This is a genomic window from Amycolatopsis sp. NPDC001319, assembly GCF_042896185.1.
Taxonomy (GTDB): Bacteria; Actinomycetota; Actinomycetes; order Mycobacteriales; family Pseudonocardiaceae; genus Amycolatopsis.
In genome coordinates this window covers 1-57,671 of sequence record NZ_JBIAWY010000005.1, presented here as the reverse complement: position 1 = coordinate 57,671, position 57,671 = coordinate 1, and the positions used below count along the sequence as shown (strand labels likewise).

Sequence of the window (57,671 nt, the reverse complement as noted above, 5' to 3'; positions counted from 1 at the left end):
AGGGGAGCACGTAGAACTCCACGCCGGACAGGTCGTCGCCGGGCAGGGTCACGCCGTCGTAGTACGCGGCGGCCAGCCCGGTGGGCAGCTCGATGTCGGTCCAGGGCAGGAGAACTCGCGCGCTCATGCCCGCCAACCTAGTGCCGCCGGCTCAGTGCGCGCCCGCCTGCGCCACGCAGAACACGTTGCCCTCCGGATCGGCCAGCACCGTCCACTCGATGCCCGGCTGCGCGTGCCGATCCTGCTCGCTCGCACCCAGCCCGACCAGGCGTTTCACCTCCGCCTCGCGGTCGGGTGCGGAGAAGTCGATGTGCACGCGGTTCTTCACGGTGCGTGGCTCGGGGACCTGCTGGAAGGCCAGCGCGGGCCCGCCGCCGGGGCGCGCGAGCATCACGAAGGGTCCGTAGTCCGCTTCGACCGCGACGCCGAGCGCCTGCGTCCAGAAGTCCGCGAGGACCCGCGGGTCCGCGCAGTCGATCGTGATCATGCCCAGTTCGAGTGCCATGCCGCCGACGCTAGCCCGGGGCACCGACAAAACGCCGACCACGCGATAACCGGGTGGAATGCCCGGACGGCGGTTGACTACGCTGTGTCGGTCAACCCCCGCTCATCTTCTCAGCCTCTCAGCGCAGGGAGTCCACCGTGATCACCAGGATGTCGTCGTTGTTCCTCCGCACCTTGCGCGAGGATCCGGCGGACGCCGAGGTACCCAGCCACCGGCTGCTGGTGCGTGCCGGCTACGTCCGCCGGGTCGCCCCGGGTGGTTACTCGTGGCTGCCGCTGGGCCTGCGGGTGCTTCGCCGCATCGAGCAGGTCGTGCGCGAAGAGATGAACGCGATCGGCGCGCAGGAGATCCAGTTCCCCGCGCTGCTGCCGCGCGAGCCCTACGAGGCCACCGGCCGCTGGACCGAATACGGCGACAACCTCTTCCGCCTCAAGGACCGCCGGGGCGCCGACTACCTGCTCGGCCCGACGCACGAGGAGCTCTTCGCACTCACCGTGAAGGGCGAGTACAGCTCGTACAAGGACTACCCGGTCACGCTGTACCAGATCCAGACGAAGTACCGCGACGAAGCGCGCCCCCGCGCCGGCATCCTGCGCGGCCGCGAGTTCGTGATGAAGGACTCCTACTCCTTCGACCTCGACGACGAGGGCCTGGAGCGCTCCTACCAGGCGCACCGCGACGCCTACATCAAGCTGTTCGACCGCCTCGGCCTCGAGTACGTGGTGGTCGCCGCGACGTCGGGCGCCATGGGCGGTTCGGCGTCGGAGGAGTTCCTCGCCGTCGCCGAGACCGGTGAGGACACCTACGTGCGCAGCACGGAGTCCGGCTACGCGGCCAACGTCGAGGCCGTGGTCACGCCCGCGCCGGCCGAGCGCCCGATCGAGGGCCTGCCCGCCGCGCAGGTGCACGCCACGCCGAACACGCCGACCATCGAGTCGCTCGTGGCGTTCTTCAACGCCGCAGGCCTCGGCCGCGAGTTCACCGCGGCCGACACGCTCAAGAACGTGATGCTGAAGATCCGCCAGCCGGGCGCGAAGGAGTGGGAGCTCCTGGGCGTCGGCCTGCCGGGCGACCGCGAAGTCGACCTGAAGCGCCTCGAAGCGTCGCTCGAGCCCGCCGAGGTCGAGCTGCTGGAGGAGGCGGACTTCGCGAAGAACCCGTTCCTCGTCAAGGGCTACATCGGCCCGAAGGCGCTGAAGGAGAACGGCGTCCGCTACCTCGTCGACCCGCGCGTGGTCACCGGCACCGCGTGGCTGACCGGCGCCGACCAGGACGGGCACCACGTGCTCGACCTCGTCGCGGGCCGCGACTTCACGCCCGACGGCACGATCGAGGCCGCCGAGGTCCGCGAGGGTGACGCGTCGCCGGACGGCCACGGCACCCTCGTCGCCGCGCGCGGCATCGAGATCGGCCACATCTTCCAGCTGGGCCGCAAGTACGCCAACGCGTTCGAGCTCGACGCCCTCGGCCCGGACTCGAAGCCGATCCGCATCACGATGGGCTCCTACGGCGTCGGCGTCTCGCGCCTGGTCGCGGTGCTCGCCGAGCAGAACCACGACACCGCCGGCCTGGTGTGGCCGCGCGAGGTGTCGCCGTACGACGTGCACGTGGTCGTCGCGGGCAAGGACGAGACCATCGCGGCGGGCGCGGAGAAGCTCGTCGCGGAGCTGGATGCGGCCGGCGTCGACGTGCTGTTCGACGACCGCAAGGCCACCCCGGGCGTGAAGTTCGCCGACGCGGAGCTCGTGGGCGTGCCCACGATCCTCGTCGTCGGGCGCGGCCTGGCCAACGGGCTGGTCGAGGTCAAGGACCGCCGCACCGGCGAACGCGAGGAGATCCCGGTCGACTCCGTGGTCGGTCACCTGGTCAAGCTCGTCCGGTCCTGACGACGCCCGCCCGTGGGGCTCTTCGGCCGGTCCGGCCGCGAGGAGGACGGCGGCTACGCGGACAACGCCGCCCTCACCGGCGTCGGCGGGTACGAACCCGCTGACGCACCCGGCTTACCGGCAGCGGGCTCCCCGGTTTCCGGGCACTCCGCTGCCGAGCCGGATGCCGGCCCGTGGTCGGCGCAAGGCGAGCAGGCCGGCGGAACTCCTTGGTACGCCGAGGATCCCGCCGTCACCGGGCCCGCGCCCCGCGCGGAGCCCCGGCGCATCCGGCCACCGGGCCGGCCGCCTGCGCGGTTGAAGGGGCGCCCGTCGCGGGCGCTGTGGATCCTCGTGGCCGTGATCGCCCTCGGCGTGGGCGCCATGAACTTCTTCGGCGCCGCCCGCCACCACTCGGCGAGCCCGCCGACGCCCAGCCGCGGTCCGGTCACCTTCCAGCCCGAGCCGCACGTCGTCGTGCCCGCGGTGGTCGACGGCTGGTCGTCCGTGGCCGCGCGCGACGGCAGCTTCGCCTACGACGTCCCGCCGGGCTGGACGCCCGAACCCGGCGTCGTCCACGGCTGGGACGGCACGGCGACCTCGCCGGGGATCACGCTCAGCACCACGGCGTCCGTCGGCCGCGGCTACTGCGGCAGCGACAGCCGGCGCGGCGGGTCCGGCGTCACGACGGAAGAAGGCGGCGACGCCGAAGCCGCCGCCCGCAAAGCCGTCGGCGACCTCGTCGGCAGTGCCTACGCCCCGGGCGCGAAGGTGACGTACACGCCGGCGCAGGACGCGACCGTGCAGCTCGAGACGACCACCGGTCCCGCGCGGCTGGTGCTCGCCGATGTCACCCAGGACGGCACCGAGGCGTGCACTCCGAAGCACGTCACCGTCGGCGCCCTCGCCCTGGCCACCGCGACCCAGTCCGTGGTTCTCCTCGCCTACACCGACGACACCACCAGCCGCGCCGACGTCGTCCGCTTGCTGCAGAGCTACCGCGGCGTCCCGGCCGCCGACCGGTCCACGACCACCCCGCCGCCGACCACGCGCTGACGCCGCAACGCCAGCTTCGCGAAGTCCTTCAGCCCGGTGCCCTGCAGATACGCGCGCCCGAGCGCGAGGCCGATGCGCGGCAGGTCGGCCTCGTCGCGGTAGGCCAGGTACAGCGGCTCGCGCCGCGGCTGGAACTTCGCCTTGAACGCGTGCAGCGAGCGGAACCCGTAGTACGGCTCCATCAGCGCGCCCACCGCGTCGAGCACCCGGTCCACCGCGCGCGCCGGCGCGGTGTCGCGGCTGCGCACGAGCGGCGCGCCCGAAAGCGACACGAATCGCGCGCCCTCCTCGCGGAGCGCGAGGCACGCCGATGCAATCAGGAACTCCATCGCCGGCCGGAACCCGCCCGGCCGGCGGCGCATCACGTCGAGCGTCCACCCACCGACGGTGCCCGAGCCCGTGTGCACCGGCAGCCACGACGTGATGCCGTGGACGGTGCCCGACGTGTCGATCGCGAGCCCCACGCGCGTCGCCGGGTCCATCGCCTCGGCGACCCCGCCGAGCGTGAACCCCATCTCCGGCAGGCCTTTGTCCCCGATCCACTCCTCCGAGAGCACGCGCACCTGCTCGCGGATCGCGGGCGGCTGCTCGGCCAGGCGCACCAGGCGGAACTCGATGCCGTCCTTGCCGGCCTTGTTCAGCGCCGAACGCACGTCCTGCCAGGCTTTCCCGCGGAACTCCAGGTGTTCGAGGTCGACGAGCGTGTCCTCCGCGACCTGCACGTGCTGCCAGCCGAGCTCGCGCGTCACACCGACGGTGGTGGCCGTCGCGGAGAACACGCACGGCACGAGCCCGGAGTTCTCGCACATCTCCCGGAACTCCGTGAGCGCGCGAGCCGCCGAGCCGCACGGCGCCACGGGATCGCCGAGCGCGATCGCGACGCCCGCATGGCGCTGGTAGGCGAGGTAGGACGCGCCGTCGGAGGCGACGAAGTACGCGTTCTGCGGCCACGTCGTCATCCACGAGATCGTGCTGCCTCCGTTGCGCCCCAGGAGAAGCCGGGCGACGCTGCCGTCCGGACCGCCGCGCAGCAGCTTGCGGCGACGCCGGCGTGACGGCACCCGGAACGCTCTGCTCGCCGCGAGCAGCAGCACCAGCTCGATCGTCCACAAGAGATTGTCCACGAAGAACAGCGAAAGCCCGTGGCCGTCGTACTCGGCACGCACCAGCTTCGCCACGGCCAGGACCCCGCTCACCACGAGCACCTGCGACACCGCGAACACGCACAGCCCGACGGCCCAGCGCCACGCGACGCGCGACCCGCGGCGCAGGCCGTTGAGCATCGGCACCACGAGCACAGCCATGACGAGGATCTCCGGCGTCGAAAGGGAAACCGCGTCGGACGGGCCGAACGGGCCGTCACCCGGCACGAGCCACATCACGACTTCGGCCACGGTGAGCAGCAATAGTCCCGCGCACGCCAGCAGCCGCCACTCGCGCACGCTCGGCCGCACCGGTTCGGCGAGGCGCGCCTTGCCCGCGAGCCGGTGGCCGAGCGGCAAGGCCAGCACCAGCGCGAAGAAGTGCACGAGATCCGCGAGCGTGCCGACGTACACGATGGCGACACCCGCGTACACGCACAGCCCGGCGCGCAACCGCAGCCGCCACGGCGCGCGCAGCGTCGCGCTGGCCACGGCGATGGCCGCGAGCGTGCCGCCGGAGAAGCCGACGTCGAGCGTGGTCGCGATGTGCGCGGCCCACGTCCAGCCGGAATGGCGGCACAGCACGAGGAACTGGATCGCCGCCGCGGCCGCGGCCAGCTGCCCGCCGACGGTCACCAGGATCGTGCGGCGCGTGCCGAGCTGCCATTCCGCGAACCCCGTCAGCAGCGCGAAAGTCCCGGCCATCGGCAGGTAGAACAGCGGCCGCAGCGCGAAGAACGGGCCGGTCGCCAGCGTCCACCAGCGGCCGTGTTCCAGCGACGGCAAACCGTAGGCGTAGTAGGCGAACGACGGCTGGTGCTCGGCGGCTTGCCAGAGCGTGCGGCTCGCGGCTCCGGCCACGAGGATCGCGAGCACGACGGTGGTGGTGAACGGAAGGCGGCGCCAGAGCACGGCGAACCGCTCGCGTTTCGGCCTTCCGGCCGCCCGCCCGCGTCCCCCCGTGCCGGCACCGCTGGCGGTCCCCGCCGCCGGCGATGCGGTCGTCATGATCCGAGTCTTGCGCCTGGACCTAAAGCCGACATCCGTCGTGGGAGCGACTTGTCCCCCTAGGGGAGTGCGACCCCGGAGGGAGAAAACCCTGACCCGAAGGCGGATGCGGGCTCAGGGAACACCGCTCGACCAGGGGCGAACCGCGCACGGCGGCCTCGGCGCGCGGCCGAAACCGCCGTGCGGGGCGAAAAACAGGGGTTGGCCGCTCAGCCGAGCACGGCCTTGCGCACCGAGTCGAGGTCGGCGAGATCGGGCAGGACGGTGTGGGCGCCCGAGGCGGCGAGCTCTTCGGCGCTGTAGTGCCCGGTGGCGACGGCGACCGCGACGGCACCGTTGTCGAGGGCGGCCTTCACGTCGTTGGGGGTATCGCCGATCACCACGACGTCACCGGGCGCGAACGCCGTGCCGTGCTTCGCGGTTGCCGCGGCCACGGCGTGGGGGACGAGGTCGGGCCGGTGCGCCGAGAGTGAGCCGTAGCCGCCGATCTCCAGCTCCAGGTGCTCGTCGAGGCCGAACGCGGCGAGCTTGTGCACCGAGATCTCCGGCAGGTTGCCGGTCACGAGCGTCTGCACGGCGCCGTGGCCGGCCATCGCGGCCAGTGCCGCCGCGGCGCCGTCGAGGGCCCGGCCGGCTTCGTGGAGCGTGCCGCGGGCCTCGTCGGCCACGGCGATCAGCTCGCTCCACAGGCGCTGGATGTTCTCCTCGGTCGCCTCGATGCCGTGTGTGGTGAGGATGTCGGCGGTGATCGCGCGCTCGGTGCGCCCGCCGTAGTCGGGGTGGGTGCGCAGCTCGGTGCCCATGGCCGTCAGGGCCGTGGCGTACCAGCTGCTGCCGACGCCCGTGAGGTCCACGAGCGTGTGGTCGATGTCCCAGAGCACCAGCCGGTGCGCGTGCGTCGTCGTCACGGCCGTGAGGGTACCGGCGGAAGTATTCAACGTCTGTTGACTTTCCGGAGGGTGCGACCTACTTTGGTCGTAATTCAACACTTGAGGAATAACTGGGAGGCCGTCATGCCGGCTGCAACTCGGCGCCCCGCGGGCGCGTTCGCCCTGGTCGCGGTGCTGGTGGGTGCGCTTGCCGCCGTGGTGCTGGGGTTCCTGACCTTCGGGGCGCAGGCCACGGTCGCACCCGACCACGTGCCCGTCGCGGTTTCGGCGCCCCCGCCGTTGGCCGGGCTGGCGCGCCAGGTCGCCGCCCACGGCGGCACGCAGCTCGACTGGCGCGTCGCCGACCCCGCCGAGGCGCGGAACCTGTTGGCGGACAAGGAGGTCTACGGGATCCTGGAGCTTCGTCCCGGCCCCGCCGCGACCGTCGTGCTCTCCGGCGCGGTGAACCCGGCGGGTACGCAGGTGGCGCAGCAGGTCCTCGCGGGCGCCGCCCAGGCGCTGCCCGGCGAGCCGCGCCTCGAGATGCTGCACCCGGCGAGCGCGGCCGGCCGGATCGTGCCACTGGCCGCCAGCGCGCTGGCGTGGCTGGGCTCGCTCGTCGCCGGTGCCGTGCTGGTGCGGCTCAGCGCCGGCCGCCGCGTGAGCGTTCCGGTGCGCCTGGCGCAGGTGCTCGGCAGCGGCGTGCTGGTGACGGGCGTGCTCGTGGGCTTCGCCGCGCTGTGGGACTCGACGCTTCCGCTGACCTGGGACGTGCTCGGCTTCCTGTTCCTCACGGTCACCGCGTTCGCCGCGCTGCAAGCCGGCCTGCTGCGACTCCTCGGCCTGCGGGCGCTGGCCATCCTGGCGCCGCTGTACCTCGTGGCGCCCGCGGTGGCCGGGCAGGTGCCCGAACTGCTCAACCCGGCTTACCGCACGCTCCTGTGGTCGTGGACGCCGTTCCGCTTCTCGACCGAAGGCCTGCGCAGCCTTCTCCAGGGCGTACCGGGCGCCCCGGACGTGACCACGGGCGTCTGGGTGCTGACCGGCCTGCTCGCGGTGGGCCTGGTGTTGACCCTGTGGCCGGGCCGGCCACGGCGCGAGCTGCCCGAAGCGCGGCCTGCGGAACGGCCGGTCGAGGTCGCGGCCGGTTGAGGCAGCTCAGCTGCAGAGAAAACTGAAGCGGATTTTGCGCACGGGGTTGTCGACGTTGGTGTCGACCAGGCAGATCGACTGCCAGGTGCCCAGCGCGAGCACGCCGCCCAGCACAGGGATCGTCGCGTACGGCGGCACCAGCGCGGGCAGCACGTGGTCACGGCCGTGGCCCGGGCTGCCGTGGCGGTGCCGCCAGCGCCCGTCGCGGGGGAGGAGGTCCTCCAACGCGGCGAGGAGGTCGTCGTCGCTGCCGGCGCCGGTTTCGAGGATCGCGAGGCCGGCCGTGGCGTGCGGGACCCAGACGTGCAGCAGGCCGTCGGTGGCGTCGGCGTCGCGCAGGAACTTCTCGGCCTCGTGGGTGAGGTCGTGGACCACGGCGGTGCTGCCGGTGTGCACCTCTAGCTCGGTGGAGTACATGTTCGCCAGCGTAGGTGCTCAAACACCCAGGTAGCGCAGCACCGCGAGCACCCGCCGGTTGTGGCCTTCCGACGGCGGCAGGCCGAGCTTGGCGAAGATGCTCGTCACGTACTTCTCGACGGATCCGGCCGACAGGAACAGATCGCTGGCGATCGCGGAGTTGGACCGGCCCTGCGCCATCAGGTCGAGCACCTCGTGTTCGCGGGTCGTCAGCTCCGCGAGCGGCCCCGTCCCGCCCGTGGCCGCGAAGAGCTGGCGCACGACCTCGGGGTCCAGCACCGTCTCGCCGGCCGCGACCCGGCGCAGTGCGTCGAGGAAGTCGGAGACCTCGGCGACGCGGTCCTTGAGCAGGTAACCGACCGCGCCGGCCTGGTCGGCGAGCAGTTGCTTGGCGTACTTCGTCTCCACGTACTGCGAGAACAGCAGGATCGCGCAGCCTGCCAGCTCCTCGCGCAGCTCGATCGCCGCGCGCAGGCCCTCGTCGGTGTGCGAAGGCGGCATGCGGATGTCGACCACGGACACGTCGGGCCGGTGCGCGCGCACGGCCGACCGCAGCTCCTCCGCGTCCTTCACCGCCGCGACGACGTCGTGGCCCCGCAGCCCCAGCAGCTCGACCAGGCCCTGGCGCAGGATGGTCGAGTCCTCGGCGATCACGATCCGCATGCGTCCCCCCTTGCGGCCAGCCTAGCGAGGCAGCGGAACCTCGGCCGTGACCACGGTCGGGCCGCCGGGCGGGCTCACCACCGTCAGCTCGCCGTCCACCGGCCGCAGCCGCTCCGCGATCCCGGCCAGCCCGCCGCCGGGCACGACCGCCGCGCCGCCCGGCCCGGGGTCGGCCACGGTCAGGCGCAGGACGCCGTCGTGCTCGTCGATCGTGACGGTGCAAGGTTTTCCGGAGTGTTTCGCCACGTTCGTCATCAGCTCCGCGGCGGCGAAGTACACCACCGCTTCCAGCGACGGCGGCGGCCGACGGTCCAGCCGCACGGACACCGTCGCGGCCATCCCGGCTGAAGTGGCCACAGTGGACAGTGCCACGTCGAGTCCCTTGTCCAAGGCCGCCGGGTGGATGCCGCGGGCGAGGTCGCGCAGCTCGACCAGCGCCTGCTTGGCGTTGCCGTGCGCGGCCTCGACGAGCGTGCGCACCTGGTCGAGGTCGACGGTGTCCGTGGCCAGCTCTTCCTTGGCCAGCCCCAGTTTCATCGCCATCGCGACGAGCTGCGCCTGGGCCCCGTCGTGCAGGTCGCGTTCGATGCGCCGCAGCCGCTGCGCCGCGTCTTCGAGCGCCGTCGCCCGCGTCTCCTCCAGGAACCGCAGGCGCTGCAACAGCCCGGGCCCCGACAGCAGCAGCCGCCCGAGCCACCGGTCGAGGACCGCCAGTGCGTGCACGACCCACGGCACCGCGGCCAGCGCGAGCACGCCGCCGACCGCCCAGAGCACCGTGCCCGGCCACGTGCGGCTCACGATGTTGTAGACCGGCAGCACGTCGCGCGTGAAGAACCACAGCACCGGGTAGCTCGCCCCCGCGACACCGAACACCAGCAGCGACCCGGCCACGGCGAACCCCGCGAACGAGATCGGGACCCGGAGCACGAGGTACGCGCCCGCGCGCCACGCGTGCCGGTCGCCGAGCCGCGCGACCAGCCAGTGCCACAGCCCGGGCCGCAGCGCCACCGGCGCCGGCGCGCGCAGCGGAGCGTCGAGCAGGACTCCCGCCAGCCGCCGGTGCAGGCCGCCGGACAGCCGCATCCCGCGGACGACCGCCGCGAGCACCAGCAGCCCCAGCCCCAGTGGGCTCAACGCGACGCCGATCGCGAGCCCGGCGAGCACGACGACGAGCGCGCTCGGCGACAGCACGCCGGCCACCACCAGCCACGCCGCTTCCGCCCGGGTCTGCCGCAGCGGCCCGGGCCACCACCCGCGCCGCGGTGCGCGTGCGTCCGCGGCCCGAGAAGTCATGCCCCGGAGTCTGCCCGCCGCACGGCCGGCCGACCACCGGGTTCGCCCTGGACCGGGTGGGGGATTTCCCCCGCCCGGCCCGGAGCGTCAGTATTCTTCGGGGCGCTGCCCGGGCTCAGGAGCGCGGTACTCGCGGGCGCTGGTCTCGTGGGCCGTGGTCTCTCGGGCACCGGTCTCCCGGGCACTGTCCTCCCGAGCGCGCTGCGACGCTTCCCGCATCTCGATCACGTCGGTGAGCCAGCTGCCGGTTTCGCGCGCGATGTCGCGCACGGCGCCGGTGATGATCGTCGCGATCGCCCCGATGTGGGTGGCCGCGGATTCCGTGAGCTCCTGCACCGTGTCCTTGCCGCTTTCGAACTGACCCACCATGTGAGGTTCCTCAGGCTGCTCGGAGTTGCCGGTCGGGATCCACCGTAACCTCCGGACCGCCCGAAGGCGTTCCGGGAAGCGCCAGCTTCACGATCTTCTTGGCCACCGACCACAGCTGTTTGCGCAGCGGCCCGGTGTTGTAGGGCAGGCCGTAGCGCTCGCAGATCTCGCGCACCTCGGCGGCGATCTGGGGGTAGCGCCGCGCCGGGAGGTCCGGGAACAGGTGGTGCTCGATCTGGTGCGAGAGGTTGCCCGAAAGGATGTGGAACAGCGGGCCGCCGGTGATGTTGGCCGAGCCGAGGATCTGGCGCAGGTACCACTGGCCGCGGGACTCGAAGTCGGTCTCTTCCTGGGTGAAGCTCTCCACGTCAGCGGGGAAGTGGCCGCAGAAGATGATCGCGAACGCCCACAGGTTGCGCACGAGGTTCGCGCTCGCGTTGCCTGCCAGCGTCAGCGGCGCGAGCGGACCGGTCAGCAGCGGGAAGAGCACGTAGTCCTTGCCGATCTGGCGCGCGGCCTTGCGCACGATCTTGCGCAGCACCGGCACGTTTTCCGCCCACGTGCGCTCGCCCTTGAAAACTCGCTCGATTTCGAGGTCGTGCAGCATCACACCCCACTGGAACATCAGGGCCAGCAGCGTCGCGTACACGGGGTTGCCGAGGTAGTACGGGTGCCACTTCTGGGCCGCGTCCATCCGCAGGATCCCGTAACCGATGTCACGGTCCTTGTCGAGGATGTTCGTGAACGTGTGGTGCAGGTAGTTGTGGGAGTGCCGCCAGTTCTCGGCGGGCGCGACGTTGTCCCACTCGAACCGCTGCGAGCTCAGCTCGGGGATGCGCGTCCAGTCGTACTGGCCGTGCATCACGTTGTGGCCGATCTCCATGTTGTCCAGGATCTTGGCCAGCGACAGCGCCGCGACGCCGGCGACCCACGCCGGCGGCAGGAAACCCGCGAACAGCAGCCCGCGCCCCGCGACCTCCAGCCCGCGCTGGGTCTTGATGATCGTGCGGATGTACTCGACGTCGGCCTCGCCGAGGTCGTCGACGACGCGCTGGCGCAGTGCGTCGAGCTCGCGGCCGAACTCCTCGATCTGTTCGGGCGTGAGGCGGTCCTGAAGTCCTGTCATGGCGTCCCTCCTAGGCGTTGATCTCGACGTCCCCGACCGGGACGCTGATGCAGAGCTGGATCTCTTCGTCCTCTTCGCCGGAGACCTCGCCGGTGCGGGCGTTGCGCACGCGCCCGGCGGTCTTCACCTGCGTGCAGGAGAAGCAGATGCCCATGCGGCACCCGTGCTCCGGTGATAGGCCGGCGTCCTCGGCCTGTTCCAGCAGCGGCTTGCCCGAGTTGGCGCATTCGCGGCCGCTGCGGGCGAACCGCACGGTCCCTTCGGCTGCCTCCGTGTCGAACGTCAGCGGTGGCGCGGTGAACTCTTCGGTGTGCAGTCGTTCACCGAGTCCTTCGGTCTCGAACAGTTCGCGCGCCGAGTCCATGAGCGGTTTCGGGCCGCAGAGGAACGTCTCGGCGTCGCGGAACCACGGCGCGGCGTGGGCGAGGTGCTGTTTGGAGAAGAACCCGCGCAGGTCGCCGTCCCGGCCGTGGGTGTGCGCGTGGACGACCCGGAACCCGGGGTGGCGCTCGGAGAGCTCGGCCAGTTCGGCGCGGTAGAGCACGTCGTCGGCGGTGGTGGAGTAGTGCAGGAACACGACCTCGCCGCGGTGGCCTTCGGCGACGAGCCGGCGTGCCATCGCGAGCACCGGCGTGATGCCGCTGCCGCCGCTGACCAGCACGATCCGCTCCGGTCGCGGCGAAGGCAGCGTGAACTCGCCGTCCGCTGCCGACAGCCCGAAAACCGTGCCGACGCGGGTGGTCGCGTGCAGGTGCCGCGACACCAGGCCCTGCGGGTCGGCCTTCACGGTGAACTCGAGGTCGCCGCCGCCCGGCCCGCACGGCGAGTAGCAGCGGGTGCGCCGGACGCCGTCGATCTCCACGGTCAGGCGCACGTACTGCCCGGCCTCGAAACCCCGCCACGCGCGGCTCGGCCGGACGGTGAACGTGACCGTGTCCGGCGTCTGGTGCCGGACGGCGACGACGCGGCCGCGGATCTCGCGGCGGACCAGCATCGGGTCGAGCAGTTCCAGGTAGCGGTCGGCACCGTGCGGGGTGAGCAGGGCCTCGGCGAGCGAGGCGAGCCCGCGCAGGCGCTGCGGGAGCAGTGCGGTCATCACGCCCTCCGGATTTGAGTGCACATCTGTACACTCACTAGTGTGGGGGCACGGCCCGGGTGGCTGTCAACGCGGGAGCGAGGTGATGTGACGTGGACCATGCCGAAGGCGTCAGTACGCTGCCGGACGTGTCCGAAGCGGAGATGCCGGCGTCGGTGAGCCGGCAGGAGCGCAAGCAGCGCACCCGCCAGGCATTGCTCGACGCGGCTCTGGAGCTGCTCGCCGACCGCGGGTTCGGCAGCCTGTCGCTGCGTGAGGTCACCAAGCGCGCGGGCATCGTGCCCACCGCGTTCTACCGGCACTTCGCCTCGATGGACGAGCTCGGCGTCGCCCTGGTCGAGGAGACCACGCGCACGCTGCGCGGCATGATCCGCTCGGCGCGCACCGAGCCGGTGAGCCAACGCGGCATGATCGACGCGTCCGTGCGCACGCTGTACGAACACGTGCGCGCGCACGAGGACCACTTCCGCTTCGTCACGCGCGAGCGCTACGCCGGCACCGGCCCGGTGTCGCGCGCCATCGGCGTGGAACTGCGGCTGTTCTCCAGTGACCTGGCCATCGACCTCGCCCGGTTCGACCACCTGCGCGAGTGGCCCACCGAAGACCTCCACGCGCTGGCCGACCTCATCGTCACGGCCATGCTCGCCACGGTCGTCGACCTGCTCGAGGTCCGCCACGGCGACCGCGAAGCCGACGAACGCACGTTGGAGCTGGCCCGCAAGCGCCTGCGGATGATCCTCGTGGGCGTGCCCCACTGGCGCCCGTCCGCCTAGGCGCGCTTGAGCGCGGAAGGGCGGTGCTAAGCGGCGGCGTCGGTGCCCTCCGCCGCCGATTTCGCCCTCGCGACGCCCTTCTCGATCTCCCGGCGCCACGCCGCGGGGTCGCGCCGCAGCTTCGTCCGGCGCAGGCGGATCGCGCTGATCGCCGGGGTCAGCAGGCGGTCGGCCGCGAAAGCGTGGGGCAGGCCCAGCTCGTCGGCGACGGCGTGGCCGTGGAAGCGGCGCGTCAACGCGTACATCGCCTGCAAACCCATGCCTCGGGGCAGGGACAAGACGTCGTTCAGCTGTCCGGCGATCGCCCGGCAGGTGGCGAACGCCAGCTCCGACGACTCGGGGATCGCCGGGCCGGTGACGGCCTGCAGCAGATCGGCGACGCGCCGGGCGTCGTCGTGGGACGAGATGCCTTCGACGAGCCGCGGGCTCACCCCGAGCAGGTGACCGACGTACCACCAGTACCGGTAGAGCGAGGCCAGCTCGTTCGACGTGCAGCCGAACCCCATGGCCTGCTCGGCGGTGTAGGAGGTCAGCGTGAAGTCCATCCACGTCCTCGCCAGGTCGATCTGGTTGATCGGCACACCGTCGGCGGCCTCGTCGTACCCGCGGTTTCGCGCGAGGCGGCGCATGTGGGCGTGCAGCATCCGGACCTGGATCGTCGCGACGTATCCGGGGTTTCCCCGCCGCAACGCGCCGGGAAGCAGTGCGGTGGCGATCCATTTCCCCGTCTCGGCGAGCCGGCGCGGAGCGCCCTCGATCAGCTTGCCCGTCGTCGCGAGAACCTTCGAGATCGACGGCGACTCGTACACGTGCACGAGCGAGCCCGCGCTCAGCGACAGGATGTGGACGGGCGCCGGTGAGCTGAAGTGGGGCAGCGACGCCTCGTCCAGCAGCGCGTCGTCCACGTAGTCGGGCAGGGTCTCGGTCTCGCGCAGCAGTGCCGCGACGGCCGGCGGCGGATCGGTCAACGACGCGAGGCCGTGGCCGAGCCCTTCGGTGAGCGCGAGGTTCACCGCGCGTCCGTGCTCGTGGATCTCGTCGACGACGGCGTCGGCCAGCGGGTCGCCGGTGGTCAGCGCCCAGCCGACCAGGTCGGCCCGGGCTTCTCCGAACTGGGCCACGATGCTCGAACGCCTGCTCCGCGTGGTCGGCCAGCTCTCCGGCATCTCCCACCCTCCCCATAAATGGACAGCTGACAATTTACGGCTAAATTGACAGCTGTCAAGGCCCGGCCGTACGGTCGTCGGCGTGAGATCGCCGGGACGTCCGAAGGCGGGCACCGAACCCGCGACCGATGACCGGGTCCTGACCGCAGCGATCAAGGCGTTCGCACGGCAGGGCTACGACGGCGTGTCCATCCGGACCCTCAGCCGTGAACTGGGCGTGAGCCACAACACGATTCCGCAGCGCTTCGGCAGCAAGGAAAAGCTCTGGTACGCCGCCGTCGACCGGGCGTTCGGCCGGATCGTCGACGATCTCGCCGAGGTGACCGGCGACGAAGCCGCCGACCCGATGGAGCTGATCCACGCGGGCATCGTGCGCTTCATCCAGGTGGCCGCGAGAGCACCCGAACTGCACGGGCTGATCACCGTCGAGTCGGCCAACAACAGCGAGCGCCTCGACTACATCTTCGACACCTACATCAGCCCGGCCGTGGCACCGCTGGCCCGCGCGCTCGAGACGCTCGCCGCGGCCGGCCGGATCCGCCCGACGCCGTTGCGGACGTTCTACTTCCTCATCGCCACCGGCGGCGCCGGTCCGTTCGCGCTGGCTCCGCTGGCCGGCCGGTTCGCCGGCGAGGCAGGCCCGGTCGACGAGCACGCCCGGCTGGTCGCGGACATCCTCACGGCCGGCATCCGGTCGCCGTCCCCGCTCACGTCGTAGGTCGAGAGCTACGATTCCGTTGACCCGCCTGCTCTTCGGCGGGCGAGGTCGTGGAGGAATGCTGTGGACACCGGGTCGGACGTGCGTGCGGAGTTCAGCGACCCGGCGGAGAACCTGGCATTCGACGAGGCGCTGCTGCGGGAAGGCCCGGCCGCGCCGGTGCTGTGGCTGTGGCGCAACCCGGTGAGCGTGGTCGTCGGCCGCGGGCAGAAGGTGGCGCGCGAGGTGCGCGTGGCCGAGTGCGAGCGCGACGGCGTGCCGGTGCTGCGCCGCGCCAGCGGTGGCGGCACCGTGTTCCACGACCCGGGCAACCTCAACGTCACGCTCGTGCTCCCCGGCCCGGCCGACCGGCCGCTGGAAATGCTCGGGCTCGTGATGTCGGCGGCCGTCGAGAAGCTCGGCCTGCCACCGCGCCTCGGCGAGCGCGGCCTGTTCATCGGCGACGCGAAGCTGTGCGGGTTCGCGGTGTTCCGGACCAAGAACGGACTGCTGGCCCACTCGACGCTGCTGATCGACACCGACGCCGCGCGCGTCGGCGCCTACCTCACGGGCCCCCCGCCGGACCCGAAGCCACTCGACTCGCACCGCAGCAAAGTCGCATCACTGGCCGACCACGGCGTGCACCCGTCGGACGGCGAGGCGGAGTCAGTGGTGCGCGCCGCCGCCGCGGGCCTGCTCGGCCCCCTCGTGCCGCGCCCGCCCTCGGCCGCGGAACTCGACCGCCAGCGCGCACTACTGGACACGCGCTACCATTACGACGGCTGGCACACCGACGGAAAACAGCGCCGCTGAGCGCTACTCGCCTGCGGAAAACCGCGCGGATGAGGGCTAGTTGCCGGCGAAATCAGTGCTGGTGAGCGCTACTCGCCCGCGGAGAACAACGCCGCCGCGCGCCGCTCGCCCGCGGAGAACAACGCAGGTGACCAGTACTTCGCATGCGGAGAACAGCGCCGCTGAGCGCTTTTTGCCCGCGGGCATCAGCGTAGGTGAGTGCTACGCGCCGGCGGCGAACAGCGGCGGTGAAGGCCGGCTTGCCGGCTAAAGCTGTACCGGTGAGCGCTACTCGCCTGCGGCGAACCGCGCTGGTGACGGCTAGTTGCCGGCGAAACAGTGCCAGCGAGCGCTGCTTGCCCGCGGAGAACCACGCGGGTGAGCGCTACTTTGTCCGCGAAGAGCAGTGCCGGTGAGCTACTCGCCCGCGGAGAACAGGGCGGATGAGCACTGTTTCGCCGGCGGAGAACAGTGGCGGGGGACGCCTGCTGCTGGCTAAAGCAGTGCCGGTGAGCTACTCGCCCGCGGAGAAGGTGACGGCGGGGATCTTCTTCACCGGACGTCGGGCCGGCTTCGGTTCAGTGGTCTTCACCACGTTTTTCGGTTCCGCGGCCGCGCTTTTCGCCGGTTTCTTGGCCTGCGCGGTCTTCGGCGCCGGTTCGGCCTGCGTGGCCGGCCGGGCGGTCGTCTTGGCTGCTGCCGCGGTGCGCTTGGCGGGCTTGGCGGGTTGGGGCTTCGCCGGAACTTCCTGTGGTGCCACGGCTTTCGCACCCGCGACCAATCGCGGCCGCTGCTTGCGGCCGCCCGTGCGGCGGCCGTTCGCGACGTACGGGTCGAAGATTTCCCGCAGTGCGGCGGCGTTGGGGGCGGAGAGGTCGATCTCGTAGTCGAGCCCGTCGAGGCCGAAGCCCACCGTCTCGGCGGCGGGTTCGCCGGTGAGGTCGTCCAACACGTGGACGGCGGTGTTCTTGGCCATGCGAAAGCCCTCCGTGCTCGATCGTGGTCGTGCGTGCAATCGGCACGGCGACGACCCGGTCACCCGGTGTCGCCGATTTCTTGCAGCTCGCGGAAGAGACTAGCGGCTGGCTTGCGTGAAGCCGCGCGGTGGTGTGCGCTGAACCCATGTCAGGACAGACTTTCGACGTCGTGGTGATCGGGGCCGGCCCGGTCGGTGAGGTCGCCGCGGAACGAGCCGCCATGGGCGGGTTCAAGGTGGCGCTCATCGAGCACGAGTTGTTCGGCGGTGAGTGTTCGTATTGGGCGTGCGTGCCGAGCAAGGCGTTGCTGCGCCCGGGGAACCTGCTCGCCGCGGCCAAGCGCATGCCGGGGGTGGTGGTCGGCGACGCGCTCGACCCGGCGCAGGTGCTCGCCCGCCGGGACTCGTTCATCGGCCGCGGTGACCCGCAGGGGCAGGATCACGGCCAGGTGGACTGGGCGCGCGGGGTCGGCGTCGAGCCGATCCGCGGCCACGCACGGATTTCCGGTGAACGGGAGGTGACGCTGTCCGACGGGCAGGTGCTCACCGCGCGCCACGGCGTGATCGTCTGCACCGGCAGCGTGCCGAACACTCCGCCGATCCCCGGCCTCGACACGATCAAGCCGTGGGGTTCGCGTGAAGCGACTTCGTCGTCGGCCGTGCCCGCGCGGCTCGGCGTGCTGGGTGGTGGCGTCGTCGGCGTGGAGATGGCGCAGGCGTGGGCGCGCCTGGGGGCGCAGGTGCACTTGATCATCACGAGCAAGCGCCCGCTGCCGCGGCTGCCGGAGTTCGCGGGCGACCTGGTGCTCGCGGGCCTGCGCGCCGACGGTGTGATCGTGCACACCGGCTCGGGCATCGACGAGGTGTCCGCTGTGGACGGCGGCGGCGCCTCGCTCAAGCTCACCGGCGGCGAAGACCTGGTGGTCGACGAGCTGCTGGTGGCCACGGGCCGTGTGCCGGCGACCGGCAGCGTCGGGCTCGAGGTCCTCGGCCTGCCCACGCACGGCCCGCTCGAGGTCGACGAGAGCGGCCGCGTGTCCGCCGTGGACGGTGGCTGGCTCTACGCGGCGGGCGACGTCACCGGCCGCGCGCTGCTGACCCACCAGGGCAAGTACGGCGCCCGCGTGACCGGCGACAGCGTCGCCGCGCGCGGACGCGGTGAGGACATCTCCACCGCGCCGTGGAGCCGCTTCAGCGCGACCGCCGACCACCACGCCGTGCCGCAGGTCATCTTCACCGACCCGGAGGTGGCGTCCGTCGGCCTCACCGAGGCCCGCGAGGGCTCGGCCGACCGCGTCGTCGACATCGACATCGCGGTCGCCGGCTCGGCCCTGTTCGCCGACGGCTACGCCGGCAAGGCCCGCATGGTCGTCGACACCGATCGCGGCGTGATCCTCGGCCTCACCTTCGTCGGCCCGGACGTCGCGGAGATGCTGCACTCCGCCACGATCGCCGTGGTGGGCGAAGTGCCCCTCGACCGCCTGTGGCACGCGGTCCCCGCGTTCCCGACCATCAGCGAAGTCTGGCTGCGGCTGCTGGAGGCTTACGGCCTGTAGGAAGCTCCGGAAGACGGCGGGTCCTCGGTGGTTGCCGGGGACCCGCCGTTTTTTCGAGCCGTCAGGCGGGCATGGTGAGCGCGAGGGCACCCTGGGCGGCGCGGGTGAGGCCGGGGTCGTCCGGAGTGGACGGACCGGACTGCCATACGACCTGCACCAGCCGCACACCGGTGCCGTCGAGTTTGCTGGCGTAGGCGGCACTGTCGAACTGCGGGGGCGGGCCCGGCCATTTGCCGGTCTCGGTGGCGACGTCGAGGATGCCGCCGCCGCCCGGGGTGTCGGCGACCTGTTTGAAATGCGTGGCTTGCGCGGCGTCGGGGAACCGGACCACGGCCATCGTCACCGCGGCGGCGCGCCCGTCCACGAGCGCCGTGTAGCTGGCGCGGCTGACGGCGGAGCAGCTCGTCTGCTGCAGGCTGGCCTGCACGTCGCCGAACGCGTGCGACGCGCACCGCTGGTCGGAACTGCTCGCCCGCGGCTCGAACGACAGGCTCGGCGCCGCACTGCTCGCCGGCGCACTGCTCACGACCGCCGGCGGCGGCGCCGGACGCGCGCTCGAACTCGGTGCCGGCGCGGCCTCGCCACCCCCGCCACCGCCGGTCGCCGCCACGACGACCGCCGTCACCAACAGGATCGCCAGCAACCCGATCGCGGCCACCGGCACCCACCGCACGGTCCGCGACTGCTCCTTCTCCCGCGGCGGCGCACCGCCCCCCGCCGGCACCTCCACCGACCCAGCCGCCGACGCCGCCGACGACACCGCCCGCGGCACCGTCCCTCCGCCCGCGGCCGCCGCCGCACCCTGCCGACCCGCCGACGCGGGCGCCTTGCCATTGGGCCCGGCATTGACCCCGGCAACGGGCGACTTGCCATTCGGCCCGGCATTGGCGCCGGCAACGGGCGGCTTGCCATTGGGCCCGGCATTGGCGCCGGCAACGGGCGGCTTGCCATTGGGCCCGGCATTGATGCCGGCAACGGGCGACTTGCCACCAGGTGTGGCATTGATACCGGCGGGGGACTTGCCACCGGCGCTGGCGTTGGCGCCGAGCACGGGCGACTTGCCGGCCGGCCCGGCATTGGCGCCGGCAGCAGGCAACTTGCCACCAGGTCCGGCATTGGCGCCGAAGACGGCAGGTTTGCCACCAGGACCGCCCGCGGGCTTTCCACCAGCGGCGACAGGAGGTTGTCCAGCCGAAGCGTCAGGCGGATTGCCACCAGCCGACGAAGAAGGCGTTCCACCAGAAGCGAGGGGCAGGTTTCCGGCAGGAGCGACAGTCGGCTTTCCACCGCGCGTGGGCGTGCCGCCCGGCCCGCCGTTGCCATTCCCCGGCGCAACCGGGCTCGGTGCAGGCATCGCCCGCTGCTCGCGCTGCTTCGGCCCACCCTGCTTCGGAGAAGTCATCTTCTCCGTTGCCGCCGACTCCAGCGAACCACCCCGGCCACCGCCCGAAGTGGACGGACCGTTGCCCTCCGCGCCGGGGAAGTTCGGCGCGGCAGTCGACTCGGTCGGCCCGTCGGCGAGGGGAATTGCCTGCTCGGGCTCGGTGGTCGAGTCCACGGTCGCCGAAACAGCCGCACTGGGGAAGCGTGGGTCGGCCGGCGAAGCAGCCGTTCCCGCCGCACTGGGGAAGACCGGGTCGGCCGGGGAGTCGGCCGCTCCCGCCGCACTGGGGGAAGGCGGATCGGCCGGGGAAGTAGCCGTACTGGGGATGGTTGGCCCGCCAGCCGAACCGACCGCCGGGTCAGCCGCACCCGCCGTACCGGGGAAGCGTGGGTCGGCCGGCGAAGCAGCCGTACCGGGGACGATCGGGCTGCCAGCCGTACCGCCCGCCGAGTCAGCTGCACCCGCCGCACCGGGGAAGCTCGGCGCGGCCGTCGACTCCGTCGGAGCATCGGCAAGGTGGATCGCAGGCTCGCCGCCGGTGGTTTCCCCGGCGGCCGGGGGAACGGCCGCCGAGGAAGACTGAGCAGGGAAGGGCGAAGCGGCCGAAGTGGACGAACCCGGTGCCGCCGTCGATTCGCTGGGTGCGGTGGCGAGGTGGCCGGCCTGCTCGGGAACCGCGGCCGGGGAAGTGGCCGAAGTGGACGAACCCGGGAAAGCCGGCGCCTCGGCCGGCCCGCCGGCGAGGGAAGGCGCCGCGACGTGCGGCACAGGCCGGGTGGTCGGGATGACCGGCGGGGGCGGCGGCACTGACGTGATGCGCGCCCGCTGCGCAGGCTTCGAGGCACCAGAAGGGGAAACACGAGCAGCAGGAGCAGGAACGACCGGAACCGGCGGATCATCCGTGTACCGGACGAACCCCTCGCCCAGCAGCACCTCGTCCGACATCTCCGGCGCGTCCGGCGCCAGCGCGCCGATCAGCGCCCGCGCCTGGTCCAGCGACCGCGGGCTCCGCGCCGTCGCCAGGGAGACGGTCGCAGCCAGCATGGTCGTCGGCGTCGGGTGGAGTACGCGCACGGGCCCGGCGAGGTCCGCGGGTGGCTGGTCGACCGTCTCGACGTACGGCCCCACCGCCACGATCGTGCCGACCGGGCCGGAACCCGGCGCCAGCTCGGCGATGCGGCGTTCGCACTCGGCCGAGAGGTCCAGGGCTTCCGTGGCGGGGTTGACGGCGTCGTCACCGTGGACCAGCGGCCAGCCGTCGGCCTTCCACGGGCCGCCGAGTGGCGCTTCGAGGCGCAGCGCGGGGTCGGGGAGGTCGACGCCGATCACGATGAGCACACCCTTCGGCAGCACCACCACGGCCTCGACGGCACGCTCGCCGCCGGCCGGGCGGGCGCCGATCAGGGCCACGCCACCGATCACGGTGCTGCCGCGGCCGAGGGAGGCCAGCGCCGCCCGCACATCCTCGGCGACGCGCGACGGCTGCTGCCCGAGGCGGACCAGTCGCACCGAAACCCTCCTCACCTCGTCCGTTTCGCGGCCCACGCTAGCGTGCCGACCCCGCAGATCCGTGCTGGACGCGGACGCGTCGGCGAGCCTCCCTCCTCAAGGGGGATTCCCGCGCGACTTGTGGTGTTCGTGTGGCCAAACGGCACGGTTGGGGTGCAGAATGTGCTACACAGATCGGGAATGGCACAGCGGGGAGTGATACGGAGCCCACAAGCCGAAGTGAAGCTCGAGAGGCCGTAGGGGAAGACGTCCCTCGTCGAGCAAGCGGAGGTCAGCAGTGAGCACCCGTGGCAACACCCGAGGTGTGGTGTACGTCCACTCGTCGCCGTCTGCGGTGTGTCCGCACGTCGAGTGGGCTATTTCGGGCACCCTCGGAGCCCGAGTCGAGCTGAAGTGGACGGCGCAGCCCGCCAGTCCCGGACAGCTGCGTGCCGAGTGCGGCTGGCGCGCGCCTTCCGGTACCGCGGCCAAGCTGGCCTCGGCGCTCAAGGCGTGGCCGATGCTGCGCTTCGAGGTCACCGAGGAACCCAGCGCCGGCGTCGACGGTGAACGGTTCTGTTTCGCGCCCGGACTGGGCCTGTGGCACGGCCGGACCAGCGCCAACGGCGACATCGTCGTGGGCGAGGACCAGCTGCGCGCCCTCGTGAGCATGACCCGTGGCGGGGAGTCGCTGGCGCACAAGCTGGACGAGCTGCTCGCGGCGAGCTGGGACGAGGCGCTCGAGCCCTACCGCCACGCCGGCGACGGCGCTCCCGTCACGTGGCTGCACCAGGTCGGGTGACACCCGGGGGCGGGTGGGTACCCTCTCGGGGGTGACCGCCCGTCCGCCCGCACCCGCCCGCCAGCGGTGGCTGGTACCCGTCCTCGTCGTGGTGTTGTCGATCACCGTCGGCGGTGGCCTGCTCGCGCGCGAGCTGTACCGCCGCCCGGTCGTCGACACCGGCGACTCCATCGCCCCGACGACGCCGACGTCGGTGGACAAGGAGGACCAGCCCGGCCCCGGTGACGTCAAGGTCACCGAGGACGCCGCCCGGCACCCGGACGACAACGCCGTGCGCGCCGTGCTGCAGGAGTACTTCGACGGCATCAACCACCACGACTACGACCAGTGGGCGCGCTCGGCCAGCAAGGGCCGGATCGAGCAGACCTCCCGCGCGCAGTGGACCAAGGACTACAAGTCCACGAAGGACGGCAGCATCCTGCTGTACCGCATCGAACCCGGCGCCGGTTCGTCGCTGCGGGTACTCGTGGGCTTCACCAGCACGCAGTCGTCCAACGAGGCACCGGAAGCGCTCAGGGAGGGCTGCATCCACTGGCGCCTCGTGCTGCCGATGGTCCTCGAAGGCGGCGACTACAAGATCGACACCGTCACCCCCGGGACCTTGCCCGAACAGGAAAAGTGCTGAACCACCCCGGTCCGGACAACGAATCAGGGCCCCTCCCACGACGGGAGGGGCCCTGATTCGTTGCGGTGGAACCGATCAGGCGGCCGGCGTGAACAGCAGGGCGGTGTTGTGGCCGCCGAAGCCGAACGAGTTGCTGAGCGCCGCGGTGAGCTCGACCTTGCGGTTCTCGCCCGACACGACGTCGAGCTGCACCTTCGGGTCGAGGTCGGTGAGGTTCAGCGTGGCGGGCACCACGCCTTCGTAGATCGCGAGGATCGTGGCGATGCCCTCGACCGCGCCGGCACCGCCGACGAGGTGGCCGAGCGCGCCCTTCGGAGCGGTGACCACGGCGTGGTCGCCCACGGCCTTGAGGATCGCCGCCGCCTCGCCGATGTCACCGACCACAGTGGACGTCGCGTGCGCGTTCACGTGACCGATGTCGGCCGGGGACAGGCCGGCCATGCTCATGGCCGCCCGCATCGCCGCGATCTGCCCGATGCCTTCCGGGTGGTTGCCCGTGATGTGGTAGGCGTCGGACGTGATGCCGTAGCCGGCGAGCTTCGCGTAGACCCGCGCGCCGCGCTCCCGGGCGAGGTCGGCCCGCTCCAGCACGACCACCCCGGCGCCTTCGCCGAGCACGAAGCCGTCGCGGCTGGCGTCGAACGGCCGGGACGCGGCCGCCGGGTCGTCGTTGCGGGTCGACACCGTGCGCGCCTGGGCGAAGCCCGCGAGGGTGATCGGGTGGATGCACGCCTCGGTGCCGCCGGCGACGACGACGTCGGCCCGGCCCGACCGGATCATCTCGTAGCCGGTGGCGATGCCCTCGGCGCCGGAGGCACAGGCCGAGGCGGGGGAGTGGACCCCCGCCCGCGCCTTGAGGTCGATGCTCACGTGCGCCGCCGGCCCGTTGGGCATCAGCATCGGCACGGTGAGCGGCGACACCTTGCGGAGCCCCTGCTGGTGCAACAGGTCGTTCTGGCTCAGCAGCGTCATCGGGCCACCGACACCGGTGCCGATCGACACGCCGAGGCGTTCCGGCTCGACGTCGGTGTGCTCGTCGGTCTGCTCGGCGAATCCCGCGTCGGCCCAGGCCTGGCGGGCGGCGATGATCGCCACCTGCTCGCACCGGTCCAGCCGGCGGGCCTGGACCCGCGGCAGGACCTCGGACGGATCGACGGCCAGCGTCGCCCCGATCTTCACGGGCAGGCCGAGTTCCTCGACCCAGTCCGCGGTCAGCGGGCGGATGCCGCTGCGGCCGGACAGCAGGCCGTCCCAGGTGGACGCGACGTCCCCGCCGAGGGGCGTCGTCGCCCCCATACCGGTGATCACGACGTCGATGTTGCTCATGGGAGTCTCCCCAAGGTCTCGGCTCCGGACCGGGGGGCTTCCCCGGCCCGGGTACGAAGAGGACTTACTTCGAGTTGGCGGACACGTAGTTCACCGCGTCGCCCACGGTCTTCAGGTTGGCGAGCTCGTCGTCCGGGATCTTGACGCCGAACTTGTCCTCGGCCTGCACGGCGATCTCGACCATCGACAGCGAGTCGATGTCCAGGTCGTCCACGAACGACTTCTCGGCGGTGACGTCGTCCTGAGCCACACCGGCCACCTCTTCGACGATCTCGGCGAGGCCGGCGAGGATCTCAGCGTTGTCAGCCATTGGAGTTGTTCCCTTCTCGGTTCTTCTACAGGTCCACCTCGCGGGCACAGCGCCCGCGAGGGAAGTATCCATCAGGGGCAGACGAAGGCCTGCCCGGCATACGAGAGCCCGGCGCCGAAACCGATCGCCAGCACGACGTCGCCCGGCTTCGCGGTGCCCGCCTTGCGCATGTGGTCCAGCGCCAGCGGGATCGACGCGGACGAGGTGTTGCCGGAGTACTTGATGTCGTCGGCCACGACCATGTCCTCGCGCGCACCGGCGGCGCGCAGCTTCTTCGCGATCGACTCGACGATGCGCAGGTTGGCCTGGTGCGGGATCAGCACGTCCACATCGGACGGCTGAAGGCCCGCGGCCTCCAGCGCGCGCATCGCGATCGGCGCGATCTTCGTGGTCGCCCAGCGGAAGACCGACTGGCCCTCCTGGTAGATCCACTTCTCGTCACGCATGTAGATCAGGTCCACGAGGTCGCCCGCGCTGCCCCACACGACCGGGCCGATGCCCGGCTCGTCGGAGCCGCCGACCACCGCGGCGCCCGCGCCGTCGGCGAAGATGATCGCGTTGGCGCGGTCGGTCGGGTCCACCACGTCGGTGAGCTTCTCGGCGCCGATCACGAGCACCTTCTTCGCGGAGCCGGCGCGGATCAGGTCCGAGGCCACGCCGAGGCCGTAGCAGAAACCGGCGCACGCGGCGTTGAGGTCGAAGGCGCCCGGGCTCGGGATGCCGAGCCGCGCGGCGACCTGGCCGGCCGCGTTCGGGATCGGCGTGGGCATCGTGCAGTTCGGCAGGATGACCGTGTCCACTTCGGACGGATCGACGCCCGCGTCTTCCAGCGCGGCGGTGCCGGCGGCGACGGCGAAGTCGACGAGCAGCTCGTCCTTGTTCCCGAAGCGGCGCTCGATGATGCCCACGCGCTCACGGATCCACTGGTCGTTGGTGTCCATGAGCTGCGAGAGGTCGTCGTTGGTCACGACCCTCTCCGGCTGGTGGCTGCCGACGCCGAGGATCCGGGTGCTGGCAGGGCCCGTGCTCTGGCGCAGGCTGGGACGGTCGGTCACTGGGCGTCCTCCTCGCGCAGCTTCGCCAGCTCGGCCGGCGTCTTCAGCGCGGTGGTTGTGGTGACGACGCCCTTGAGCTGGCGCTTGACCAGGCCGGTCAGCGTGCCCGCGGGCGCGAGTTCGACGGTGCTGCTCACGCCGAGCGACACGAGGCCGTCCATCGTGAGGTCCCAGCGCACGGGCCGGGTGACCTGCGCGAGGAGCCGCTCCAGGTACTCGGTGCCGCTGGTGACCACGGTGCCGTCGGCGTTCGACAGCAGCGGGCGCGTGGGGTCGGCCGGGGTGAGGCCGGCGGCGTGCTCGCGAAGGGCGTCTTCCGCCGGCGCCATGTACGGCGTGTGGAAGGCTCCCGCGACCTTGAGCGCACGGATCTTCGTGCCCTCCAGGGGTTCGGCGACGATCCGCTCGATCGCGTCGGCGGCGCCCGAGGCGACGATCTGGCCGGCGCCGTTGCGGTTGGCCGCGGCCAGCCCGCGCTCTTCGAGCCACGCGACGACCTGCTCGGGGTCACCGAGCATCACGGCCGCCATCGACGTCGGCTCCAGCGCGCAGGCCTTGGCCATCTCGGCGCCGCGCACCGCGGCCAGCGCCACGGCGTCGGCCGGGGTCAGCACCCCGGCGATCGCGGCGGCGGCGAGCTCGCCCACGGAGTGGCCGGCCACCGGCGCGTCGTCGGCGACCGGTGCCACCTGCTGCAGGCGCTCGAACGAGAGCAGCGAGAGCGCGACGATCAGCGGCTGCGCGACCGCGGTGTCCTGGATCTCCTCGGCGTCGCCTTCCGTGCCGAGCCGGACGAGGTCGAGCCCGGCGCGGGCCGACCACTCCTCGACGCGCGCGCGGGCGCCGTCGGTCTCGAGCCACGGGGAGAGCATGCCGGGGGCCTGTGAGCCCTGGCCTGGGGAGAGGACTGCTGCTGTCACGTCGTCTATGACACCACGGGCGGGGGTGCGCACCCAGATGCGGGCGGTCACCAAGTCCGTGCGGGGTTATTGGAGGAAACCTCCAAAGACCCGCGGTGGAACCTTGCCCTTAACCCAGATGCCTTGTGGGATTCAACCATCGCTTGCCGTGAAGTCTGTCACGGGACCGGTGCCGTGCGCCAGAGGGTCACACCGTGTGACCGACCGGGGTCACCACAGGCCGCGGGCGCGGGCCAGCCTGCCGACGGTGAGCGCGGCCCGGAGCACGAACGCGTCCCGCGGCTCGGTGGGGTTGCGGCCGGTGAGCTCGGCCGCCTTGCGCAGCCGGTACCGCACGGTGTTGGGGTGCACGAACAACGTCTGCGCGCAGCGTTCGAGCACGCCACCGCTCTCGAGGTAGGTCTCCACCGTGCGCTGCAACGCCGGGCCCGCCTCCTCCAGCGGCCGCGCCACGAGGTCCACCAGCAGGCGCTCGGCCTCGGGGTCACCCGACAGCGCGCGTTCGGGCAGCAGGTCGTCGGAGCGGACGGGCCGCGGCGCGCCCGGCCAGCCGACCACCGCGCGCAGGCCCGAAAGCGCCTCGGCCGCGCTGTGGTGCGCCTCGGCGAGCGACGGCACGGTCGGGCCGGCGACCACGGGACCGTCGGCGAACACCGCCGACATCCGCGAGAGCGTCTCGCGTTCCTTCACACCGCCTTCGGTCGGGCCGCCGATCACGATCACCAGCCGTGAGCCCTGCACCGACAGCAGCACGGGCCGGCCGACCCGTGCGGCGCGGCTGCGGACCTCGAACACCACCGTCGGCGGGTCCTCCGAAGGCGGGTTGCCCACGATCACCGTCGCGGCCGACGCGGGGTCCCAGCCGAGCGCGGCCGCGCGCGAGAGCACGGCCTCCTCGGCGTCGCCGCGCACGATGCCGTCGACGACGAGGGCCTCCAGCCGCGCGTCCCACGCGCCGCGCGCCTCGGCCGCCGCCGCGTAGGAGTTGGCCGCGGCGAACGCGATCTCCCTGCCGTAGCGCAGGATTCCCTCGATCAGAGCCGCGCGTTCGGTCTCGTTCGCGGCGAACTCCGGCAGCTGTTCCTCGAACTGCTCGATCGCGAGCCGCACCATGCTCACGGCCTGGCGCAGCGAGATGTAGCGCGACAGCTCGGCCGGCGCGTCGCGGAACGCCTCGGTGGTGAGCTTGAGCGCTTCCTTCGAGTCGCGCAGCCAGTCGACGAACCCCGCCGCGCCCGCCTGCGTGATCAGCAGCACGCTGGCGCGCTGGTCGGCGGGCAGCCGCCCGAACCACACCAGCCGGCGTTCCATCACCGCGACGCTCGCGCTCGCGAGCCGCCCCGAGGCGTGGTCGAGCGAGCGCAGCGTCTTCGCCGACAGCCCGTGGTGCTTGGGGACCCGGCGCCCCGTCGTCTCTGCCATTCGTTCCGATCCTCCGCTGGAATCCTAGTTGGACATTCGATCGGCAACTTTCGGCGGCGGACACGCAACCCGGGGCGCTAGGCACCGTCCGGCGGGATCTCTACGATCCGTAACCGGTGATGCACGTCACCGAGATCCGACAACAAGGGGGAAAGGGCCGATGCCAGAGCCCGGACTGGAGATCGATGCGATCTCCAAACGCTACGGCACCGTCGTGGCACTGGAGAAGATGACTTTCGACGTGCGGCCTGGCGAGCTGTTCGGCTTCGTCGGCAGCAACGGCGCGGGCAAGACCACCACGATGCGCATCGCGCTGGGGGTGCTGAGCGCGGACGCGGGCGAAGTCCGCTTCGCGGGTTCGCCCATCACGCACGAAACCCGGCGCCACATCGGGTACATGCCGGAAGAGCGTGGTTTGTACCCCAAGATGAAGGTGGGTGAGCAGCTGACGTACCTCGCGCGGCTGCACGGCATGTCGGCGGCCGAAGCGAAGGCGTCGACCGAGCGCTGGACCGAACGCCTGGGTGTGGCCGCGCGCCTCGGCGACGAGGTCGAGAAGCTCAGCCTCGGCAACCAGCAGCGCGTGCAGCTCGCGGCCGCGCTGGTGCACGAGCCGCGCATCCTCGTGCTGGACGAACCGTTCTCGGGCCTGGACCCGGTCGCGGTCGACGTGATGAGCAAGGTGCTCAAGGAGAAGGCGGCCGACGGCGTGCCCGTCGTGTTCTCCAGCCACCAGCTGGATCTGGTGGAGCGCCTCTGCGACCGCATCGGGATCGTCCGGAGTGGACGGATGGAGGCGATGGGCACCGTCTCGCAGTTGCGGGCCGGCGGCGCCGTGCGGCTGCTCGTCGACGCGCCGCAGGCGGCCGACGGCTGGGCCGCGAACCTGCCCGGCGTCACGGTGCTGGGCCGCGACGGCTCGGTGACCGAACTCGAACTGGCCGACGGTGCCGACGACCAGGTCGTGCTGCGCGCGGCCCTGGCGACCGGGCCGGTGCGCGAGTTCGCGCGCAAGCTCCCGTCGCTGACCGATCTGTTCCGTTCCGTCGTCACCGAGCACCACCACGAGGAGGCGGCGGCATGAGCACGCCCGACGTCCGCATGAGCCCGCTGGCCGGGGTCGGCCTGGTCGCCTCGCGCGAGATCAGCACGCGGCTGAAGTCCAAGGCCTACCGGATCAGCACACTCGTGCTGCTCATCCTCATCGTCGCCGCGGTCGTGGTGCTGAAGCTCGTGGGCGGCAGCAGCGGTCCCGACGCGACCGTCGGTTACGTACCGGCCGCGGCACCGCTGTCGGCGCCGCTCACGGCGATCGGGAAGTCGGTGGGGCAGGACATCGCCACGCAGCCCGTCTCCGACGCGCAGGCCGGGATCGCGAAGCTGAAGGACGGCTCGCTCGACGCGCTGCTGGTCCAGGGCGCGGACCGGGTGCACGTGCAGGTCGAGAAGGATCTCGACGGCAATCTCAAGAACGTGCTCACGGTGCTCGCGGGCCGCGTCGCGCAGAACACGGAGATCCTCGCGCAACACGGTGATCCGGCGAAGGTGGACGCCGCCGTCGCGAGCGCGAGCGTCGACGAGCTGCCGCCGCTGGAGAAGCCGTACGACTACGACAGCCAGCAGCTCGTGCTCGGCATCATCGCGGGCATCCTCATCTACATGTCGCTCCTGCTCAACGGCCAGAGCGTGGCGCAGGGCGTGGTCGAGGAGAAGACGTCTCGCGTGGTCGAGCTGCTGCTGTCCACCATCCGGCCGTGGCAGCTGATGGCGGGCAAGGTGCTCGGCATCGGCACGGTCGGGTTGATCCAGATGCTCGTGATCGGGGTGGTCGGCATCGCCGCGGGCCTGGGGACGGGGGTGCTCACCATCTCGGCGTCGGCGGCGATCGGCACCGTCGTCTGGCTGGTGGTGTGGTACCTGCTCGGGTTCTTCATGTATTCGATCGTGTTCGCGGCGCTCGGCGCGCTCGTGTCGCGGCAGGAGGACGTGAGCGGCGCCGTGTCGCCGGCCCTGATGCTGGTGATCGCCGGCTACGTGGTGGGCATCTCGGTGCTGCCCTCGGACCCGTCGAACAAGTTCGCCGAAATCCTGTCCGTGATTCCGGTCTTCGCGCCGACGCTGATGCCGATGCGGCTCGCCATGGGTGGCGTGCCCGTGTGGGAAGCCGTGGTGTCGGTGGGACTCGTGGTGCTGCTGATTCCGCTTTTGATCTGGCTCGCCGCGCGGATCTACCGCAACGCCGTGATGCGCACCGGTGCGAAGGTGAAACTGCGCGACGCGCTGCGCGCGGCCTGAGTGTCCGTTCGGTGAACGCGTGTCGTCGCCCTGTGAAACCCGAAGGACGCCGAAACCTCGAAGGGCGCTGAAAGCCCTGAAGGGTCCGGCGAAACCTGAAGCGTATTCGCAGGGCGACGACGCGAACACCCGCTGAATACGCCCGGCGGTAATACCCGCAAATGCTCGAGGCCGCCCGGCGCTTGCGGTTTACGCTGCGCCGGACGGCCTCGTCTCCCCGGTCCCCACCGGTAGTACAAGTATGGCCGCGATTGATCTTCCGGCGCCAGTCGTCTCACTCGATCGTGGTGCAACGCACTCCCGCTGGCTGGGTACCTGATCATCGACCCGCTGCAACGGCCCGCAGCCGGGAATCCACGACGAAGGGAGCCAGCGTGGGTGAGCAACTCAAGGACGGACTCGGACAGGCCTGGAATCTGGTGGCCACGTTCGTCCCGAAACTCGTCGGTTTTCTGATCATCCTGCTGATCGGCTGGCTGATCGCGAAAGCGGTGTCCAAAGCGCTGTCACTGGTGCTCGGAAAACTCGGATTCTCCCGGCTCGTCGAGAAGACGGGGCTGACCGGAATGATGAAGCAGGCGAATGTCGACGCCACCGGCATCCTCGTGAAACTGGTCTACTACTTCATTCTGCTGATCGCGCTCCAGCTGGCGTTCGGCGTGTTCGGAGAGTCGAATCCGGTCAGCCAGCTGCTCAACGACATCATCGCGTTCCTGCCGCGGATCGTGGTGGCGCTGGTGCTCATCGTCGTGGCGGCCGCCATCGCGAAGGTCGTGCGTGACGTCGTGAACTCGGCGATGTCCACGCGGCCCGCGGGCCGGCTGCTCGGCACCGTCGCCTACTGGCTGATCATGGCGTTCGGCATCATCGCCGCGCTGGGCCAGGTCAACGTCGCCACCGCTATCACCGGCCCGGTGCTCATCACGGTGCTGGCGACCATCGGCGGCGTGATCGTGGTCGGCTTCGGCGGTGGTCTCATCAAGCCCGCGCAGGACCGCTGGGGTGGCTGGCTCGCCAACCTGCAGGGGCAGCTGAGCGCGGGCAACGGCGGTGGTCAGCGCCAGGTCGGTGGCCGGCCGCAGGCCCAGACCACGCCGGCCCAGACCACCCAGGCCCAGGCCCAGACCACCCAGGCTCAGACCACGCAGACCCGCACGCAGCCGGTTCAGCCGGGAAACGGCCACCAGGCCGCGAACGACACCCCGACCCCGCCGGTCGGGTTCAACCGCGTCGATCACTGATCCCGGCGCGGTTCGGCAGGCCCGGTGCATCGGGAGGGCACCGGGCCTGTCCGCGTGCTGGGACGGTGTCGCCCCGCCTCACACCCCGGGGAATCCCGCGCCCGCGCCCGGTGTTGCCGCCAGAGTTACCTGGGGGGCCGAGAAAGGGTGCGGACGTGGACTTCCTGCTGCAGCACGGTGTCACGGTGTTCGGCCAGTGGATCTCGATCGCGGAGCTCGCGGGGCAGGTGCTCGCGCTCGCGGTCGTGTTCCTCGCCGACCGGCGGACGCTGTGGACCTGGCCCGTGCAGGTCGGCGCGACGATCCTGCTGTTCTCCGTCTACGTTTCCGCGCACCTCGGCGGCCTGGCCAGCCGGCAGATCGCCATCCTCGCGATCTCGCTCTACGGCTGGTGGGCGTGGCGCCGCCGCACCGACCCGGTCAACGGCGTGGTCGTGCGCACGGGCCGGCCCGCCGAGCGCTGGGCGATGGCCGGTGCGTTCGCCGTCGGCACCGTCGCGATGGCGCTGGTGCTGCAGGCGCTGAACGCGTCGTGGGCGCCGTGGCCGGACGCCGCGATCTTCATCGGCACGCTCGTCGCCTTCGGTGCGCAGGGCGCGGGGCTGGTCGAGTTCTGGGGTGTGTGGCTGGTGGTCGACGCGATCGGCGTGCCGCTGCAGATCTCCTCGGGCCTGTACTTCTCGGCCGCGATCTACCTCGTCTTCGCGGTGCTCGTCGTGCACGGCTGGTGGAACTGGAACCGCTCGGCCAAGCGCGTGGCCGCGCACCGGGCGGTCACGGCAGCATCCAGCTGAGCACCGGGGTGCTCTGCCCGAACACGATCAGGCACATCACCAGCAGCAACCCCACGCTCCACGGCAGCACCTTGCGCAGCAGCTTGCCCTCTTCGCCCGGCAGGTTGGCCGCGACGCACGCGATGGTCAGGTTCTGCGGCGAGATCATCTTGCCCAGCACGCCGCCCGAGCTGTTCGCCGCGGCCAGCAGGTCGGCGCGCAAGCCCGTCTGGTGCGCGGCCGTGACCTGCAGGGCGCCGAACAACGCATTGGCCGAGGTGTCCGAACCCGAGACGGCGACGCCGAACCAGCCGAGCACGGGGGAGAGGAACGCGAGCCCCGCGCCGGCCGCGGCGATGAACGTGCCGATGGTGGTCGTCTGGCCGGACAGGTTCATCACGTAGGCCAGCGCGAGCACCCCGGTCACGGTGACGATGGCGAACCGCAGCTCCTTCACCGTCGCCAGCCACTCCCGCCCGGCCGTGCCCGCGGCGACCTTGAGCGCCACGAGCGTGAGCAGCCCCGCGATCAGCACGAGCGTGCCGCCGGTGTTGAGGAACGGCAGTGAGAACGTGTTGCCGGACACGGCTTTGCCGTCCGGGCCGTGCACGTCGAGGCCGGGCCAGTGGAACTTCCAGGTGGCCGCGTCGAGCAGCTTCTTGATCGGCGGCACCTGCGCGAGCGAGAAGATCACGATGATCAACGCATACGGCAGGTAGGCGCGCACGACCTCGCCCCGCTCGTCGGGCCGGTCGAGCGTCGCGGTGCGGGGACCGGTGAGCACCTGCGCGCGGACCTCCGCGGGCACCGCGCGGCGCGTCATCGGCAGCGCCACGAGCGCGGCCGCACCGGCCAGGGCCGCGCCGATGTCGGCCAGCTGCGGCGAGACGAAGTTCGAGGCGAGGAACTGCACCACGCCGAACGCGACGCCGCACACCAGCGCCGGCACCCACGTCTCGCGCAGGCCGCGCTTCCCGTCGACGATGATCACCAGCAGCAGAGGTACGAACAACGCCAGCAACGGCGTCTGCCGCCCGACGATCGACGACACCTGCTCCAGCGGCAGCCCCGTCACCTGCGCCAGCGTGACCACCGGTGTGCCCATCGCGCCGAACGCCACCGGCGCGGTGTTCGCGACCAGCGCCACCACGGCGGCCTTGCCCGGCCCGAACCCGACGGCCACGAGCATCACCGCGCTGATCGCCACGGGCGCGCCGAAGCCGGCCAGCGCCTCCATCAGCGCGCCGAAGCAGAAGGCGATGATCAGCGCCTGCAGCCGCGGGTCGTCGGAGATCCGGCCGAACGAACGGCGCAGCACGTCGAAGTGACCCGTGTGCACGGTGATCCGGTAGACCCACAGCGCGTTGACCACGATCCACAGGATCGGGAACAGCCCGAACGCCGCCCCTTGCAGCGCCCCGGAAATCGCTTGCCCGACGGGCATTCCGTACACGGCGATGCCGACCACCAGCGCCACGACCAGCCCGATCAACGCGGCGTGGTGCGCCTTGGTCCGGACCACCCCCAGCAGCACCAGCACCACAGCCAGCGGCACCACCGCGACGAGCGCCGAAAGCCCGAGACCACCGAGGGGAGCCACGTCCTGCACGAACACGCCGACCTCCGGGGGGACCGCTGTTTCCGGATCGCGGAAACAGCCTTTCACGAGGTGGCTGAGATACTCGTCACAGACCCACCGGTACGTCAACCCGGTGTCGCACGTCTGGACCAATGCCGCAAAGGGACATTGGGTGTGTTGGGCGCACCGAACGCGGCATTCGGTGCAGCAGGGCACCGAATGCCGCGTTCAGGCTCGGCAGAAGATCAGCGCAGGGTCACGTGCGAAGGCCGCAGGTCCTCGACGCGGCGCACGCCCAGCAGCTGCATGGTCCGGATCATTTCCGTGCGCAGGATGTCCACGCAGCGCTGCACGCCGCGCTCGCCGCCGGCCATCAGGCCGTAGAGGAACGCGCGGCCCACGAGCACGAAGTCGGCGCCGCGCGCGATCGCGGCCACGATGTCGCCGCCGGAGAGGATGCCGGTGTCGACCCACACCTCGGCGGTGCCCTGGATCTCGTCGAGCACCGCGGGCAGCAGCTCCAGCGGCGTCGGCGCGCGGTCGAGCTGGCGGCCGCCGTGGTTGGACAGGACCACGCCGTCGGCGCCGTGCTTCACCACGTCTCGCGCGTCGGCCACATTCTGCACGCCCTTGACCACGAGCTTGCCGGGCCAGGTGCGGCGCACCCAGTCGAGGTCGTCGAAGTCGAGCGTCGGGTCGAAGAGCTGGGCCAGCAGCTCGGCCACGGTGCCGTCGAAGTGGTTCAGCGAAGCGAAGTTCAGCGGCTCGGTGGTGAGCAGGTTGAACCACCACGCGGGGTGCATCGCGCCGTCGGCGAACGTCTTGAGCGTGAGCGCCGGCGGGATGGTGAGCCCGTTGCGCACGTCGCGCATCCGCGCGCCGGCCACCGGGGTGTCGACGGTGAGCAGGAGGGTGTCGTAGCCGTTCTCCCACGCGCGATTCATCAGATCTTCGCCGGCGCCGTGGTCGCGCCACACGTAGAGCTGGAACCACTTGCGCGCCTCCGGGGCCGCCGCGGCGAGGTCCTCGATGGAGGTGGTCGCCATCGTCGAGAGGCTCATCGGGATGCCGTTGCGCTGCGCCACGCGGGCCACGGCGCTCTCGCCCTCGTGCTGCATCATGCGCGTGAACCCGGTGGGCGCGAAGCCGAACGGCAGCGCCGAGGTCTTGCCGAGCACGGTCCGCGTGGTGTCCACATCGGACACTCCGCGCAGCACGTTGGGGTGGAACTCCACGCGCCGGTACGCCTGCCGGGCACGCAAGAGGCTGTCTTCGAGCTCGGCCGCGCCGTCGGTGTAGTCGAACGCGGCGCGGGGCGTGCGCTTGCGCCCGATCATCCGCAGGTCGGCGATCGTGTGCGCGCTCGACAGGCGCCGCTCGGTCGGGTTCAGCACGATCGGCTTCGGCCGCAGGATCTGCTTCAGTTCGCTCGGCCGCGGCAGACGACGCTGGGTCACGCTCGATCACCCTTCCTCAGGCGCTGGGTACCTCAAGGCTTGGATACATCCGATGTCTAGCTTAGTGGGCTCGGGCCTCGAAACAGCAAGACCCTCCAGGCCATTGTCCGGCCCGGAGGGTCTTGCGGCGACTACTGCTTACGCGTTGCCGGAGTCCGACGTCTGCGGGCCGGCGGCCGAGACGTCGTCGAGCCGGTAGCGGCGCACCGCTTCGGTCACCTTGTCCTGCGCGACCTCGCCGCGCTTGGCGAGCGCCGTGAGGGCGCCGACCACGATCGACTGCGCGTCCACGAGGAACTTGCGCCGGGCGGCCGGGCGGGTGTCGGAGAAACCGAACCCGTCGGTGCCGAGCGTGAGCATGTCGGTGGGCACCCACGGGCGGATCAGGTCCGGCACCGCGCGCATCCAGTCCGACACCGCCACGACCGGCCCGTTGACGCCCGAGAGCGCCTGCGTCACGTACGGCACGCGAGGGCTGTCGGCCGGGTGGAGCAGGTTGTCGTGGTCGATCTCCACGGCCTCGCGGCGCAGCTCGGTCCACGACGTGGCCGACCACACCGCCGCGCGCACGCCCCACTCGTCGGCCAGCAGCTGCTGGGCCTTGAGCGCGTCCGGCATCGTGACGCCGGAGACCAGGATGTGCGCCTCCGGGCCGTCGCCCGCCGGGGCGTCGGCGTACTTGTAGAGCCCCTTGAGCAGGCCGTCGACGTCGAGGTTCTCCGGCTCAGCGGGCTGCTGGTAGGGCTCGTTGTAGATCGTCAGGTAGTAGAAGATGTTCTCGCCGTTGCCGTGCGGCCCGGTCTCGCCGTACATGCGCCGCAGGCCGTCGCGGACGATGTGGGCGATCTCGAACGAGTAGGCCGGGTCGTAGGCCACGACCGCCGGGTTGGTCGCCGACAGCAGCAGCGAGTGCCCGTCGGCGTGCTGCAGGCCCTCACCGGTCAGCGTGGTGCGGCCCGCGGTGGCGCCGAGCACGAAACCGCGCGCCATCTGGTCCGCCGCCGCGTACAGGCCGTCGCCGGTGCGCTGGAACCCGAACATCGAGTAGAAGATGTAGATCGGGATCATCGGCTCGCCGTGCGTGGCGTACGAGGTGCCGACGGCCGTGAACGACGCGGTGGAACCCGCCTCGTTGATGCCCTCGTGCAGCAGCTGGCCCTTCTCGGACTCCTTGTAGGCCAGCATCAGGCTCGCGTCGACCGACGTGTACGTCTGGCCGTGCGGGTTGTAGATCTTGGCCGTCGGGAACATCGAGTCGAGACCGAACGTGCGGGCCTCGTCCGGGATGATCGGCACGACGCGCTTGCCGATCTCCGAGTCCTTCGCGAGCTCGCGCACGAGCCGGACGAACGCCATCGTCGTGGCGACCTCCTGCTTCCCCGAGCCCTTCCGGATGCCCTCGTAGACCTTGTCGCCCGGCAGCACGAGCGCCTTGGCGTGCTTCGGCCGGCGCTCGGGCAGGTAGCCGCCCAGCGCCTTGCGGCGGCCGATCATGTACTCGATCTCGGGCGAGTCCGGGCCCGGGTGGAAGTACGGCGGCAGCTTCGGGTCGCGCTCGAGCTCGGCGTCGCTGATCGGGATGCGCTGGGCGTCGCGGAACAGCTTCAGGTCGTCGAGCGTGAGCTTTTTCATCTGGTGCGTGGCGTTGCGGCCCTCGAACGCCGGGCCGAGGCCGTAGCCCTTGATGGTGTGGGCGAGGATCACCGTCGGCTGGCCGTGGTGCTCCATGGCCGCCTTGTACGCGGCGTACACCTTGCGGTAGTCGTGGCCACCGCGCTTGAGGTTCCAGATGTCGGCGTCGGAGAGGTCCTTGACCAGGTCCTTCGTCCGCGGGTCGCGGCCGAAGAAGTGCTCACGCACGTACGCGCCGTCATTGGCCTTGTACGTCTGGTAGTCGCCGTCCGGCGTCACGTTCATCAGGTTGACCAGGGCGCCGTCGCGGTCGGCGTGCAGCAGCGAGTCCCATTCGCGGCCCCAGATGACCTTGATCACGTTCCAGCCCGCGCCGCGGAAGTACGACTCGAGCTCCTGGATGATCTTGCCGTTGCCGCGCACCGGGCCGTCGAGCCGCTGCAGGTTGCAGTTGATCACGAAGGTCAGGTTGTCGAGGCCCTCGCCCGCGGCCACGTGGATGAGGCCGCGCGACTCCGGCTCGTCCATCTCGCCGTCGCCGAGGAACGCCCAGACGTGCTGGTCGTTGGTGTCCTTGATGCCGCGGTCGCGCAGGTAGCGGTTGAACCGGGCCTGGTAGATGGCGTTCATCGGGCCGAGGCCCATCGACACCGTGGGGTTCTCCCAGAAGTCCGGCATCAGCCGCGGGTGCGGGTACGACGGCAGGCCGCCGCCCTCGCCGGCGTGGCTGTACTCCTGGCGGAAGCCGTCGAGCTGCTGCTCGGACAGGCGGCCCTCGAGGTAGGCCCGCGCATACATGCCCGGGGAGGCGTGGCCCTGGAAGAAGACCTGGTCACCGCCGCCGGAGTGGTCCTTGCCGCGGAAGAAGTGGTTGAAGCCCACCTCGTACAGCGCCGCGGACGAGGCGTAGGTCGAGATGTGGCCGCCGACGCCGACGCCCGGCCGCTGCGCGCGGTGCACCATGATCGCGGCGTTCCAGCGGATGTAACGGCGGTAGCGGCGCTCGATCTCCTCGTCGCCGGGGAACCACGGCTCGTTCTCCGTGGGGATGGTGTTCACGTAGTCCGTGGACGTGAGCGCGGGCACGCCGACGTTGCGCTCGCGGGCGCGCTCCAGGATGCGCAGCATCAGGTAACGGGCGCGCTGCTGGCCACCCCTGGCCAGCGCCTCGTCGAAGGAGTCCAGCCACTCGGCGGTCTCCTCCGGGTCGATGTCGGGCAGGTGCGCCGCGAGTCCGTCACGGATGACGCGTACTCGTGCCGGGGTCTCCTTGCCGGAGGCGCCGTCGTTCTGCGGGGCCAAGGGGTCTCCTTGTAGCTGGTTGTAGCCGTTGTAGCTGCTGGGCGGGAGTGCACGCCGATTCCCATCGTCGTCCCCGGCCCGGCTCCCGTCACCTTTACTGTCCGGTAACAAGGGTCGCCCCGAGTGCACCACTCCCCGCGTGCGGTGTATCGCGCGCGCGTTTTCTTCTCCACAACACTAGAGGAGAGGTTTCCGGGGGTTGCCGGAGCGGTCGTGCGACACTGCCCACAGACACCTGTCCCGGGGTCACCGAAGACCCCGGGGGGCCTCCACGCTGCGACACGACTTGTCAAAGATCCGGTGTGGACGGTTGCGCGCAGCGCCGCGCCAGTGTTCGCTATCGAACAACCGTGTACCCGAGTGTGGTGGCCGGCGCAGCTTCACCTGCGTCACCGACCACCGCGCTCCGTCGTAGTTGGAGGAGTGGAAGCAGTGGTCGCCGCGGGAGACGCAGGCACTGCCGGCGTCGCCGAGAGCCTTGGCATCAAGCCGGACATGGTGGTCCAGGAGATCGGCTGGGACGAGGACGTCGACGACGACGTCCGCGCGGCGATCGAGGAGGCGATCGGCGCCGAACTCCTCGACGAGGACGCCGACGAAGTCATCGACGTCGTGCTGCTCTGGTGGCGCGAAGACGACGGCGACCTGGGCGACGCCCTGGTCGACGCCCGTGGTCCGCTGGACGAGAACGGCGTGATCTGGGTGCTGACGCCCAAGACGGGTCAGCCCGGGCACGTCGAGCCCAGTGAGATCGCCGAAGCCGTGCCCCAGGTCGGTCTGTCGCAGACCGCCAACATCAGCGTGGGAGCCGACTGGCTCGGGACCCGCCTGGTGTCGCCGAAGTCCTCGAAGGCGAAACAGCGGTGAACCCGGGCCTGCGCGGCTGACACGATAGGGTTGTCGGCGCAGGTTTCGTGATCGCTTTCGGAGAGGATTCGCCGCATGGCCGTCGAGGTCGGTACGCCAGCCCCGGACTTCACGCTCAACGACTACAACAAGCAGCCCGTCACGCTGTCGTCGTTCAAGGGCGACAAGCCGGTTCTGCTGGTCTTCTTCCCGTTCGCGTTCAGCGGGACCTGCACCGGCGAGCTCTGCCAGCTGCGCGACGAGTTCGCCGACTACGACACCCGGGGCGTCCAGATCCTGGGCGTCTCCGTCGACGCGGTCTTCTCGCTGAAGGTGTGGGCCGAGCAGCAGAACTACCAGTTCCCGCTGCTCTCGGACTTCTGGCCCCACGGCGCGGTCGCCCAGACCTACGGCGTCTTCAACGACAAGGCCGGCATGGCCCTGCGCGGCACGTTCCTCATCGACACCGACGGCATCGTCCGCTTCGCCGAGGTCAACCAGCCCGGCGAAGCCCGCGACCAGTCGGCGTGGAAGAAGGCCGTCGCCGAACTGGCCTGACTTTTCCGGCGGAACCCCGCATCGGCCTTCGACGCGGGGCTCCGCCGCCGGGCGCATAGCTCAGCGGAAGAGCACTCGGTTTACACCCGAGCGGTCGCAGGTTCGAACCCTGCTGCGCCCACGCCGGGGCTTGGGGCGAACTGTGTTCGCGGAATGCGCGAACCGGGGGCGCCCCGGCGTCGTCTTTTGGGGGTGCAACCCCCAAACCCCGCCCGGAGGGCTTCGCCCCCGGACCCCCGGCTGGGGTCACCTTGGGTGGGTTCTCCCAGCCCCAGCGTGGTCACCTTGGGTTGGTTCCGTCGGTGTTCGCGGAGTGCGCGGGCGGGGCGTCTCGCGGTTCTTTCGGGGTGCAACCCGCAAGCCCCGCCTGATGGGCTGCGCTTCCGGACCCCCGCGGTGGTCGTCTCGGGTGGGTTCCGTCGGTGTTCGCGGAAGGCGCAGATCGGGTCGTCCCGCGGTGTTTTGGGGTGCAACCCCAAGCCCCGCCTGGTGGACTTCGCTTCCGGTGGTCGTCTTAGGTGGGTTCCAGGCGCAGCGGTGGTCGCCTCGCGTGGGCTCCGTCGGTGTTTGCGGGGCGCGCGGATCGGGTCGTTCCGCGGTGTCTTTGGGGTGCACCCCCCAAGTTCTGCCCGGGTGGCCCCGGGCCCCGGCCGTGGTCGCCTTGGGTGGTTTGGCGCCGGCAGTGGGCGACTTCGGTGGTCCCGGCGCTGGATGCTCGGTTCTCTGGGTGAGTCGTGTTCGCGGAGCGGGCGGGCGGGGCGTCTCGCGGTGACTTGTGGCGGTGCAAGCCGAGGATTCCTCCTGGTGGGCTTCGCCCCGGACGCCCACGGTGGGTCGTATTTGTCCGGTCGGTAACGGTTGGCGATCGGTTGGCCACAAGGCGCTTCGCGGTGAGGGGGCGGCCCTACGCTGGTCCGGGCGTGATCGGGCGGCGCCGGGCCGTGATGGGGGACGTGTGGACGCGCAGCGTGCGTATCGGCGGGTCAGCTGGACGTTCGGGTTCTTCGCCCTGCTGTTCTGCACCTCCGCGGGCACCGCGGTGGTCGCGGAGGGGGCGTTGCGGGGGCCGGGCGTGTCGTGGCCGCCGGTGCTGGTGTTGGCGGTCGTCGCGGCGGTCGGGGTGGTCGTGCTCCGCGGCGGGCGGAAGGTGGCGTCGCGGCGGTACGTCGACAGTGCGTTGCGGCGGGGGCGGGCCGGGTTTTCGCCGGCGTTCCCGTTCACGCTGGCCGCGTGGGTGCTGGCCGGCGCGGGCTTCGGTGGGCTCGCCGGCACCGCGGTCGTGGCCGCCGACCTCGGCGACGGCTCCTCGCGCGCGCACCTGCAAGCCCTCGTGGACTTCTCGCGGCCGATCCTGCTGCTCTTCACGAGCCTCGTCGTCCTCGCCGCCGCGGGCTATTACTCGTGGCGCTTCCGGGAACGCCACGAGCTCGTGACGCTGCAGGCGGCGGGGATCGCGGTCGTGGTCGAGCCGGAGGCGCCGCGGCCGATGAAGGTCACCCGGATGTGGCTCGTCGGCACGCTCGTCGACGCACTGCTCTTCGCGGGCGCGATCGTGCCCCGGCTGCTGTCCGACGACGACCGCCCGACCTCGGACGAGCTCACCACGGGCGGCTTCAACGTCGTCGCCGGGCCGGCGGTCGTCAGCTTCTCGATCCTGCTGCTCATGCTCGCCAACTGGTCGACGCGCCGGCCCGCGCTGCGGGCGCTGCTGCACCCGGCGTCCCTGGCCGCGATCGGCCTCGTGCTGCTCGGCTACGGGCTCGACAGCGGGGCCGGCCTGACCGTCGTGGGCACCGTCCTCGGCATCGCCGGAATCCTGCTCGGCTCGGCCACCTGCCTGAACATCATGACCCGCGGCGCCCAGCCCTGGATGGGCCTGCTGTACCTCGCCGGCAACTACGTCTACGCCTACCTCATCGCCCCGAACGGCGACTACGTCCTCCCGCAGGGCGTCACCGGCTGGATCATCGCCCTCCTGGCCGCGGCCTACGCGATCCGCGAAGCGGTCAAGCACTACCGGGAGTGGACCACGGTGGAGCCGATCTGACGCCGGCGCCCGGAGCCGGGCCTGCCCCCTCGGCAGGCCCGGCCGCGCGGTGCGCGTCGCGGGCGAACGTGGAGTAGGAGGCCCGGCGGGAGCCGGTGGATACGTCGAGCACTGCGGCAAACGGGTGAACCTTCACGCGGCGGTCCACGCGTGTTCGGCCAGGCTCGGGTGCAGGGGAGCGGCCACGAGCCGGTTGGCGAACGTCGAAAGCGTGTACGCGCCGATCCCCAGCACCACCTCGAGCGCCTGCCGCGGGGTGTAGCCGGCGGCGAGGAACGCGTCGAGGTCGGCGGCAGGCACGTCACCGGTCGTCGCGAACGTCGTCAACGCGAACCGGCGCAGCGCCTCCAGTCTCGGAATCGGCAGGGGCTCCGCCGCGTGCAACGCCGCGATCAGCGAAGCCGGCGCGTCGAGCTGCACCAGCTTCGCGGTGTGCAGCGCGACGCAGAAGTGGCAACCGTTGCGCGCGGACACCACGAGGATCAGCGTCTCGCGCTCCAGCGGCGACAGCGTGGTGGTCTCGAACAGGGCGCTCAGCTTGAGGAACCCGTTCAGCAGCTCCGGCGACGTCGCCAGCCGGGCGACGGCGGCGGGCAGCGAGCCGAACTGGGCTTCGGTCGCCGCCAGGGCGCGGCGGGCGGCCGGCGGGGCGGTCTCGGCGGTGTGCTCGGGGAAGTGCGGCACGGAACCCTCCTGGGGTAAAGTCGTCAACGTGGTTGTCGAATTCCAGAAGGTAAACCTGGTTGTCGAATTTGGCAAGCGGCATGGCTGACGCGCCCGGCTTCGAGCTGCCGTTGCTGCTGTTCTCGGGCTTCCGCACGCTGATCGACGACCTGCACGCCGAGCTCGCCCGCCAGGGTCACCCCGACGTGCGCCCCGCGTTCGGCTTCGCGATGCAGGCCATCGGGCCGCGCGGGGCCACCGCGTCGGAGCTGGGCAAGCGGCTCGGCGTCTCGAAACAGGCCGCGGGCAAGACCGTCGACCGCCTGGAGCAGCTCGGGTACGCCGAGCGCGCCGACGACCCCGAAGACGCCCGCCGCAAGCTCGTGCGGCTCACCCCGCGCGGCCTCGACTCCCTCACCCGCTCCGCCGCCATCTTCGAAACGCTGCGCGCGAACTGGGTCGCTCAGCTCGGCGCCGACCGCGTCCGCGCCCTCGAAGCCGACCTGCGCACCATGACCGGCGGCGGCTTCCGGCTCGACGTCGCAGGCTGGTTCGCCGGCTAGCGCGACTCCTGCGCCAGCTTCGCCACCTCGCTCGTCAGCAGGTCGATCTCGCCCTCGGTGTTGTAGTAGTGCACCGACGCGCGGACGAGGTCGGGCAGGTCGCGGGCGGTGAAGTCGTACTGCGCCGAGGTCGCGTGGATCACGCTCGTGTTGATCTTCGCGGCCGAAAGCCGCACCTTCACCTGCTCCGCGCCCAGGCCGTCGAGGCTGAACGCGACGAGCCCGCACTTGCGCGCGCCGACGTCGTGCAGGCGCACGCCGTCGAGCTCGCCGAGGCGGCCGCGCAGTGTCGCGCCCAGCTCGGCCACGCGGTGCTCGATCGCCGGCAGGCCCCATTCGAGCGCGTAGTCGACGGCCGCGCCGAGTCCCAGCACGGCCGCGTAGTCGCGTTCCCACACCTCGAACTGCTTCGCCGTCGGGTCCACCACGAACTCACCGGGCGATTCCCAGCTGGCCGAGTGCAGGTCGAGCATCGCGGGCTCGAGCCGCTCGCGCAGCCGCGGGTGCACGTAGAGGAACCCGGTGCCGCGCGGCCCGCGCAGGTACTTGCGGCCGGTGGCCGAGAGCGCGTCGCACTGCAGCAGCTCGACGTCGAGGTCGAGCTGCCCGGCCGACTGGCACGCGTCGAGCAGGAAGGGGATCCCGGCCTCGCGCGCGACCTTGCCGATCTCCTCGGCCGGGTTGACCAGGCCGCACTGCGTCGGCACGTGGCTCACGGCGATCAGCTTCACGTCGTCGTCGATCAGGCGGCGCAGGTCGGCCACGTCGAGCTGGCCGGTCTCGTCGTCGGCGACCACCTCCACGCGCGCGCCGGTGCGGCGCGCCACCTGGAGGTAGGCGATCGCGTTGCTCGCGTACTCGGCGCGAGAGGTCAGAATCTTCTCGCCCGGGCCGAAGTGCAGCGCGTAGAAGACCGCCTGCCACGAGCGTGTCGCGTTGTCGGTGATCGCGATGTCCTCGGGTGCGGCGTTGATCAGCCGCGCCACGGACGTGTACACGGCTTCGGTGCGCTCGGCCGCCGCCGCGGCGGCCTCGTAGCCGCCGACCAGCGCTTCGGCTCGCAGGTAGTCGACCATCGTGTCGGTGACGCGGGCCGGCGGGAGCGCCGAACCGGCGTTGTTGAAGTGGACGACGCCGGTGCAGCCGGGCGTCTCGGCGCGGGCGCGGGCCACGTCGGCGGGCTGGATGACCATGTGAACTGAATACAGTAGGGCCAGTCTGTATGCAATACTGCGCGGATGACCAAGCGACTCCTGCGAGGTGAGCTCATCGAGGAGATCACCACGCGCGTGCTCGACGGCCGGCTGGACGCCCGGATCAACGAGGTGCACCTCGCGCGCGAGCTCGGCGTGAGCCGCACGCCGCTGCGGGAAGCGCTGATCGGGCTCGCCGACCGCGGGCTGCTCGTAGCCGCGCCCGGCCGCGGGTTCCTCGTCGCACCGCTCGACCCGGAGGAGGCCAAGCGGCTCTACCCGCTGGTCGCCGAACTGGAGTCGCTCGCCCTGCGCTGGACCTCGCCGCTGGATCTGACGCTGCTGCCGGACGCGCTCGACGCGATCGCGGACGAGATGACGGCCCTGCCCGCCGGCGCCGATCTGTCCGCTGTGGACGATCGCTGGCACGAGCTGCTGCTCTCCCGCTGCGGCAACCCGCACCTGCTGCGCTTGATCGAGCAGACGAAACCCTTGCTGAAACGCTACGAATCCGTGTACTTCGGCGGCCCCGAACGAGCCGCCGAGAGCATCGCCGAGCACCGGGCGATCGCCGGCGCGCTGCGCTCCGGCGACGTGCCCGGCGCGACGACGCTGCTCGTCCGCAACTGGGTCAAAGCACTGGCGTACCTCGAACGGAGCTGAACGCATGAAGGTCTTCGCGCACCTGTCGGACATCCACCTCGACGGCGGCGACCGCGCCGACGCGCGCACCGCCGCGGTGTTCGACTACCTGCGCGAACTCGCGGTCGAGGCGGTGTTCGTCACCGGCGACGTCGCCGACCACGGCCTGCCCGAGGAGTACCGCCGCGCGGCCGAGCTGCTCAAGCACTCCGCGCCCGTGCTCACGTGCCCCGGCAACCACGACGTGCGTGAGGCCTTCCGCGAGGTCCTGCTCGGCGAGCCGGCGGGCGCCGGCCCGGTGAACGTCGCCACCGACGTGAACGGCGTCCTCGTGGCCATGTGCGATTCCACGATCCCCGGCAAGGGCGCGGGTCACCTCGAAGACGCGACGCTCGCGTGGCTCGACGAAGTGCTCTCCGCCCACGACGGACCCGCGTTCGTCGCCTTCCACCACCCGCCGGTCGAGATCGGCATCCCGCTCGTGGACGCCATCCGCCAGACCGGCGAAGACCGCCTCGCCGAGGTCCTGCGCCGGCACCCGGACGTGCTCGCACTGCTGTGCGGCCACGTCCACACCGGCGCCGCCACGACGTTCGCGGACGTGCCCGTGCGCATCGCCCCCGGCGTGGTCTCCGGGGCGCTGCTGCCCGTCGAGCCCGGTGCCGGCCGCGGCTGGGAGGAAGGCGGCCCGCTCGATTTCGACCGGCCGCCGTCGCTGCTGCTGCACGTGCTGCACGACGACGGCCGGCTCACCACCCACCAGCGGGTGGTGCCGTTCAGCGGCTGAAGACGGGCAGCGTGACCCGCGACGGGTGGGCCGCGTCGTGGAAGATCTCGAACCGGTTCGCCTTGCCGTCGACGGCACTGGCCACCGGTTCGCCCGTGCCGTGGTTGCGGGCGAAGCGCGGGAACGCGCCGCCCGCCACCTGCACGCGGAGCCGGTGGCCGCGGCGGAACCGGTAGGCCGTGGGGTCGAGCCGCAGCTGCGCGGTCACGATCCCGTCGGCGTCCGCCTCGGGCGCGCCGGGCCGCAGCCGCAGGATGCCGTCGGTGACGTTGCGGGAGCGGCCGTCCTGGTCGACGTCGCAGATCCGCGCGTACACGTCGGCGTGGCCCAGTTCGGTGCGCACGAACACGGTGGCGCTCACCTCGCCGATCACGTCGAGGTCGGCGATCAGCGGTTCGCCGGTGAACACGAGCACGTCGTCCCGGGCCTCGACCTCGTTGTTGTCCTGCTGCTTGTTGGTGCCCGTCAGCAGCGGACCGCCGACCGCGGGAGTCGGGTCGGCGGGGTCGTAGGTGAACGCGGTGGGCCGGGCCTCGCCGTCGACCACCTCACCGAGGCCGCCGATCGGGCGCAGGTGCGAGTCGGTGGCCGTGGACTCGGGCGGCCACGCGTCGAAGTCGAGCCAGGTCGCCGCCTGCTGCAGGTACAGCCGCACGGGGGAGCGCTGCAGCTGCGCGCGGTCGTCGAGCAGGTGCGCGCGCAGGAACCCGACCTGGTCCTGCACGGAGATCCGCAGGCTGGCCGGGTCGCCGTGGGCCCACGGCCCGATGGTGATCCGCGGCGCGCGCCCCGCGTCCTGCAGCGTCCGGAAGTCCCGCAGCTGGCCCTGGATGAACAGGTCGTACCACCCGGTGACCATGCTGACGGGCACGGTGAGCCCGGCGACTTCCGCGCTGTGGTCGGACATGGCCCAGTAGCCGTCGTCCGGTTCGGCGTGGGTGGTCACGTCGCGCAGGAACAGCACCTGCTTGCCGATCGCGGCCACGTCGGCGGCGTTCAGCGGCAGGTGCGCCATCGCGCGGCGCGTCTTGCGCTTCTGCACGGGGTTCGGCAGGCCCGCGAACCGTTCCTCCTGCCGGCCGATCATGGCCGACCACGACACCATGTTGTCGGCCGCGAGCACCCCGCCCGGGTAGAACGTGCTCACGAACTCCGAAGCCGTCACGCCCAGTGCCATGGCCTCGAGTGGCGGGTCGAGGTAGGGCCCGATCGCCCACTGCGTGTGCCCGAGGTAGCTCAGGCCCGCCGTCGCCAGCCGCCCGTCGCACCACGGCTGCGCGCGCAGCCACTCGGCGGTGGCGAGGCCGTCTTCGCGTTCGAGGTGGAACGGGCGGAACTCGCCTTCGGAGCCGAACGTGCCCCGCGTGCTCTGGACCACCGTCTGCAGGCCGTGGCGCGCGAAGACGCTGCCGAAGAGCGCCGCGATCGGCCCGGTGCGCCCGTACGGCGTGCGCACGAGCACCACCGGGCCGGAGCGCTGGCCGGCCGGTGTGTACCGGTCGGCCACGAGGTGGACCCCGTCGGGCATGGGTATCCGCAGGCCCTTGGTGGCGACGGGGGCCGGGCCCTCCGCCTTCGGGAGACCGAGCAGGAGGTCGGCAATGCGCTGCAGCACAGGTTTACCCCTTTCACCGAGCCGGACGCGTCCGACGCTACCCGTCTCGCGTGAGGAGGGTCACGCAGCGCGCGGGCGCCCCTCGAGTTCCGCGGTCACGCGCAGCGCCGGGCTCGTGAACGGTTCGAGCACGCCGGCGTCGACCCCGCACAGCTGCAGCGCGGTCGCGAGCACGGCAGGCCGCGCGCGGTCGCCGCCGTCGGCGATCTTCAGCGCCACGGCCGTGCCGTCGGGCAGCGCGGCGAGCTGCACGGCCTCGAACCCGTCCTTCGCGAGGAGCCCCGGCACCGCGCGCATCAGCGCGGTGACGTCACGCCGGGTGCCGCCCACGAGGTCCGGGTGCTGCCGGATCCCTTGGGCCACCAGGCTTTCCGGGGTGCCGGCCGCCGCGGTCGCCAGCCGTGAGGCCGCCCGGGCGAGCCCGCGCAGCGACAGCGCGAACAGCGGCGCGCCGCACCCGTCCACGGCCACGCGCGGCACGGTCTGCCCGGTGAGGTCCTCGACGGTCTTCCGGATCGCGAGCTGCAACGGGTGCCCGGGATCGAGGTACGTGCGCGGGTCCCAGCCCCGCTCCCGGCAGGTGGCGAGCATCGCGGCGTGCTTGCCGGAGCAGTTGTGCGCCAGCCGCGCGGGCGGCCGGCCCTCGGCGACCCACGCGTCACGCTCGATCGGGTCGAACGGGTAGTCGGCCGGGTTGCCGAGGTCTTCGGCGGTGAAGCCGTGGCCCGTCAGCACCGCGGCCGCGGCGTCGAGGTGCCGGCGCTCGCCCGAGTGGCTGGCCGCGGCGATCGCGAACCCCGCCGGCGGCAGCCGCAGGCCCAGCCGGGCCATCGCCGTGGCCTGAAGCGGCTTCGCCGTGGAGCGCGGGTACATCGCGACGTCCGGGTCGCCGGCGGAGAAGAGCGTGGAGCCGTCCGGCGCGAGCGCGATCACCGAACCGTGGTGCACGCCTTCGACCATGCCGTCGCGCAGGAGGTGGACCAGGGGGACGTGCCGCGGCACGCGCTGCTCGGGCGCGCTCACTGCTCGGCCCTCTCGAACGCGCTCATGTCGATGCGCTTGCGCACGCAGAACCAGCCGATCACCAGCGCCACGACGATTGCCGGCAGCGCGAGCAGCGTGATCCGGCCGGTTTTGTCGAACGCCATCAGCACCACCACGGCGGCGAGGAACACCAGCGTCGTGATCTCCGTCCACGGCGAGCCCGGCAGCCGGAACGACGGGCGCGTCAGCTCACCGCGGTCGGCCTTGCGCACGAACAGCAGGTGGCAGAGCACGATGATCGCCCACGTGGCGAGGATGCCGATCGCCGCGAAGTTGAGCACGATCTCGAACGCGTCCTTCGGCACTACGTAGTTGAGCGCCACGCCGAGCACGCAGACCGACGCGGTGAGCAGGATGCCGCCGTAGGGCACCTGGTTGCGGTTCATCACGCCGGTGAACCTCGGCGCCGAACCGGCGACCGACATCGACCGCAGGATGCGGCCGGTGGAGTACAGGCCCGAGTTGAGGCTCGACATCGCGGCGGTGAGCACCACGAGGTTCATCACACTGCCCGCCGCCGGCACACCCAGGTGCGAGAGCACCGTCACGAACGGGCTCTCGTCGCCGGTGTAGGAGTTCCACGGCATGAGCATCGCCAGCAGCACCACGGAACCGACGTAGAACACCGCGATCCGCCACATGATCGAGTTGATCGCCTTGGGCATGATCTTCTGCGGGTTCTCCGTCTCACCCGCCGCGACACCGACCAGCTCCACCGACGCGTACGCGAACACCACGCCCTGCACGATGAGGATCATCGGCAGCACGCCGGCCGGGAAGATCCCGCCGTGGTCGGCGATCAGCTGCGGGCCGGGCGCGAGGCCGTCGACCGGGTGCTGGGTGACCAGCAGCACGATGCCGATGATCATGAACAGCACGAGCGCCGCGACCTTGACGATCGCGAACCAGAACTCCATCTCGCCGAACAGCTTCACCGAGACGAGGTTCAGCGTCAGCACCACGGCCAGCGCGATCAGCGCCAGCACCCACTGCGGGATCGGCGCGAAGAACGACCAGAAGTGCGCGTACAGCGCGATTGCGGTGATGTCGGCGATGCCGGTCGTGGACCAGTTGAGGAAGTGCATCCAGCCCGCGACGTACGCGCCCTTCTCGCCCATGAACTCCCGCGCGTAGGACACGAAGGCGCCCGAGGACGGGCGGTGCAGGATCAGCTCGCCCAGCGAGCGCACCACGAAGAACGCGAAGAGCCCGCACACGGCGTACACGATCGCCAGCGCCGGCCCGGCTTGCGCGAGCCGTCCGCCCGCGCCGAGGAACAGGCCGGTGCCGATGGCGCCGCCGATCGCGATCATGGAGATGTGGCGGGACTTCAGCGCCTTGTTGTAGCCGGCGTCACCGGCGTCGGCGTGCTTCTCCGTTTCGCCCGACGACGGAAGGGTCTGTTCACTCACGTTTTCAGTCGTTCCTGTTCTGCTTCGCCGTGCGGCCGGGCCGCACGATGGTGGTCAGCGCCTGCTCGACGTGCGCGAGGTGCGCCGTCATCGCGGCCACGGCCGCCTCTTCGGAGCCGTCGGCGATCGCCGTGACGATCCGCCGGTGCTCCACGTTCGACTCCGCGCGCCGGTCGCCCAGCTGGTTGAGGAACGCCGACTGGCGCGCGAGCGCGTCGCGGATCTCCTCGATGACCTTGGCGAACACCGGGTTGCCCGAGGCCTGGGCGATGGTGATGTGGAACAGCGAGTCGAGCGCCACCCACGCCGTGTTGTCGGTCTCCAGCTCCATCCGCTCGGCGAGGTGGCCGAGCAGGTCGAGGTGGCCGTCGTCCCGGCGCAGAGCCGCGTACCCCGCGACAGGGATTTCGACGTGACGGCGCACCTCGATGAGGTCGCGGGCCGAATAGTCACCGAAAGTGGGGTTCTCGGCCGGGCCGGTCGCGGTGACGAACGTGCCCTTGCCGGTGCGGGAAACGGTCAGCCCGAGCGCCTGCAGCCCGCGCAGCGCCTCGCGGATCACCGAGCGGCTGACCTCGAACTCCTTGCTCAGCGCGGCTTCGGACGGCAGCTTGTCGCCCACGGCGTACTCGCCGCGTTCGATGGCGCGGCGCAGGTAGGCCAGCACGGCCTCCATGGCGCTCACGCGACGGGGGCCTTGTCCGGCTGTCTGGCTGTCAGACAGGTTCATGGAACGAGATCGTGAAGTTCCACCGAACCGGTGTCAAGTCAGGTGGAGGTCTCCCACATCCGGACTGGGGAAATCACCGGAATCGTGTGGGCCGGTTCACGCGCGCCCGTTCTGTCGGTGGGGCGTGCGAGGGTGTCGCCGTGGCGTCACCCGCGAAGGTTTCGTCGGGCCCCGGGCGGCATGTCGGCGGGCGCGGCGGGCGGGTGAGGAGAGAGGATCCCTACGAGCCGCACAGCGCGAGCGCGGACTAGGGTGGAGGACCCCGGGCCGCGCCGCAGCAACAACCGGGAAGCCGTCTGCCTAGGGGAGGTTTTCGCTGGTGTCGAACGATTCCTTCGTCCACCTGCACGTCCACACCGAGTACTCGATGCTCGACGGTGCGGCGAAGATCGGACCCCTCTTCGCCGAAGCGGCGCGGCTGGGCATGCCCGCGGTGGGCATGACCGACCACGGCAACATGTACGGCGGCGACGAGTTCTACCAGACCTCGAAGAAGCACGGCCTGAAGCCGATCATCGGCATCGAGGCCTACATCGCGCCGGAGAGCCGCTTCCACAAGAAGCCGGTGTTCTGGGGCCAGGCCAGCCAGCGCGGCTCCGACGAGTTCGGTGAGGGCGGCGACGTCTCCGGTGGCGGTGCCTACACGCACATGACGATGCTGGCGGAGAACGCCACCGGGCTGCGGAACCTGTTCAAGCTCTCGTCGATCGCCTCGATCCAGGGCTACTACCGCAAGCCGCGCATGGACCGCGAGCTGATCGCGGAGAACCACCACGGCATCATCGCCACCACCGGTTGCCCGTCGGGCGAGGTGCAGACCCGCCTGCGGCTGGGCCAGCGCGAGGCCGCGATCCAGGCCGCGTCGGACTACAAGGACATCTTCGGCGCCGACAACTTCTTCCTCGAACTGATGGACCACGGCCTGCCGATCGAGCGGTCCGTGCGCGAGGGCCTGCTCGAGATCGGCAAGCTGCTCGACCTCAGGCCGCTGGCCACCAACGACTCGCACTACGTCACCAAGGACCAGGCCGACACGCACTCGGCGCTGCTGTGCGTGCAGGCGGGCAAGACGCTCAACGACCCGACCCGGTTCAAGTTCGACGGCGACGGCTACTTCCTCAAGTCGGCCGAGGAGATGCGGCAGTACTGGGACAAGGAGGTCCCGGGCGCGGCCGACAGCACGCTGCTGATCGCCGAGCGCGTGCAGTCCTACGAGGACGTCTACTCGCACAAGGACCGCATGCCGGTGTTCGAGGTGCCCGAGGGGCACACCGAGGCGACGTGGCTGCGGCACCAGGTGGCCGAGGGCCTCAAGTGGCGCTTCCCGGACGGCGTGCCCGACGGCTACGAGGAGCGCTGCGACTACGAGCTCGGCGTCATCGAGCAGAAGGGCTTCCCGGCCTACTTCCTCATCGTCGCCGACCTCATCCAGCACGCGCGCGAAGTCGGCATCCTGGTCGGCCCCGGCCGTGGTTCCGCCGCCGGCGCGCTCGTCGCGTACGCGCTGGGCATCACGAACCTCGACCCGATCCCGCAGAAGCTGCTGTTCGAGCGGTTCCTCAACCCCGAGCGCATGTCGATGCCCGACATCGACATCGACTTCGACGACCGCCGCCGCGGTGAGATGATCCGCTACGCCACGGACAAGTACGGCTCCGACCGCGTGGCCCAGGTGATCACCTTCGGCACCATTAAGACCAAAGCCGCGATCAAGGACTCGGCCCGCGTGCACTTCGGCCAGCCGGGCTACTCGATCGCGGACAAGATCTCCAAGGCCCTGCCGCCGCCGATCATGGCCAAGGACATCCCGCTGTCCGGCATCGTCGACTCGAAGCACGAGCGCTACGCCGAAGCCGCGGAGGTCCGCGCCCTCGTCGAGACTGACGAGGAGTGCAAGACGATCTTCGACACCGCGCGCGGCCTCGAAGGCCTGATCCGCAACGCCGGCGTCCACGCCTGCGCGGTGATCATGTCGAGCGAGCCGCTCACCGACGCGATCCCGGTGTGGCAGCGCGACGACGGCTCGATCATCACCGGCTGGGACTACCCGTCGTGTGAAAACATCGGCCTGCTGAAGATGGACTTCCTGGGCCTGCGCAACCTCACGGTGATCGGCGACGCGCTGGCCAACATCAAGGCCAACCGCGGTGAGGAGATCGACCTCGACCGCCTCGGCTTCGACGACCCCGAGGCCTACAAGCTCCTGGGCCGCGGTGACACGCTCGGCGTGTTCCAGCTCGACGGTGGCGCGATGCGCGACCTGCTGCGCCGCATGCTGCCGACCGGGTTCGAGGACATCGTCGCGGTGCTGGCGCTGTACCGACCCGGCCCGATGGGCATGAACGCGCACAACGACTACGCCGACCGCAAGAACAACCGGCAGAAGGTCACGCCGATCCACCCGCAGCTCGAAGAGCCGCTGCGCGAGATCCTGTCCGAGACTTACGGCCTGATCGTGTACCAAGAGCAGATCATGCAGATCGCGCAGAAGGTCGCGGGCTACACGATGGGCCGAGCGGACACGCTGCGGCGAGCCATGGGCAAGAAGAAGAAGGAAGTCCTCGAGAAGGAGTACGAGGGCTTCGAAGAGGGCATGAAGGCCAGCCCGCTGCTGCCCGGCGGCTTCTCGCCCGAAGCGGTCAAGGCGCTGTGGGACACGATCCTCCCGTTCGCCGGCTACGCGTTCAACAAGAGCCACGCGGCCGCGTACGGCCTGATCGCGTACTGGACGGCCTACCTCAAGGCGAACTACACGCCGGAGTACATGGCCGCGCTGCTCACGTCCGTGGGTGACAACAAGGACAAGTCGGCCATCTACCTGTCGGAGTGCCGTCGCCTCGGCATCAAGGTGCTGCCGCCGGACGTCAACGAGTCGGCCCTGCGGTTCGCGGCCGTCGGGAACGACATCCGCTTCGGCCTGGGCGCCGTGCGCAACGTCGGCGCCAACGTGGTGGAGTCGGTCATCAAGACGCGCGAGGAGAAGGGCAAGTACTCCTCGTTCACCGACTTCCTCGACAAGTCCGAGCTGGTGGCCTGCAACAAGCGGGTCATGGAGTCGCTGATCAAGGCCGGCGGGTTCGACACGATGGGCCACACCCGCCTGTCGATGATCCAGGTGCACGAGGACGCGGTGGAAGCCGTCGTGCCGCTCAAGCGCCAGGAGGCCATGGGCCAGTTCGACCTGTTCGGCTCGTTCGGCGGGGACGACGACTCGGCCGAGGCCACGCCGTCCTCGTCGCCGCTCGCGCACCTGAAGTTCGGTGAAGAGGAGTACCCGCGCAAGCAGCTGCTCGCCTACGAGCGGGAGATGCTGGGCCTGTACGTGTCCGCGCACCCGCTCGACGGTGCCGAGCGCATCCTCCGCAAGCACGCGCCCAAGCCGATCGCCGGCCTGCTGGCCGATCCGCCGAAGGAGGGCGAGGTCGTGATCTCGGGCCTGCTCACCTCGCTGGAGCGGCGCGTGAACAAAAAGGGCGAGCCCTGGGCGATCTGCACGGTCGAGGACATGGACGCCGCGATCGAGGTGCTGTTCTTCGCCAAGGCGTACTCGATGTTCGCCGCGGACCTCATCGAGGACAACGCGGTGCTGGTCAAGGGTCGGGTCAACTGGCGCGAGGACAAGATGTCGGTGTTCGGCGGCGGGCTCGTGCCGCTGGACCTGTCCGAGATCGGCAACGGCGACGAGGAACCACCGCTGATGCTGCTGGCCGCAGCCGAGAAGATCGACCAGTCGGTGGTGAGCGAGCTCAAGTCGACGCTGCTGGCGCACAAGGGCGAGACCCCGGTGCACCTGAAACTCGTCGGCAAGAACCAGACCGTGTTCGCGCTCTACGATTACCCCGTGAAGGTCAGTTCGATGCTCATCGGTGAGCTCAAGGGCATCCCCGGGATCACCGCCAACACCTGATGACCGAGTACGTTCCGGACCCGCTCCGGTGGCGTGCCCTCGCTGTCACGTTGACGGCCGGGTTCATGACCCTGCTCGACGTGAGCATCGTCAACACGGCCCTGCCCGCGATGCAGCGTGGCCTGAACACCGGCAGCGGCACGATCCAGTGGGTCGTGTCCGGATACGCGCTCACGTTCGGCCTGGTGCTCGTCACCGGCGGGCGGCTCGGCGACGCGCTCGGCCGGCGGCGGGTGTTCCTCTTCGCGCTGGCCGCGTTCGTCGCCACGAGCGCGCTGGCCGGCGCGGCCCAGGACCCGAGCACGCTGGTGATCGCGCGGCTCGCGCAGGGCTGCGCCGCGGGTTTCCTGACCCCGCAGAACACCGGCCTGATCCAGGACCTGTTCCGCGGCGCCGAACGCGCCCGTGCGTTCGGCATGTTCGGCGCGGTGGTCGGCATCTCCACGGCCGTCGGGCCGGTGCTCGGCGGCGTGATCCTCGCGGTGTTCGGTGATCCGGGCGGCTGGCGCTGGGTGTTCTACGTGAACGTGCCCGTGGGCGCGCTGGCGTTCGGGCTCGCGATGCGGCTCCTGCCGAAGACCGAGCGGCGCCGGGTCCGGCTGCGGTCGGAGATCGACGTCGCGGGCATTCTGCTGCTGGCGGTCGCGGTGCTGGGGGTGCTGCTTCCGCTCGTCGAATCGCAGCAGGACGGCCTGCGGCGCCTGTGGTGGCTCTTCCCGATCGCGGCGGTGTGCTTCACCGCGTTCGTGCTGTGGGAGCGCCGGGTGGTGGCACGCGGCCGGCAGCCGTTGCTCGACATCCGGTTGTTCACGAGCACACCGGGGTACGCGCCCGGCGCCGCGGTGGGGGCGCTGTACTTCTGCGGGTTCGCCGGCGTCTGGCTGGTCTTCGCGCTGTTCTTCCAGCAGGGGCTCGGGTACACGCCGTTGCAGTCCGGGCTGTCGGTCACGCCGTTCGCGATCGGCTCGGCAGTGTCGGCCGCCGTCGCGGGACGGCTGGTGCCCCGGTTCGGGCGGCGGCTGTCCGTCACGGGCCTGAGTCTCGTGGCCTTCGCGCTGCTGGTCGTCGCGGCGGCGGTGGAATTCGTGCCACCGTCGGTCGCGGGGTGGGCGGTCGCGCTTCCGTTGCTGCTCGGCGGAATCGGTGGCGGCATGGTGATCTCGCCGAACACCACGCTGACGCTGGAGTGCGTGCCCACGAACATGGCGGGCGTCGCCGGCGGTGCGTTGCAGACGGGGCAGCGCATCGGCACGGCGATCGGCACGGCGGTGCTGGCTTCGGTGTTCGAATCGGCGGTGGTCGCGTCGGGGCGGAACTACCCTCGCGCGCTCACCATCGCATTGTGCTGCTCCGCGGCGTTGACCTGTGTGGCGCTGCTGCTGGCGGTCCTGGAGCTGCGCGCGCGGCGCGTCCGGACGGCTCGCAGTGAGGAGCACGAGGCGGCCGAGCGGGCCGCGGCCGTTCACCGACTGTGAGATGGTCACGCTCACTCAGCAGTATTGGTGAACTACTTTCAGCTATTCGGTGATGCTCCATCCGAGTGACACGCTACGTTTGACCCTGGTGCTACTCAGAGCAACCGGGTAGACCTTATGGAGCCTTCAGCACGACACTTTGGCTACCTACAGTGGCATTTCGATCGATCGACCGGGGATGGGTCGATCGGCCGAGCGGCTGAGAGTTCCGGAGTTCCATGGAATGGACACTCTTGGTCACCTCCCAGGCAACGGATCGTCGGCGTCCGCGGGGGACCGTACGGCGACCGCCGGGAGCAATGCCCGGGGTGGCGAGGGAGTGCGGCGAAGGCATTCGGGCGGGCCCGGGAGAGGGGGAACCGGGCCCGCCCTTTTTCACCTCGGTATTCCTCCCCTTTCACTCTCCGGTGGGGGTCGTACTCGCCTGAGCGCTTTGACCGTGTTGGGATGACGGCGTTCGTCGGGTGAGTGCGGGGAGCGTCGATGTCCCAGGGGATTTTTCCGGTCCAGCGGATCCGGGTGTGGTACCGGCCGATGCGGTCACGCGACAGCGGCGAGAACCACCGCGTGTCCACCCCGCTGGAACTGCTCTTCGACCTGTGTTTCGTCGTCGCCGTGGGCGCCGCGAGCGCCGACCTCCACCACGAGCTGGTCGAAGGGCACATCGGCCACGGGATCCTGAGCTACGCGATGGTGTTCTTCGCGATCTGGTGGGGCTGGCTGAACTTCAGCTGGTTCGCCTCCGCGTTCGACACCGACGACGTGCCCTACCGGCTGGCGACCCTGGTGCAGATCGCCGGCGGCCTCACCGTCGCGGCCGGCGTGGACCGCGCGTTCAACGGCGACTTCCGCGTGGTGATGGTCGGCTACGTGCTGATGCGGCTCGCGATGGTGACGCAGTGGCTGCGTGCCGCGAAGTCGGATCCGGAACGGCGCACGACAGCGCTCTGGTACGCGGGCGGGATCACGGTCGTGCAGGTGTTGTGGGTCGCCGACGCGTTGATCGCTTTTCCCCAGACGACGGCGGTGATCCTGTTCGCGGTGCTGGTGGTCTGCGAGCTCGCGGTGCCGAGCATCGCGGAATCGCGGGGCGGCACGTCGTGGCACCCGCACCACATCGCCGAGCGCTACGGCCTTTTCACGCTGATCGTGCTCGGCGAGGTGGTGCTGAGCGCGACCACCGCCGTGAAGGAGGGCGTGTCCGAGGGCGAGCACGTCGGCACCCTCATCGGGCTCGCCGCGGCCGGGCTCGTACTGGTGTTCTCGATGTGGTGGCTGTACTTCGACCAGCCGGGGCACCTGCGGCTCGTGCGCCATCCGTCGCTGCTGAGCACGTCGAGCTGGGGGTACGGGCACTACCTGATCTTCGCGTCGGCCGCGGCGGTCGGCACGGGGCTCGAGCTGGCGGTGGACTACGACACGCACCACAGCGCGATCAGCGGCCTGGCCACGGCGCTCGTGGTGACGGTGCCGGTCGCGGTGTTCCTGCTGAGCGTGTGGCTGCTGCACATCGGGCCGACGAACGAGTGCCGGGAGATCGCGATCGGGTACCCGGTCACCGCGGTGCTCGTGCTGGCGGCTTCGTTCGGGCCGGCGCCCATCCACGTCGCGGCGGTGCTCGCGGCCGCGTTGGTGGCGCTGACGGTGTTCGCGACCCACGGGCGGGTGCGGTCGGCGTGAGGGGTCGTCGGCGGTCGTGTCGGCCCGCTGCGGGTTGCGAGGGCTTGAGCGGCGGATCGATGCAGGTCAGGGAGCCGGCGCACGCTTAAGGGACCCCCCTGTTCGGGCCGGTTTTCGGCCATGTAAAGTTCTCCAAGTCGCCAGGGAAACCGAGCGGCCGCCGGGAACACGAACCAAGCTCCCACCTCTGGTGGTAGAGTGGGTGGTCCCAAACCTCCGGAGCTGAACCAGCCCCCAGCGAAGCGCGAGTTTCGCCAGGGTGTACTGTAGGTCTCCGGAACAAAAAAGCTTGAAACAACGCGGTGATCTGGTTTGCCTGCTGGGTGGGCTGGGTTGCGGTGTGTTGCTTGAGAACTCAACAGTGTGCTAGTGAACTA

47 protein-coding genes, 1 tRNA gene and 2 pseudogenes (1 of these 50 running past the window's edge) are annotated in these 57,671 nt (G+C 71.0%); 23 read left to right on the top strand and 27 right to left on the bottom strand.

Translation table 11 applies throughout. The features are described from left to right. Positions 1 to 127: pseudogene (locus ACFY1H_RS19465) on the bottom strand (2-hydroxyacid dehydrogenase) (it extends 766 nt beyond the left edge of the window). 24 nt (positions 128 to 151) lie between these two features. Continuing rightward, on the bottom strand, positions 152 to 505 hold the full coding sequence (locus ACFY1H_RS19460) for a VOC family protein (RefSeq protein WP_386948042.1): 354 nt from the start codon (positions 503 to 505) through the stop codon (positions 152 to 154). A gap of 137 nt (positions 506 to 642) precedes the next feature. Here ACFY1H_RS19460 and ACFY1H_RS19455 point away from each other — a divergent pair, with 137 nt between their 5' ends. Continuing rightward, entirely contained in the window at positions 643 to 2,391 is a 1,749-nt protein-coding gene (locus tag ACFY1H_RS19455; protein WP_366581031.1) for a proline--tRNA ligase, read from the top strand. A gap of 12 nt (positions 2,392 to 2,403) precedes the next feature. Beyond that, positions 2,404 to 3,426, top strand: a complete 1,023-nt coding sequence (locus ACFY1H_RS19450; protein ID WP_386948039.1) for a hypothetical protein — start codon at positions 2,404 to 2,406, stop codon at positions 3,424 to 3,426. Here the strand turns inward: ACFY1H_RS19450 and ACFY1H_RS19445 are convergent. Both ACFY1H_RS19445 and ACFY1H_RS19440 read right to left on the bottom strand, forming a co-directional pair. Then, entirely contained in the window at positions 3,366 to 5,576 is a 2,211-nt protein-coding gene (locus ACFY1H_RS19445) for a bifunctional lysylphosphatidylglycerol flippase/synthetase MprF (RefSeq protein WP_386948036.1), read from the bottom strand. The genes ACFY1H_RS19450 and ACFY1H_RS19445 overlap by 61 nt on opposite strands. A gap of 209 nt (positions 5,577 to 5,785) precedes the next feature. Continuing rightward, on the bottom strand, positions 5,786 to 6,484 hold the full coding sequence (locus tag ACFY1H_RS19440; RefSeq protein ID WP_386948033.1) for an HAD family hydrolase: 699 nt from the start codon (positions 6,482 to 6,484) through the stop codon (positions 5,786 to 5,788). Positions 6,485 to 6,589: 105 nt separating this feature from the next. Here ACFY1H_RS19440 and ACFY1H_RS19435 point away from each other — a divergent pair, with 105 nt between their 5' ends. Continuing rightward, positions 6,590 to 7,597 carry an ABC transporter permease gene (locus tag ACFY1H_RS19435; protein WP_366581037.1) on the top strand — a complete coding sequence of 336 codons (1,008 nt, stop codon included), beginning with the start codon at positions 6,590 to 6,592 and terminating at the stop codon, positions 7,595 to 7,597. A gap of 6 nt (positions 7,598 to 7,603) precedes the next feature. On the opposite strand, the gene ACFY1H_RS19430 is transcribed toward ACFY1H_RS19435, so the two are convergent. The 6 genes and pseudogenes from ACFY1H_RS19430 to ACFY1H_RS19405 form a co-directional block, all read right to left on the bottom strand. Then, entirely contained in the window at positions 7,604 to 8,014 is a 411-nt protein-coding gene (locus tag ACFY1H_RS19430) for a secondary thiamine-phosphate synthase enzyme YjbQ (protein WP_366581039.1), read from the bottom strand. Between the two features lie 18 nt (positions 8,015 to 8,032). Continuing rightward, positions 8,033 to 8,677: a response regulator gene (locus ACFY1H_RS19425; protein ID WP_386948028.1), complete on the bottom strand. Its 645-nt coding sequence runs from the start codon at positions 8,675 to 8,677 to the stop codon at positions 8,033 to 8,035. Between the two features lie 21 nt (positions 8,678 to 8,698). Further along, positions 8,699 to 9,970, bottom strand: a complete 1,272-nt coding sequence (locus ACFY1H_RS19420; protein ID WP_366581042.1) for a sensor domain-containing protein — start codon at positions 9,968 to 9,970, stop codon at positions 8,699 to 8,701. Between the two features lie 186 nt (positions 9,971 to 10,156). Continuing rightward, positions 10,157 to 10,339: pseudogene (locus ACFY1H_RS19415) on the bottom strand (hypothetical protein); the annotation flags it as partial. Positions 10,340 to 10,349: 10 nt separating this feature from the next. Then, complete coding sequence (locus ACFY1H_RS19410; RefSeq protein WP_366581043.1) at positions 10,350 to 11,465, bottom strand: acyl-CoA desaturase; 1,116 nt, start codon at positions 11,463 to 11,465, stop codon at positions 10,350 to 10,352. 10 nt (positions 11,466 to 11,475) lie between these two features. Beyond that, positions 11,476 to 12,561: a ferredoxin reductase gene (locus ACFY1H_RS19405; RefSeq protein ID WP_386948024.1), complete on the bottom strand. Its 1,086-nt coding sequence runs from the start codon at positions 12,559 to 12,561 to the stop codon at positions 11,476 to 11,478. Positions 12,562 to 12,704: 143 nt separating this feature from the next. On the opposite strand from ACFY1H_RS19405, the gene ACFY1H_RS19400 reads away from it, so the two are divergent. After that, a complete protein-coding gene (locus tag ACFY1H_RS19400; RefSeq protein ID WP_366581122.1) occupies positions 12,705 to 13,334 on the top strand; it encodes a TetR family transcriptional regulator in 630 nt (209 codons plus the stop codon). Positions 13,335 to 13,360: 26 nt separating this feature from the next. On the opposite strand, the gene ACFY1H_RS19395 is transcribed toward ACFY1H_RS19400, so the two are convergent. Then, on the bottom strand, positions 13,361 to 14,500 hold the full coding sequence (locus tag ACFY1H_RS19395; RefSeq protein ID WP_386948021.1) for an oxygenase MpaB family protein: 1,140 nt from the start codon (positions 14,498 to 14,500) through the stop codon (positions 13,361 to 13,363). Positions 14,501 to 14,582: 82 nt separating this feature from the next. Between ACFY1H_RS19395 and ACFY1H_RS19390 the strand changes: the two genes are divergently transcribed. Both ACFY1H_RS19390 and ACFY1H_RS19385 read left to right on the top strand, forming a co-directional pair. Then, positions 14,583 to 15,218: a TetR/AcrR family transcriptional regulator gene (locus ACFY1H_RS19390; RefSeq protein ID WP_366581048.1), complete on the top strand. Its 636-nt coding sequence runs from the start codon at positions 14,583 to 14,585 to the stop codon at positions 15,216 to 15,218. A gap of 63 nt (positions 15,219 to 15,281) precedes the next feature. After that, the gene (locus ACFY1H_RS19385) at positions 15,282 to 16,010 is read left to right on the top strand and encodes a lipoate--protein ligase family protein (protein ID WP_366581049.1); all 729 of its coding nucleotides are present in this window, start codon (positions 15,282 to 15,284) and stop codon (positions 16,008 to 16,010) included. 493 nt (positions 16,011 to 16,503) lie between these two features. Here ACFY1H_RS19385 and ACFY1H_RS19380 read toward each other — a convergent pair whose 3' ends face one another. Beyond that, positions 16,504 to 16,965 carry an Lsr2 family protein gene (locus ACFY1H_RS19380; RefSeq protein WP_386948016.1) on the bottom strand — a complete coding sequence of 154 codons (462 nt, stop codon included), beginning with the start codon at positions 16,963 to 16,965 and terminating at the stop codon, positions 16,504 to 16,506. A gap of 146 nt (positions 16,966 to 17,111) precedes the next feature. Here ACFY1H_RS19380 and ACFY1H_RS19375 point away from each other — a divergent pair, with 146 nt between their 5' ends. Next, complete coding sequence (locus ACFY1H_RS19375; protein WP_386948013.1) at positions 17,112 to 18,521, top strand: dihydrolipoyl dehydrogenase family protein; 1,410 nt, start codon at positions 17,112 to 17,114, stop codon at positions 18,519 to 18,521. A gap of 61 nt (positions 18,522 to 18,582) precedes the next feature. On the opposite strand, the gene ACFY1H_RS19370 is transcribed toward ACFY1H_RS19375, so the two are convergent. Further along, positions 18,583 to 21,414, bottom strand: coding sequence for a hypothetical protein (locus ACFY1H_RS19370; protein ID WP_386948010.1), 2,832 nt, complete (start codon positions 21,412 to 21,414; stop codon positions 18,583 to 18,585). 277 nt (positions 21,415 to 21,691) lie between these two features. On the opposite strand from ACFY1H_RS19370, the gene ACFY1H_RS19365 reads away from it, so the two are divergent. Next, entirely contained in the window at positions 21,692 to 22,195 is a 504-nt protein-coding gene (locus tag ACFY1H_RS19365) for a DUF3145 domain-containing protein (protein ID WP_366581057.1), read from the top strand. 31 nt (positions 22,196 to 22,226) lie between these two features. Further along, entirely contained in the window at positions 22,227 to 22,820 is a 594-nt protein-coding gene (locus ACFY1H_RS19360; protein ID WP_366581059.1) for a hypothetical protein, read from the top strand. A 75-nt stretch (positions 22,821 to 22,895) separates the two neighbouring features. Here ACFY1H_RS19360 and ACFY1H_RS19355 read toward each other — a convergent pair whose 3' ends face one another. From ACFY1H_RS19355 to ACFY1H_RS19335, 5 genes are all read right to left on the bottom strand, one after another. Further along, positions 22,896 to 24,146, bottom strand: coding sequence for a beta-ketoacyl-[acyl-carrier-protein] synthase family protein (locus tag ACFY1H_RS19355; protein ID WP_366581060.1), 1,251 nt, complete (start codon positions 24,144 to 24,146; stop codon positions 22,896 to 22,898). A gap of 64 nt (positions 24,147 to 24,210) precedes the next feature. Continuing rightward, on the bottom strand, positions 24,211 to 24,456 hold the full coding sequence (locus tag ACFY1H_RS19350) for an acyl carrier protein (RefSeq protein WP_004559006.1): 246 nt from the start codon (positions 24,454 to 24,456) through the stop codon (positions 24,211 to 24,213). Between the two features lie 71 nt (positions 24,457 to 24,527). Further along, positions 24,528 to 25,511, bottom strand: a complete 984-nt coding sequence (locus tag ACFY1H_RS19345) for a beta-ketoacyl-ACP synthase III (protein ID WP_386948005.1) — start codon at positions 25,509 to 25,511, stop codon at positions 24,528 to 24,530. Next, positions 25,508 to 26,431 carry an ACP S-malonyltransferase gene (locus ACFY1H_RS19340; RefSeq protein WP_354884121.1) on the bottom strand — a complete coding sequence of 308 codons (924 nt, stop codon included), beginning with the start codon at positions 26,429 to 26,431 and terminating at the stop codon, positions 25,508 to 25,510. Before ACFY1H_RS19340 ends, ACFY1H_RS19345 begins: the two co-directional genes overlap by 4 nt. A 210-nt stretch (positions 26,432 to 26,641) precedes the next feature. Further along, on the bottom strand, positions 26,642 to 27,853 hold the full coding sequence (locus ACFY1H_RS19335) for a PucR family transcriptional regulator (protein ID WP_386948000.1): 1,212 nt from the start codon (positions 27,851 to 27,853) through the stop codon (positions 26,642 to 26,644). Positions 27,854 to 28,013: 160 nt separating this feature from the next. Here ACFY1H_RS19335 and ACFY1H_RS19330 point away from each other — a divergent pair, with 160 nt between their 5' ends. From ACFY1H_RS19330 to ACFY1H_RS19315, 4 genes are all read left to right on the top strand, one after another. Continuing rightward, positions 28,014 to 28,937 (top strand): ATP-binding cassette domain-containing protein, encoded by a 924-nt coding sequence (locus ACFY1H_RS19330; RefSeq protein WP_366581065.1) that lies wholly within the window; start codon positions 28,014 to 28,016, stop codon positions 28,935 to 28,937. Further along, the gene (locus ACFY1H_RS19325) at positions 28,934 to 30,148 is read left to right on the top strand and encodes an ABC transporter permease (RefSeq protein ID WP_366581067.1); all 1,215 of its coding nucleotides are present in this window, start codon (positions 28,934 to 28,936) and stop codon (positions 30,146 to 30,148) included. The genes ACFY1H_RS19330 and ACFY1H_RS19325 overlap by 4 nt, the downstream gene beginning before the upstream one ends. A gap of 374 nt (positions 30,149 to 30,522) precedes the next feature. Then, on the top strand, positions 30,523 to 31,389 hold the full coding sequence (locus tag ACFY1H_RS19320; protein WP_386947996.1) for a hypothetical protein: 867 nt from the start codon (positions 30,523 to 30,525) through the stop codon (positions 31,387 to 31,389). 155 nt (positions 31,390 to 31,544) lie between these two features. Continuing rightward, positions 31,545 to 32,183, top strand: a complete 639-nt coding sequence (locus ACFY1H_RS19315; protein WP_366581071.1) for a nicotinamide mononucleotide transporter family protein — start codon at positions 31,545 to 31,547, stop codon at positions 32,181 to 32,183. Here the strand turns inward: ACFY1H_RS19315 and ACFY1H_RS19310 are convergent. The 3 genes from ACFY1H_RS19310 to aceE form a co-directional block, all read right to left on the bottom strand. Continuing rightward, a complete protein-coding gene (locus ACFY1H_RS19310; protein WP_366581073.1) occupies positions 32,164 to 33,777 on the bottom strand; it encodes an L-lactate permease in 1,614 nt (537 codons plus the stop codon). The genes ACFY1H_RS19315 and ACFY1H_RS19310 overlap by 20 nt on opposite strands. A 209-nt stretch (positions 33,778 to 33,986) precedes the next feature. Then, on the bottom strand, positions 33,987 to 35,198 hold the full coding sequence (locus ACFY1H_RS19305; protein WP_366581075.1) for an alpha-hydroxy acid oxidase: 1,212 nt from the start codon (positions 35,196 to 35,198) through the stop codon (positions 33,987 to 33,989). Between the two features lie 138 nt (positions 35,199 to 35,336). Beyond that, on the bottom strand, positions 35,337 to 38,132 hold the full coding sequence (gene aceE / locus ACFY1H_RS19300) for a pyruvate dehydrogenase (acetyl-transferring), homodimeric type (RefSeq protein WP_366581077.1): 2,796 nt from the start codon (positions 38,130 to 38,132) through the stop codon (positions 35,337 to 35,339). 432 nt (positions 38,133 to 38,564) lie between these two features. Between aceE and ACFY1H_RS19295 the strand changes: the two genes are divergently transcribed. The 4 genes from ACFY1H_RS19295 to ACFY1H_RS19280 all read left to right on the top strand — a co-directional run bounded on the left by ACFY1H_RS19295 (position 38,565) and on the right by ACFY1H_RS19280 (position 41,583). After that, a complete protein-coding gene (locus ACFY1H_RS19295; RefSeq protein ID WP_285969388.1) occupies positions 38,565 to 38,999 on the top strand; it encodes a DUF3052 domain-containing protein in 435 nt (144 codons plus the stop codon). 75 nt (positions 39,000 to 39,074) lie between these two features. Then, on the top strand, positions 39,075 to 39,536 hold the full coding sequence (locus ACFY1H_RS19290; protein WP_366581079.1) for a peroxiredoxin: 462 nt from the start codon (positions 39,075 to 39,077) through the stop codon (positions 39,534 to 39,536). Positions 39,537 to 39,585: 49 nt separating this feature from the next. Continuing rightward, a tRNA-Val gene (locus ACFY1H_RS19285) sits at positions 39,586 to 39,657 on the top strand. A gap of 834 nt (positions 39,658 to 40,491) precedes the next feature. Continuing rightward, positions 40,492 to 41,583, top strand: coding sequence for a hypothetical protein (locus ACFY1H_RS19280; RefSeq protein WP_386947990.1), 1,092 nt, complete (start codon positions 40,492 to 40,494; stop codon positions 41,581 to 41,583). A gap of 132 nt (positions 41,584 to 41,715) precedes the next feature. Here the strand turns inward: ACFY1H_RS19280 and ACFY1H_RS19275 are convergent, their stop codons facing one another. Then, the gene (locus tag ACFY1H_RS19275) at positions 41,716 to 42,267 is read right to left on the bottom strand and encodes a carboxymuconolactone decarboxylase family protein (RefSeq protein ID WP_386947987.1); all 552 of its coding nucleotides are present in this window, start codon (positions 42,265 to 42,267) and stop codon (positions 41,716 to 41,718) included. Positions 42,268 to 42,347: 80 nt separating this feature from the next. Here ACFY1H_RS19275 and ACFY1H_RS19270 point away from each other — a divergent pair, with 80 nt between their 5' ends. After that, positions 42,348 to 42,809: a MarR family winged helix-turn-helix transcriptional regulator gene (locus ACFY1H_RS19270; protein WP_386947985.1), complete on the top strand. Its 462-nt coding sequence runs from the start codon at positions 42,348 to 42,350 to the stop codon at positions 42,807 to 42,809. Here the strand turns inward: ACFY1H_RS19270 and ACFY1H_RS19265 are convergent. After that, positions 42,806 to 44,002 carry an aminotransferase class V-fold PLP-dependent enzyme gene (locus ACFY1H_RS19265; RefSeq protein WP_386947982.1) on the bottom strand — a complete coding sequence of 399 codons (1,197 nt, stop codon included), beginning with the start codon at positions 44,000 to 44,002 and terminating at the stop codon, positions 42,806 to 42,808. The genes ACFY1H_RS19270 and ACFY1H_RS19265 overlap by 4 nt on opposite strands. 45 nt (positions 44,003 to 44,047) lie before the next feature. On the opposite strand from ACFY1H_RS19265, the gene ACFY1H_RS19260 reads away from it, so the two are divergent. Further along, positions 44,048 to 44,665: a GntR family transcriptional regulator gene (locus ACFY1H_RS19260; RefSeq protein ID WP_366581089.1), complete on the top strand. Its 618-nt coding sequence runs from the start codon at positions 44,048 to 44,050 to the stop codon at positions 44,663 to 44,665. Positions 44,666 to 44,669: 4 nt separating this feature from the next. Beyond that, positions 44,670 to 45,431, top strand: coding sequence for a metallophosphoesterase (locus ACFY1H_RS19255; RefSeq protein WP_386947979.1), 762 nt, complete (start codon positions 44,670 to 44,672; stop codon positions 45,429 to 45,431). Here the strand turns inward: ACFY1H_RS19255 and ACFY1H_RS19250 are convergent. The 4 genes from ACFY1H_RS19250 to ACFY1H_RS19235 are packed head-to-tail and all read right to left on the bottom strand — an operon-like array spanning position 45,421 to position 50,178. Continuing rightward, positions 45,421 to 47,046, bottom strand: coding sequence for a CocE/NonD family hydrolase (locus ACFY1H_RS19250; RefSeq protein ID WP_386947976.1), 1,626 nt, complete (start codon positions 47,044 to 47,046; stop codon positions 45,421 to 45,423). The genes ACFY1H_RS19255 and ACFY1H_RS19250 overlap by 11 nt on opposite strands. 60 nt (positions 47,047 to 47,106) lie before the next feature. Continuing rightward, positions 47,107 to 48,069, bottom strand: coding sequence for an asparaginase (locus tag ACFY1H_RS19245; RefSeq protein ID WP_386947974.1), 963 nt, complete (start codon positions 48,067 to 48,069; stop codon positions 47,107 to 47,109). Beyond that, a complete protein-coding gene (locus tag ACFY1H_RS19240) occupies positions 48,066 to 49,502 on the bottom strand; it encodes an amino acid permease (RefSeq protein WP_386947970.1) in 1,437 nt (478 codons plus the stop codon). Before ACFY1H_RS19240 ends, ACFY1H_RS19245 begins: the two co-directional genes overlap by 4 nt. 4 nt (positions 49,503 to 49,506) lie before the next feature. After that, positions 49,507 to 50,178 carry a FadR/GntR family transcriptional regulator gene (locus ACFY1H_RS19235; protein ID WP_386949359.1) on the bottom strand — a complete coding sequence of 224 codons (672 nt, stop codon included), beginning with the start codon at positions 50,176 to 50,178 and terminating at the stop codon, positions 49,507 to 49,509. 373 nt (positions 50,179 to 50,551) lie between these two features. Here ACFY1H_RS19235 and dnaE point away from each other — a divergent pair, with 373 nt between their 5' ends. The 3 genes from dnaE to ACFY1H_RS19220 all read left to right on the top strand — a co-directional run bounded on the left by dnaE (position 50,552) and on the right by ACFY1H_RS19220 (position 57,294). Beyond that, positions 50,552 to 54,139 carry a DNA polymerase III subunit alpha gene (gene dnaE / locus ACFY1H_RS19230; protein WP_386947967.1) on the top strand — a complete coding sequence of 1,196 codons (3,588 nt, stop codon included), beginning with the start codon at positions 50,552 to 50,554 and terminating at the stop codon, positions 54,137 to 54,139. Beyond that, positions 54,139 to 55,614, top strand: a complete 1,476-nt coding sequence (locus ACFY1H_RS19225; RefSeq protein ID WP_386947964.1) for an MFS transporter — start codon at positions 54,139 to 54,141, stop codon at positions 55,612 to 55,614. The genes dnaE and ACFY1H_RS19225 overlap by 1 nt, the downstream gene beginning before the upstream one ends. A 534-nt stretch (positions 55,615 to 56,148) precedes the next feature. After that, positions 56,149 to 57,294 (top strand): low temperature requirement protein A, encoded by a 1,146-nt coding sequence (locus ACFY1H_RS19220; protein WP_386947961.1) that lies wholly within the window; start codon positions 56,149 to 56,151, stop codon positions 57,292 to 57,294. Positions 57,295 to 57,671: the final 377 nt, after the last annotated feature.

Coding starts and splice junctions, on each gene's coding strand:
- ACFY1H_RS19220 (WP_386947961.1), top strand. CDS start 56,149: ATGCGGTCACGCGACAGCGGCGAGAACCACCGCGTGTCCACCCCGCTG.
- ACFY1H_RS19420 (WP_366581042.1), bottom strand. CDS start 9,970: ATGACTTCTCGGGCCGCGGACGCACGCGCACCGCGGCGCGGGTGGTGG.
- ACFY1H_RS19460 (WP_386948042.1), bottom strand. CDS start 505: ATGGCACTCGAACTGGGCATGATCACGATCGACTGCGCGGACCCGCGG.
- ACFY1H_RS19405 (WP_386948024.1), bottom strand. CDS start 12,561: ATGACCGCACTGCTCCCGCAGCGCCTGCGCGGGCTCGCCTCGCTCGCC.
- ACFY1H_RS19330 (WP_366581065.1), top strand. CDS start 28,014: ATGCCAGAGCCCGGACTGGAGATCGATGCGATCTCCAAACGCTACGGC.
- ACFY1H_RS19260 (WP_366581089.1), top strand. CDS start 44,048: ATGACCAAGCGACTCCTGCGAGGTGAGCTCATCGAGGAGATCACCACG.
- ACFY1H_RS19335 (WP_386948000.1), bottom strand. CDS start 27,853: ATGGCAGAGACGACGGGGCGCCGGGTCCCCAAGCACCACGGGCTGTCG.
- ACFY1H_RS19445 (WP_386948036.1), bottom strand. CDS start 5,576: ATGACGACCGCATCGCCGGCGGCGGGGACCGCCAGCGGTGCCGGCACG.
- ACFY1H_RS19350 (WP_004559006.1), bottom strand. CDS start 24,456: ATGGCTGACAACGCTGAGATCCTCGCCGGCCTCGCCGAGATCGTCGAA.
- ACFY1H_RS19270 (WP_386947985.1), top strand. CDS start 42,348: ATGGCTGACGCGCCCGGCTTCGAGCTGCCGTTGCTGCTGTTCTCGGGC.
- ACFY1H_RS19265 (WP_386947982.1), bottom strand. CDS start 44,002: ATGGTCATCCAGCCCGCCGACGTGGCCCGCGCCCGCGCCGAGACGCCC.
- ACFY1H_RS19325 (WP_366581067.1), top strand. CDS start 28,934: ATGAGCACGCCCGACGTCCGCATGAGCCCGCTGGCCGGGGTCGGCCTG.
- ACFY1H_RS19290 (WP_366581079.1), top strand. CDS start 39,075: ATGGCCGTCGAGGTCGGTACGCCAGCCCCGGACTTCACGCTCAACGAC.
- ACFY1H_RS19380 (WP_386948016.1), bottom strand. CDS start 16,965: ATGGCCAAGAACACCGCCGTCCACGTGTTGGACGACCTCACCGGCGAA.
- ACFY1H_RS19400 (WP_366581122.1), top strand. CDS start 12,705: ATGCCGGCGTCGGTGAGCCGGCAGGAGCGCAAGCAGCGCACCCGCCAG.
- ACFY1H_RS19375 (WP_386948013.1), top strand. CDS start 17,112: ATGTCAGGACAGACTTTCGACGTCGTGGTGATCGGGGCCGGCCCGGTC.
- ACFY1H_RS19235 (WP_386949359.1), bottom strand. CDS start 50,178: ATGGAGGCCGTGCTGGCCTACCTGCGCCGCGCCATCGAACGCGGCGAG.
- ACFY1H_RS19430 (WP_366581039.1), bottom strand. CDS start 8,014: ATGTACTCCACCGAGCTAGAGGTGCACACCGGCAGCACCGCCGTGGTC.
- ACFY1H_RS19395 (WP_386948021.1), bottom strand. CDS start 14,500: ATGCCGGAGAGCTGGCCGACCACGCGGAGCAGGCGTTCGAGCATCGTG.
- ACFY1H_RS19435 (WP_366581037.1), top strand. CDS start 6,590: ATGCCGGCTGCAACTCGGCGCCCCGCGGGCGCGTTCGCCCTGGTCGCG.
- ACFY1H_RS19225 (WP_386947964.1), top strand. CDS start 54,139: ATGACCGAGTACGTTCCGGACCCGCTCCGGTGGCGTGCCCTCGCTGTC.
- ACFY1H_RS19425 (WP_386948028.1), bottom strand. CDS start 8,677: ATGCGGATCGTGATCGCCGAGGACTCGACCATCCTGCGCCAGGGCCTG.
- ACFY1H_RS19355 (WP_366581060.1), bottom strand. CDS start 24,146: ATGAGCAACATCGACGTCGTGATCACCGGTATGGGGGCGACGACGCCC.
- ACFY1H_RS19255 (WP_386947979.1), top strand. CDS start 44,670: ATGAAGGTCTTCGCGCACCTGTCGGACATCCACCTCGACGGCGGCGAC.
- ACFY1H_RS19410 (WP_366581043.1), bottom strand. CDS start 11,465: ATGACAGGACTTCAGGACCGCCTCACGCCCGAACAGATCGAGGAGTTC.